We start from the raw sequence: 55277 nt of genomic DNA, 5'->3' as shown, positions 1-55277 counted from the left end.
ACGGCGCCGCGATGGCGGGAAGAACAGCGCGTCCGACCAGGAGGCAGGGGTGAAATTCGCCTCGCGCAGCAATTCGGTGAGCTGGCCGCGCGAAAACGGCCGGCCGTTGCCGAACGGCGTATGCTCGAAGCGCGCCCACACACCCCGCCGGTTGGGCACGACAATGACGACCCGGCCAGCCGGCGACAGCACTCGCCAGATCTCGTTCAGCGTTTCACGCGGGTTTTCGACATGCTCGAGCGAGTGGACAAGCAGCATGCGGTCGATACAGGAATCGACCAGCGGCAGTTCCTCGTCGAAGACAAGCGCGGTCGCCGTCGGCCCCGTCGCCGGCCAGACCACCGCGCCCTGCGTCGCCGGCATGAAGGCAAAGACCCGCTCAGCGTCGGTGCCGAACCGCTCCAGCCATGGCAAGGTATAGCCGAGGCCGACCAGCCGCTCGTTGGGCACGGCTGCCCATATCGATGACAGCGCCATGGTGATCGAGCGTTCGGCGAACCGGCCGAGCGTGGTCGAATAGAAGGAACGGAGATCGACGATGTCGGAATGCATGCGAGGGATGTAGCCGCGATATCGGCCAAGTTCAACAAAACGTCCAAGGCGACGCGACTTTGCGGAGCGTCATCCGACATACCGGGAATGTCATTTCGACATTCCGGGATGACATCCACCCGCAAGCGCCCTATGTCTGCGGCAACGAATGGAGCAATTCGATGCCGGTCGAAATCGAACAATTCATGTGCCGCAGCGACAATTTCGGCGTGCTGGTACATGACCCCAAAAGTGGACAGACCGCGATCATCGACGCACCCGAGGAGGCGCCGATCCTGGCTGCCCTCAAGCGCACCGGCTGGACGCCGACGATGATCCTGACCACGCATCATCACGCCGATCACGTCGAGGCCAACCTGGCCCTGAAGGAGCGCTTCAAGCTGCGCATCGTCGGACCGGAGGCGGAGAAGGACAAGATTCCAGGCATCGACGAAACCGTCGAGCAAGGCTCTGTCCTGCATCTCGGCGAAGAGCGGATCGATGTGATTGCAACGCCCGGCCATACCGCCGGCCACGTCTCCTACCATATGCCTGGTTCGAAAGTGGCATTCACCGCCGACACGCTGTTTGCGCTGGGCTGCGGGCGGCTGTTCGAATGCAAGCCCCCTGTCATGTACGAGTCCTTGAAGAAACTCGCGGCACTTCCCGCCGAGACCGCCATCTATTGCGGCCATGAGTATACGCTCTCCAACGCCCGTTTCGCCTTGAGCGTCGATCCGACCAACTCGGCGCTGAAGGAACGTGCGGCGAAGATCGAGGCCCTGCGAGCCGACAACAAGGCGACGCTGCCGACCACGATCGGCGAAGAGCTCTCGACAAACCCGTTCCTGCGCTGGCACGATCCGGCAATCCGCAAACATCTCGGCATGGAGACAGCCTCCGATGCCGACGTGTTCGCCGAGATCCGCAAGCGCAAGGACAATTTCTAAAGCATCGGTCCAAGTGGATGCCGGTTTTGGGAAAATCCGAGGCTCAAACGCAAGGACCGAACCCATGACCAGCGCGGCTGAAATCATCGCGATGCTCGGGTTGAAGCCTCACCCCGAAGGCGGCTGGTACACGGAAACCTTTCGCGATAGCGCCGGCGGCCCGCGCAGCCATTCGACGGCGATCTATTTCCTGCTGGAAGGCGATCAAAGGCCGGCCTGGCACCGCGTGAAGGATGCTGCCGAGGTCTGGCATTTCTATGCCGGCGCCCCGCTCGTGCTGTCGATGCATCAGGAAGACGGCGCAATGGCTAATCAGGTCATCGAACAGGTGCTTGGCACCGAGTTGTCGGCGGGCGAACGGCCGCAGCTCGTCGTGCCAGCGGGCTGGTGGCAATCGGCGCGCAGCCTGGGCGAGTGGACACTGGCCGGCTGCACCGTGGCGCCAGGGTTTGATTTCGCGGCGTTCGAACTCGCCGCGCCGGGCTGGCAGCCGAAACAATCTTAACTCAGTAAGAACCCAAACGTGATCGCCAGCTGGGCGGCGTAGTACAGCACCCAGACAGCCAGGCGCATCCAGGCCCGATGCGGCGAGATGGCGGCCATCAGAAACTTTTCCGTGGCAAGCAGCCCGTCCGACGCCATGAACAGAAGCGCGCCGCCGATGACCAAGACATTGCTGACCGTCAGCGCCGAAATGCCCATGGCGAGAATGGCGGCGATATAGACCGCGATCGGAACACACAGATCAGGGCCAACGCGGCGCCACAGCGCCACCAGCATGACCACGGCGAAAACGATCATCACCAGCGCGATCGCCCCGCGCCACGATTCGGCGCCAAGCAATGCCACGCCGCCGCCAGAGCGCAGGAACAACGCGACATAAACGACATGCGCGAGAAGAAAGCTTGCCAGTCCGCCGAGAAAGGCCTTTTCGCCGTCGCGTGACAGGAAGGCGTCACCGATGGCGCTGAGCGCCAGTGCGCCAACCAGCAGTAGCGGCCCGCCTTGCATTTGCGCCAACACGCCAAGCATGGCGACGGCAAGCGTCTTGGCGGCGGACCGGGCAAGCGTCGGCTGCATGCCGAGCGTGAAGGCGTAGATCACCGCCGCCACCACCGAAAAGATCAGCGTCGCATTGGCGTTGGCGTCGATGCCACCAGGAAAGGGCATCATGCCTTGGCTCCACTTTCAGTCGTGGCCGGCTTGCGCAGGAACAGTGATTTTGCCGCCAGCGCCGCGCCGCCGGTGATGAGCACGCAGGCCACGAGAATGCGCGGCGATGGTTCCGCGAAGCCAGCCGAAATCAGCACCAGTGTCGAAAGCAGCGGCGCCGCGTAGCTTGCCGCGCCTAGTACCTGGATGTCGCCGCGCTTCACGCCGATGTCCCAGGCGTAGAAGGCCGCACCCACCGGCATCAGGCCAAGGCCAAGCACCGCCAGCCACTGCCCAGCGCCATCCGGCAGCACGGTCTTTTCCAGCGCGAGGTGGCAGGCTAGCGAAAGCACGGCCGTCGCGGCGCAGAACCAGGTCACGATGCTGGTCGGCACCGATGGGAAGCGCCGCGACAGGAGCGAATAGGACGACCACAGAACCGCGCACACGGCGGCCATCGCATAGCCGAAGGCATAGCGGGCGTCGAAGGCGAGGCCACCACCCTTGGTGACGATCAGGAAGGTGCCGGCAAGGCCGAGCAGCGCGCCAACGACATGGTTCCAGGACAGGCGCTCGCCCGGCATCAGCGCCGAGCCGAGCACAATCAGCAGCGGCCACAGATAGGCGATCAGGCTTGCCTCCACCGCCGGCGCATTGCGCAGCGCGGTGAAATAGAAGAAGTGATAGCCGAACAGCCCGGCAATGCCGATTACCCAGACCTGCGGCGGTATCTTCTGGCTCTTGTCGGTGGCCGGCATGAACAGCCGCGCGACAAGCCCGACCCCGGTGCCGATGGTGAAGGTAATCGCCGACAGCAGGAAGGGTGGCACCGCGCCCGAAGCATCGGTGAGCAGCGCCAGCAGCGCCCACATGGCTACCGCCGAGAAGCCGATCAGTGTTGCGCGCCCCATGCCCGTCTCCGGCGGCGCGCCACGGCGCCTAATTTATTGCTTCGAAACGCCCCGCGCTGATGGTCAAGGTGCCGATCTGCGTTCCGACCGTCGCGTGGATCGGCGCATATACCCCGGTTTGGCCGAGCGGTGCAAACGTCACCATCATGCGGCTGCGGTCCTTGAGATAATTGAGCGCCTTGCGGCCCTTGCGATAACCCGACACGGGCTCGAAACCCATCCGGCAGGTGACCGTGTCACCCTTGTAGCCTGGCACCGAGATCGACCCTTTCGAGGCGTAGGTCAGCGTGAGATCGGCCCGCATCTCGCCGTCGTAGAACTTCACCTTGCGTCCGCAGACCTTGTCCAGACTGTCGGCATGGATGACGGTCGCCGCCATCGGGTCCAGCACTGCCGCCAGATCGCTGGCGCCCAGCGGCACCCAGTTGTTGGGGTCGCGCTCACCCGGCGCGGGAATGACCTGCGTCGAGGTTACAGTGCCATTGGCAAAGCGGATATCGACCACCGATGCCTTCTTGCCGGAGGTGTAATCGGCACGAAACGCCTGCGGCACCATTTTTTTCCCGGCAATCGTGCCCTTAGACGAGATGGTGCCACGCGTGTCGTCGAATAGCTTGGCCAGGCCGGCGCTGCTGACGCTGCCTTCGATCAAATAGGCGCCGTTCTCATAGCGGCTGGAAAACGTCGATCTCGCGATCGAAAGGCCAAAGAACGACACGGTGTATTCGCCCTTGAAGGATTCCGGTGAGGCAGCTGTCGCGGCAGACGGCAGGGCGATGGCAAGCAGGGCCGCAAGGGCGCAAGACGAACGAAGCATGGCGGGATCGGTCCTTGATTTTTGGCCGGAGGTGGGCAACTCCGGTCTGGCATGTCCCTGTGTGACCGCTTATAGGGTGAAATCCGGCGTTAATATGGAATGCCGGGCGCTTCCGTGGCGAAGCCGGAGCTTGACGCCTCGGCGAAATGCAACTATGGAACGCCAACTTTTTCCATAAGGCCGCCTGACCAGAACCGCGCGCCACCCGGCGTGGGCACAAAGGTTTGGCAAGCCCGAGAACTGAAGGTTAGAACAATGTCCCGCACCTGCGAACTCACTGCCAAGGCAGTCATGTCCGGCAACAACGTGAGCCACGCCAACAACAAGACCAGGCGTCGCTTCCTGCCGAATCTCGTCAATGTGACGCTGATCTCGGAAGCCCTGAACCAGAATGTGCGCCTGCGCATTTCCGCCAACGCCCTGCGTTCGGTCGAACATCGCGGTGGCCTCGATGCATTCCTGGCCAAGGCCGATGCCAAGGAGCTGTCGCAGCGCGCGCGCCTCCTGAAGAAGCAGATCGCCAAGAAGATCGCCGAACAGGCCGCAGCTTAACACGCCTTATAGGCGGGGGACGACCGCCCAGGTGTCGGATCGAAGCCATTCAAACCGGCTTCATCAGGTCCGATGCTCAGACAAGCGAGCGTGATCCGGTTTCGGCATGACGCTCCGCTGGTTCCATTACCCAGGATAAAAAAATGACTTCCTTCTCGAGATATCTGCCTTTCGTGGCCGCCATGGCGCTTGTCGTCGTGGCATCGAACATTCTTGTCCAGTTCCCGATGCAGGGCACGGTCGGCGGCCTGTCGCTGGCCGATATCCTGACCTGGGGCGCCTTCACCTATCCCTTCTCGTTCCTGGTCACCGACCTTGCCAATCGCCGCTATGGCCCCGCCGTGGCGCGCCGGATCGTCTTTGTCGGCTTCATGACGGCGGTGGTCTGCTCGATCCTCATCCCACCCTTCCTGTTCCGCCATGGCCTGATCGAGTTCGAGACGGCGGCAGACCGGCTGGTGCGCATCGCCGCGGCTTCCGGCGCCGCCTTCCTGTCCGCGCAATTGCTCGACGTGACCGTGTTCAACCGCCTGCGCCGGCAGAGCTGGTGGCGCGCGCCAATCATCGGCACCCTGGTCGGCTCGGTGTTCGACACCGCCGTATTCTTCACCATCGCTTTCTCGGCCGCTTTCGCCTTTGCTGGTCCAAGCGACAGTTTCGCACTCGAAACCGCGCCACTGATGGGTGTGTTCCACGTCGACGCCATGCGCTGGGTCTCGTGGGCGCTGGGCGATCTCTCGGTCAAGCTGATCATCGCCGTGGTCGCATTGATCCCTTACCGGTTGCTCGCTGCCCGCTGGAGCCAGCCGGCTGTTGTGGCTTAGGCCGTGATCCCGAACCGAAGGACCGCTCCAGCGAAAAGTGAAATCCGGTTTTCGGAACTGATTGCGGCCAAACAGGGGGTTAGCCTGTGATCCCCTGGGTCCAGCTTGATTCAGCCAAGACGCCCGATGGCGCACAAGAACTTCGGCTGAAGCAGCGCGGCTCCGAATTCTCCATCATGCTCGGCACCAACGAGCTGATGAACAGCCGCCTGAGCGGTTCCGAGGAGGCGCTGGCGAAACTGTCCTGCGAGCGTATCGCCACCCGCCGCCAACCCCGAATGCTGATCGGCGGGCTGGGCATGGGCTTGACGCTGCGCGCCGCCTTGGCCGAACTTCCCGGCGATGCCGCCGTTACAGTCGCCGAACTGGTGCCCGCTGTCGTCAGCTGGGCCCGAGGCCCGATGGCCGAGGTCTTTGCCGGCTGCCTTGACGATCCGCGCGTTGCCGTTCGCGAAGCGGATGTCGGGAACCTGATACGGGCGCAGCCAGCCGCCTGGGACGCCATTCTGCTCGATGTCGACAACGGCCCCGAGGGCATCGTCCACAAGGGCAATGATGCGCTCTACGGCGCGGTCGGGCTCAGCGCCGCGCGCGCCGCGCTCAAGCCGGGCGGCGTGCTTGCAGTCTGGTCACAAGGCCCGGATGCGGGTTTTGCGAGACGGCTTGGCCAGGCCGGCTTCGCCGTCGAGGAGGTCAAGACGCGCGCCAACGGCAAGCGCGGCGCGCGCCATGTCATCTGGATTGCCGCCAACAGGCCGCGCCCCTGACGGAGGCCGTCCCGCGCGCGGGATGGCCCATCGGTTTGGTCGGCAGACTAGTTCGACCTCGAGAGTTCCGCCGCAAGTGCCTCCAGCAACCCACGGCTCCCCTCTTCCCGTCCCTTGGCGGAATCGACGCCGTCAAAGAACACGCCCTGTTCGGTATAGGTCAGCCGCGTGCCTTCGCCGGCGGGGGTGAGTTCGACAGTGGTAAGGGAAGCCGACATCGGCTGCGGTCCGATTGCCATCCGGTAGGAAAACACGATGCGCTGGTCGGGAACGATATCCTGGAACTGCGCGTCGAGCCGGACTTCCGGACCGCCGCCGTAGCTGAAGCGCGACACCTCGCCACCGCCGACGCGAAAATCGAAGGTGAATTCGGCGATGGCGAACCCGTCGCCGTCGATCCGCCAGCGCCGCACCGTCGCCTTGTCGGCGAAGGCGTGGAAGACGCGTTCGGGTGATTGCGGATAGGTCCGCTCGATGGTGAAGGTGGAGTGGATGACGGAATGCTCGTTTTTCGTGGGGGCGATCTGGTTCATTTCTGCTCTTCCTTGTGTTTGTCCTGAAGTGTTGAAGTCGTCTGATCCGCTTCCGCCAGGATTTCGCCGAGGCGGTCGAGGTTGCGTTCCGCCGGGATGCGGCGCTCTGCGATCCAGTCGGCGAGTGGAGCAAGCCCGCCGGGTTCGATACGGCAGGTGCGCACGCGTCCGATCTTCTCGCTGCGGATAAGCCCGCAGGCTTCCAGGGCCTGAAGGTGCTGCAGCACGGCGGCGAAGGTCATGCCGAACGGTTCCGCCAACTGACTGACGGTGGCCGGTCCGCGGCTCAGCCTTTCCAGGATCTGCCGGCGGGTGGGCTCAACGAGAGCCCTGAGGATGCTGTCGATCTCGGAATAGTTAAGCATGGACTTGAGTATTGCGCCGATCGCTTCAATAGTCAAGTCCACACTAAAGTGTTTTGATGAGCGTCGAGCGATGGCCAATCGACCCCCACTCCGTCGAGCTGCGCTCGCCACCTCTCCCCCGATCGACGGGGGAGAGGAAAAGCGCGAGCGTGCACCGGCTGGCTCCCTTCCTCTCCCTCCGGAGGGGGGAGAGGTGGCGCCGCGAAGCGGCGACGGAGTGGGGGAAACCCTGCGTCAAACGCGCCGTCGCCGCAGATACAGGGACAACAAGCGAGCGCGTAACCTCCGGCAAGCTGGCAATTTGGCGGATCTGATGAACCGTCGCCCCCCCACTGCGAAGCAGCGACGGAGTGGCGGAGACGTTCGGCCAGATCGAACCTGCCGTTGAAGACACTCAACTTTAGGTTCGCGGTAGGACCGCCGCTCAATCCTGGTGGAGAATGAATTCCAGGTAGAGATTGCGCTGCAGGATCGAGTGGTTGTCGTCGGAGATCAGCGACACCATCAGCGCGCCGTCGTCACGGGTCCAGACATCGAGCCCTTCCATGTTGTCGATCTGGTAGCTCATATCGGCTTCCAGCAGCACGGGCCCATCGGCGACCGCGCCCTTCTCGACGCTTTCGCCATAGATGCGCCGCAGCCGCATCCTGAGGCCGCCCGCCATCGAAAAACTGCGCTCCAGAAGCAACAGATCGCCGTCCGGCAGGAAGGCGCCGTCGGTGATATCGAAATCGCCGTTGCGCTTGACGGTGAAGACGCCCTTGTGCGGCCCTTCGATGATGGCGGCGTAGATGTTGCCTGATTTGTCGAGGCTCTTTTCCGAGACGACCACCAGCCCGCCCTGATGCTGGCCGTTGACGTTGGCATGGGTGACGGTCTCGAAGCCGCGATTCTGGCGAAGCTCCAGGGCCGGCACCAGGAAATCCAGCTGCTTGAGCGGCGCCTTCATGTCGTCCGGGTTGATCTTGAACTGGGCGACACGGTGGTTGCGCTCGAAGCCGACCGTGGCGATGCCGTCCTGGACCGCAAGGCCCTCGGCATCGACCTCCCACTTCTTGTCGATCGGCTGGCCGGCCTTGTCGACCATTTGCTGCATGCGGAAATTCTGGATGCCGGACGGGCGCTTGTCGGCGTCGCGGGCGACCGTGCCGAAGAACCAGAAGCCGGTATCGGCGACACCGATGAAATCGCCGCCCGGGTTCAGGAAGCGAAAGGCGGACAGCGCGCCGAAATCGCGCATGCGCGAAGTCATCTCCAGCCCGCCGACGAATTCGAGCGGGCCGAAATTCTTCTCATCATGACCGATGTGGAAATTGCTGATCGGGCGAGCCGAGATTTCGACGGGTTCGACCGAGGCCGAACCGGTGGCAAGGGCTGAAGCCGCGCCGGCAAGCAGGGCCATGGCGGCGAAAACTGTCCGAAAGCCGCCGCGCGACAGGATCATCCGGCGCGCCGAATGCCGCCGCGTCGCGTATCCTTCGCACTCTCCTCGCCAAACAGCGAAGCCAGCTGCTCGGTCATGGCGCCGGCCAGTTCCTCGGCGTCAACGATGGTGACAGCGCGGCGGTAATAGCGGGTGACGTCATGGCCGATGCCGATGGCCAGCAACTCGACCGGCGAACGCGTCTCGATCAGTTCGATGACCGCGCGCAGATGCCGCTCGAGATAGTTACCCGGATTGACCGACAGCGTCGAATCGTCGACCGGCGCGCCGTCCGAAATCATCATCAGGATCTTGCGCTGCTCGGGTCGCGCGATCAGGCGGTTATGCGCCCAAAGCAGCGCCTCGCCATCGATATTTTCCTTGAGCAGGCCTTCGCGCATCATCAGGCCGAGATTGCGTCGCGCCCGCCGCCACGGATGGTCGGCGGACTTGTAGATGATGTGGCGCAGGTCGTTCAGCCGGCCGGGATTCGGCGGCTTGCCATCCTTCAGCCACTTCTCGCGCGCCTGCCCGCCCTTCCAGGCACGGGTGGTGAAGCCGAGAATCTCGACCGAGACACCGCAGCGCTCCAGCGTACGCGCCAGGATGTCGGCGCAGGTCGCGGCGACCGTGATCGGCCTGCCACGCATCGAGCCCGAATTGTCGAGCACCAGCGTCACCACCGTGTCGCGGAACTTGGTGTCGCGTTCCTGCTTGAACGACAGCGGCTGCATCGGATCGATGACCACCCGCACCAGCCGGGCCGGATCGAGATAGCCTTCCTCCAGGTCAAAGTCCCAGGAGCGGTTCTGCTGCGCCATCAGGCGGCGCTGCAACCGGTTGGCCAACCGCCCGACGACGCCGGACAGACTGGCAAGCTGCTTGTCGAGGAAGGCACGCAGCCGGTCGAGCTCTTCCTCCTCGCACAGTTCCTCGGCGCCGACCGTCTCGTCGAAGGCGGTGGTGAAGATCTTGTAGTCGATTTCCTTGGGCAGATTGGTAAAGGGATTGTCGTTGCGCCGCGCCTCGCCCGGTGTCTCGGCATCGGCGTCGTCATCATCGGACAGGTCGTCGGCGGTGGCGTCTGAGGCTTCGGTCTCGGATGATTGCTCGTCATCGGCGGAAGCCTCGGCATCCTCGGACTGCGACTGTTCCGAGCCGGAATCGTCCTCGCCGCCCTCCTCGCTCTGCTCCTCGCCTTGCGGCTGGTTGTCGTCGTTGTCGTCGCTGTCTTCCGTCTCCTGGTCATCGCCGAGTTCCTCGGCCATTTCCATGGAGGCGAGCATCTCGCGCACGACGCGGGCGAAAGCCTGCTGGTCTTCGAGCTTGGCCGACAGGCCGTCGAGATCGGCACCTGCCTTCTCTTCGACCCAGGGGCGCCAGAGATCGACAAGCCGCTCGCCGCTCTTCGGGATCGGCCGGCCGGTCAGCTTCTCGCGCACCATCAGCGCCAGCGCTTCCTCGATCGGCGCGTCGGCCTTGTCCTTGACATCGACGAGATTGGCCTTGGCGTATTTGTCCTCGAGCATCGAACCGATGTTGTCGGCAACGCCCTGCATGGCGCGGCTGCCGATCGCCTCGACACGGGCCTGCTCGACCGCGTCGTAGATGGCGCGGGCCGCCTTGCCCTCCGGCGCCAGCTTGGTGTGGATGCGCGCATCATGGCAGGCACGCTTCAGCGCCATGGAATCGCCAAGGCCGCGGGTGATCGCGATGTCGGTCTTCGTCGCCTTCTTCGGCAATTCGGGCAACCTGGCACGGCTGCCAGCGAGCGCCGGCCGGTCCTTGGCGAAACCGACTTCGAGCTCCTTGTCGCCGGCAATGGCGCGCATGCAGACGGTGACGGCGCGCTTGAAGCTGTCGGCTTCAGAACCCGTCTTCGACTTGTTGCGCGTGTTGTCGCCCGGACCCGCCATCGATTATTCCCTGGAGCGTGATTTTGTCCGAAAGGGTCTATGACCTTTCGGCATCACGCCCTTAGCCTAGAACCACGTTGGCAGCGCTCTCCGGCAGGTCCTCGCCGAAAGCGCGCTGGTAGAACTCGGCAACCACCGAGCGCTCGAGCTCATCGCATTTGTTGAGGAAGGTCAGCCGGAAGGCCATGCCGATATTGCCGAATATCTCGGCATTCTCGGCCCAGGTGATCACGGTACGCGGGCTCATCACGGTCGACAGGTCGCCATTGATGAAGGCCGAACGCGTCATGTCGGCGACGCGCACCATCTTGTTGACGATGTCCTTGCCCTTGCCGTCGCGGTAGTGCTTGGCCTTGGCCAAGACGATGGCGACTTCATTGTCGTGCGGCAGGTAGTTCAGCGTGGTGACGATCGACCAGCGATCCATCTGCGCCTGATTGATCTGCTGTGTGCCGTGATAGAGGCCGGTCGTATCGCCCAAGCCGACCGTGTTGGCGGTCGAGAACAGCCGGAAGGCCGGATGCGGACGAATGACCCGGCTCTGGTCGAGCAGCGTAAGCCGGCCCGACGATTCCAGCACGCGCTGGATGACGAACATCACGTCCGGACGGCCGGCATCATATTCGTCGAAGCACAGCGCGACATTGTGCTGGTAGGCCCAAGGCAGGATGCCGTCGCGGAATTCCGTGATCTGCAAGCCGTCCTTGACGACGATCGCGTCCTTGCCGACGAGATCGATACGGCTGACATGGCTGTCGAGGTTGACGCGCACGCAGGGCCAGTTGAGGCGGGCGGCGACCTGCTCGATATGGGTCGACTTGCCGGTGCCGTGATAGCCCGACACCATGACGCGGCGGTTGTAGGCAAAGCCGGCGAGGATCGCCATCGTCGTGTTCTTGTCGAACAGATAGTCCGGATCGATGTCGGGCACATGCTCGCTGGTTACCGAATAGGCCGGCACCACCATCTTGGACTCGAAACCGAATTTTTCCTTCACCGACACGGTTGTGTCAGGCAGGTTGGCGATGTCGCGATCGACCTTGTTCATCTCTATCAACGTCTCCACGGGCGAAACGATTGATTTCGCCGGCAACCAATTTGTTCGGGCGCGGTCTTAAAGCCTTTTCCAACCTTATGAAAGTTGGAAAACGACACGAACCGTATGGTCGCTCAGCACAGGCCTGCCTGTTTGAGCACGCGATAGGCCTGAAGCACATCGCGGAACCGGTCTTCCGAACCTCTATCGCCACCATTCGCATCCGGATGGTGACGCTTCACAAGTTCCTTATAGCGCGCCTTGATGTCCTTGCCAGTCGCCTTTGTATCAAGGCCAAGCGTTTCCAGCGCCTTGGCCTCAAGCGGCTTGGCCGTGCGCACCCGCGCCTCGCGCGGATCCTTGGGGCCTTTGAACAGGTCGAAGGGGTCACGCATGCGGTTGTAGTAGCCAGCGCGGCCCGATCGCAACTGCGCCATATCGGGTGACGAACGCGTCGAAGGGGCCGTGGCGCCCATCTTCCAGGTCGGCCGGTGGCCGGTCATCGCTTCCTTCTGGAAGCGCGCAACCTCGGTGTCCGGCACGCCGGAGAAATAGTTGAAGCCCTTGTTGTACTCACGCACATGGTCGATGCAGAATCGGAAATACTCGCCCTCCTTCATCCGTCCGACCGGCGCGCGATGGGTGCCCGCCTCCTTGCAGCCATCCCACTGGCAGATCGGCGAATGCGACTTCACCTCCGCATCCTTGTCAGGGCGGACGCGAATCTTTTCGAAATATTTGGGGTACGGCTTCATTTCACCCATTTATGGGGCGTTCGCGGATGCGAAACAAGAATTGACATTTTCACGTTGATCGCCCTAACCGCTGAATCGCGGCATAAAGCAGGCGATAGGCGGATTTTGTCGCGGGCGTGGGCCATTTCTGAAACCGATTCCGGTTTTCGAAGGCCGCGCCAATCATATCTGGTGAAGGGAGATGGCGATGTCCATACAGGCGACCATGGAAGACAAGCTGAACAAGGCGTTTTCGCCGGAGCGGCTGATCATCATCAATGAAAGCCACCTCCATGCCGGCCATCACCATCAGGACTCCGATCACCACGGCACCTATGACGGCACCGGAGAGACGCATTTCCGCGTCCGCGTCGTTTCGCCTGTCTTTGCAGGCATGAGCCGCATCGACCGCCACCGCGCCGTCAACGACCTTCTGTCCGACGAATTGAAGGCCGGTGTCCATGCGCTGGCGATCGAGCCGGCGGCCCCCGGCGAAAAGACTCGCTGGTAGGCCAGCCCTTACCTTCCCGTAGGCGCGTTCAGATTATCGCTTCGATGAGGAACGGCCCTGGACGCGACAGCGCGCTGTCCAGAAGCGCGTCGAACCGTTCGCAGGTATCGGCGCGGGCCGCCTCCACACCCATGCCCTTCGCAAGCGACACCCAGTCCAGCGACGGATGGTCGAGGTCGAGCATGCGCCTGGCATTCTCACCGATCGCGTTGACCCCGACATTGCGCATCTCGCCATGCAGGATCGCGTAGGTGCGGTTGGAAAAGACGATCGTCACGACGTCGAGCTTTTCCCGCGCCTGCGTCCACAGGCCCTGCACCGTGTACATGCCGCTGCCGTCGGCTTCCAGGTTGATCACCTTGCGGTCGGGACAGGCGATCGCGGCTCCCGTCGCCATCGGAATGCCGCCGCCGATCGAGCCGCCCGTGCCCATCATGTAGTCATGCGGCGCGGCAAAGGCCGACAGGGCGAAGAAGCGCCGCGCCGAGGTGACAGCTTCGTCACAGATGATCGCATTGGCCGGCAGCTTGCGCGCCACCGACAAGGCGATCGCGTCGTCCGTCAGCTTTCCGCCCGGCGTCGGTTCGTCGGGGAAAGCCGTTGCGAATGAGGCCTGTTGCGACGGATTCACACCGAGCTCGTCACGAAGCGCTTCGAGTGCCGCCTTCAAATCCTGGCCATGGGCGGCCAGCGTCAGCACCTGGCAATCGTCACGGACAAGCCGCCCCGGCTTTCCCGGATAGGCGAAGAAAGCGACTGGCTCCCTGCCGCCGACCAGGATCAGCACATCGATATCCCGCAGCATCGCCGTCGCGGCATCGACCGGATAAGGAATGCGCGTCGGCGCGACACGCCCGCGCCCACGTTGCATCCGTGCGATCAGCACGTCGCTGAACAGACGGACATCACCGGCAGCCGAAATCTGACCGGCAATCTCCAGAGCATCGGCTCGCGCCGCAAGTCCTCGAACGATCATGCCAACGCGGCCCGAAGCGGAGCGGATCGCCGAGGCGACCTTGCGCACGGCCTCGATGTCGATGGCCGGCGGCGGCGGCAACGCCACCTTGGCGGGCGAAACCGCGTCGGCATCGCCCCAGGCGGCATCCGCCGGCAGGATCAGCGTGGTGACCGACGGCGGTGTCAGCGAGGCTCGAATGGCAGCCTCCGTGGCCGGCTGGACATCAGCCGGGCCATAGATGCGGCGGACCCAGCGCGACATCGGCGCTGCCAGGCCTTCGATATCACTGGTAAGGGGCGCGTCGAGCGGAAGATGATAGGAAGCATGGTCGCCGACAATGTTGATCATCGAACTGAGCGCACGCCGGGCGTTGTGCATGTTGGCCAACCCGTTGGCCAGCCCCGGCCCTGTATGCAGCAGCGTGGCGGCCGGCCGATCGGTCATGCGGGCATAGCCATCGGCGGCACCCGTCACCACGCCTTCGAAAAGGCCGAGCACGCAGCGCATCTCCGGCTTGCGGTCCAAGGCGGCGACAAAATGCATTTCCGACGTGCCGGGGTTGGCGAAGCAGACCGTCACGTCATTGGCCAGAAGCACGTCACACAGGACATCGGCGCCGTTCATGCAGTTCTCTCCGGTTTGACGGTCAGGAGCAATTCCAGGAAAAGTGTAAAGCGGATTTTCCATCCGGAACTGCGCCAAAACAAACAGTTGGAGCAATTGCACCCGCGAGCACGCCCACAGCAATATCCCGACGTCACTTTTGGTCTGATCCAGGCGACGGGATCAGCCGACCGTCGACTTCAGGAACGCCAGCGCGGCAGCGGTCAGCGCGTCGCCGTCCTCGCCGAAATCGTGATGGATCGACATATGCGAATAGGCGCTGCCGTCGAACAGCGTCACCTGAGTGCCTGTTGCGCGCAGGCGATCGGCAAAGACCTTGGAGTCCTCGCCACGGCCGGAGGCGTGCGAATAGGCGATGAAGGTCGGCGGATGCTTGTGGCCGTCGACATAGCTGGCCGGCGACAGCGCGGCCCATTGCGACGGATCGGAAAATACCCGCGCATAAGCCCGCACCATGCCGCCATTTTTGGCGAGTGCTGCGAGATCATAGGCCCTGGTGTCGTCGAGAAGCAGCGCCGCGACACCAGGCAGGCCGCCGCGCATGCCAGTCAGCGCAACGAGATGGCAACCGGCCGAGTGGCCCATGGCCACGATCCGCTTGGGATCGCCGCCATGTTTCGCGATGTTGGCCCTGATATACTCATAAGCCTGCTCGACATCGCCCGCCTGGGTGGCGACATCCGCCCCAGGCAGCATGCGATAGTCGATGGAAACGAAGCAGAAGCCGTTGCGGAGCAGGAAGGCAGGCTTGGCCTGCACTTGCGTACGCTTGCCGAACCGCCAGGCGCCGCCATGGACGAAGAAGAGGACAGCCATGCCGCTCGCGCCATCAGGCGCATAGACGTCCAGCTTGGCCGGGCCGTAGTCCAATGTTCTGGGCGATGGCGGCGACTGGTCCGCCAATGCGGCGACCGGCAACAACGCCGCCATCGAGGATAAAAGCAAGGTTCGCCGATCGATCATGCGGACAGAATTCATCGCGCATGACGCGAGTTCCAATGAATGATTGGTAATGACGCAAGGTCCTTGGACCGAGGTGCGTTGAGGTTCAGGTCAAGCCGAGCTGGAGTCGAAGACGGGCGCGAAGCGACCAAACTGGGTGGGTTCCGAGAACCGGAACGCAGCGGACATTGGGTCCGTGAGGACCGGAAGCGCAGGAAACCAACATTTGCAGGCCGGCTTCACCTTAATATCGACACGCCTCAGGCGTCGCCGGCCGGCCTGATCCTGAGCCTGGCAATGCGGTTCTTGTCGCGCTTCATCACGACAAAGCGCTTGCCGTGGAAGGTGAAGGCCTGCTTCTCGTCCGGGATCGACTGCGTCTCGTGGATGACGAGCCCGGCAATGGTCGTGGCCTCCTCGTCCGGCAGGTTCCAGTCCAGCGCCCGGTTCAGGTCGCGGATCGGCACGGTGCCATCGACGACGACCGAGCCGTCGGCCTCCTGCTTGACGCCCTGGATGTCGACATCGTGTTCGTCGGCAATCTCGCCGACGATCTCTTCGATAATGTCTTCCAGCGTCACCAGCCCTTCCACCTCGCCATATTCGTCGACGACGACAGCGAAATGCGCCTTACGGCGCAGGAAGGCGTTGAGCTGTTCCTGCAAGGTCGTGGTGTCAGGCACGAACCACGGCTTTGATGCGATCTTCATCACATCGATCTTGGAAAAATCGTTGCCGACATCGTTGAGCGCGCGCAGCAGGTCCTTGGCATGCAGCACGCCGACGATGTTGTCGAGCGAGCCTTTCCACAGCGGCATGCGCGTGTGCGGGCTTTGCAGGATCTCACGTACCACGGCTTCCGGCGGGTTGTCGGCATTGACCGAACGCATGTTCGTGCGGTGGACCATGATGTCCGAGACTTCGAGCTCCGCGAGGTCGAACAGCCCTCCAACCCGGTCGCGGTCCTCGCGCACCATCTGGCCGTCCCGGCGGAAGTCGTCGACGGCGCCACGCAATTCATCCTGGGTGGAGCGCTGCGGCTCGATGCGCGACAGCTCATAGCCGAAGGCCGCCAAAAGGCGTCTGCGCAAGATGATCGCCAACAGCACCAAGCCGGCAAGGACAGCAATCACGATCCAGCCAGCATCGGTCATCACAGGCGGCTCTCTTGCCGACCCGGATGGTTTTCCCTGAGAAACGACAGCACTTCCGATGCCGGCACATCCTTGGCGATGAAGGACTGGCCGACGCCGCGCGTCAGGATGAAGGTCAGTGCGCCGCGCGAGACTTTCTTGTCCTGGGTGATGAAGGAGAGCAGCGCCTCGGCATCGGGCAATTCGCCGGGAATATCGGCCATGCGCCACGGCAAGCCAACGGCGCGCAGATGTGCCTCAACCCGCGCCGCGTCGTCGGGGCTGGCCAGATTGAGCCGCGAGGAAAAGCGATGCGCCAGCGCCATGCCGATGGCCACGCCCTCGCCATGCACGAGGCGGGCACCGTCATATTGGGTGGCCGCCTCCAATGCATGGCCGAATGTGTGGCCGAGATTGAGCAGCGCGCGGTCGCCGGTCTCGAACTCGTCGCGAGCGACAACATCGGCCTTGGCACGGCAGGCTTCGGCGATGGCTTGCGTCCGCTCAGGGCCTCCGGCGAACACCTGTTGCCAGTTCGCCTCAAGCCAGGCGAAGAAGTCCGGGCGGTCGATGAGCCCGTATTTGGCGAGTTCGGCATAGCCGGCGCGGAATTCGCGCAGCGGCAGCGTGTCGAGCACGCCGGTGTCGGCCAGCACCAGCTTGGGCTGCAGAAAAACGCCGACCAGGTTCTTGCCGCGCGGGCTATTGATGCCGGTCTTGCCACCGACCGAGGAATCCACCTGCGCCAGCAGCGAGGTCGGTAACTGCACGAAATTCATGCCGCGCCGCACGATGCCGGCGGCAAAGCCGGTGAGATCGCCGATGACACCGCCACCCAGCGCGATGACGACATCGCCGCGCTCCAGCTTTGCCGCCAGCACACCGTCGACCACCTCTTCGAGATGCGCGAAGCTCTTGGTTTTTTCACCGGGAGGCATGGTGATGACGGCGGGCTGGATGCCACCCTTTTCAAGGCCAGCTTTCAGCGTTTCGAGATGCGCGGCGGCGACATTGTCGTCGGTGACGACAGCCGCGCGCGTACCCGGCAGCCGCCGCGAAATCTCGGCGCCGGCGCGCGACAGCAGGCCGGAGCCTATCAGAATGTCATAGGCCCGGTCGCCGAGCCCGACTTCGACAATAACCGGCTTGTCTTCGCTCATGAATTGGCCTCGCCAACTGGCGTGATTTCGGCAACGCCAAGATGGCCGCAAAGGGCATCCAGCACCTCGGCCGCGATGATCTCCTTGCGGTCGTCGCGGGTTGGAACGGTGACGTCCGCCGTCGCGTAGACCGGATAGCGTTCATCCATCAATCGTTCCAGCACGGCGCGCGGATCAGCGCTTTTCAGCAATGGCCTGTTCTGCTTTTTGGATACCCGCTCCATCAAGAGATCAAGTTCCGCCTTCAGCCACACCGACACACCATGTCCGGCGATGGCTTCGCGTGTCTGCGCATTCATGAAGGCGCCGCCGCCGGTCGACAGGACTTGCGGGCCGTTTTCCAGCACGCGCAGGATGACACGCTGTTCAAGGGCCCGGAATTCGGTCTCGCCATAGCGTTCGAACAGTTCCGGGACGGTCATGCGCGAGACGCTTTCGATCTCCTGGTCGCTGTCGATGAAGGGCAGCGACAGCATGGCCGCCACCTTGCGGCCGATCGCCGTCTTGCCAGCGCCCATCAGGCCGACAAAGACGATGGAACGATTGCCCAATTGGCCGAGCAAGGCGGCATGGCTTTCATCAGGAGGATTTGCAGGCAGCGCGTTCATCAGACCTTGATGTTTGGAGGACCCTCTTTGCCGGCGTATCGACATCAAAAGCCTGTTTGCGTCAAGCGTTGCACGTCCTTTGCGCCTTGTAGAGCTGGGAAAAGCGCCAGCAACGGAAGTTGCTGGTCAAGATCAGCTTCATCCTTGAATTGGCCGGATTGGCGTCCCATAAGGACACAGGGTTTGGAAACGCAGAACGAAAAGACGGGCGAAACTTGATGCCGACACTGTTCCGCTTTGTCGTGACGCTGACGATTCTGGCCGGCATTGCCTATGGCACGATGTTCGCGCTGGCAATGTTCGTCGAGCCGAAAAAGACGGAGATGAGCGTGCGCATTCCGCCCGAGAAGCTGAACCCCAAGAAAAACTGACCCCCAAGAGAAAAACTGACCTCAAAGCCATGAACAGCGCCGCCCGCATCGAGGCTTTTCTTGAAATGATGAGCGCCGAGAGGGGCGCCGCCGAAAACACGCTGTCTTCCTATCGCCGCGACCTCGAAGATGCTTCGCAAGGGATCGGCTGCGGCCTCGCCGGCGCTGGCGCGGCTGATATCCGCGCCTATCTCGATGATGTCGCGGCGCGCGGCTTTGCCGCGACATCGCAGGCGCGCAAGCTGTCGGCGATCCGGCAATTCTTCAAGTTCCTCTACGCCGAGGGCCTGCGCGGCGACGACCCGACCGGCACTCTGGACAGCCCAAAAAAGGGCCGGCCGTTGCCCAAGACGATGAGCGAGGCCGATACCGGCCGGCTGATCGATCGCGCCGCACTGGAAGCCGGCGATGCCTCGCTGAGCAACGGCGACAATCTGGCGGCGCTACGCCTGCACGCGCTGGTCGAGGTGCTTTACGCCACCGGCCTGCGGGTTTCCGAACTGGTCGGCCTGCCGGTGACCGTGGCACTGCGTGACGATCGCTTCTTCATGGTGCGCGGCAAAGGCAACAAGGAACGCATGGTGCCGCTGTCGGCCAAGGCCCGCATCGCGATGCGCGCATGGCTCACGGCGCGGGCCACCGTGCCTGCCTTTGCCGACAGCACGTTCCTGTTTCCCGCGGCGTCCGACAGCGGCTATCTCTCACGCCAGGTCTTCGCCCGCGACCTGAAAGGGCTCGCCGCCCGGGCCGGCATCGCTTCGGCGAAAATATCGCCGCACGTGCTTCGCCATGCTTTCGCCAGCCATCTCCTGCAGAACGGCGCCGATCTCAGGGCCGTGCAGCAATTGCTTGGCCATGCCGACATTTCGACGACACAGATTTACACACATGTCCTGGAGGAGCGGCTGGTACGACTGGTCAACGATCATCATCCGCTTGCCGACTAGGCCTCATATCGCTATGTGAGGACGACGTTCCACCGCCCGGGGCCCTTGATTTCAGGGTTCCGCCAGCCATTGCCTTCCGACGTATCGGTCCGCCCAAGAATGTACAATTACCTCGATTTCGAAAAACCGGTCCAGGATCTTGAAGGCAAGATTCTCGAGCTGAAGAAGCTTGCCGAGAATGGCGAGGCGGTCGATGTCGGCGATGAGATCAGCCGTCTAGAGAAGCGTTCTCGCGATGCGCTGCGGGACGCCTACAAGGCGCTGACCCCGTGGCAGAAGGTGCAAGTGGCGCGCCATCCCGACCGGCCGCACTGCGTCGACTATATCAAGGGCCTATTCAGCGACTTCACGCCGCTCGCCGGCGACCGCAATTTCGGCGAGGACCAGGCTATCCTTGGCGGTTTTGCCCGTTTCCGCGGCGAACCGGTGGCGATCATCGGCCAGGAAAAGGGCTCGGACACGACCAGCCGGCTCAAGCACAATTTCGGCTCCGTGCGGCCGGAAGGCTACCGCAAGGCGGTACGCCTGATGGAACTCGCCGACCGGTTCAAGATCCCGTTGGTGACGCTGGTCGATACGGCGGGCGCCTACCCCGGCGTCGGCGCCGAGGAACGCGGCCAGGCGGAAGCCATCGCCCGCTCGACCTCGGCCTGCCTTGGCCTCAAAGTGCCGTCGATTTCGATCGTCATCGGTGAAGGCGGATCGGGCGGCGCCATCGCGATCGCCACCGCCAACCGTGTCTACATGCTCGAACACGCCATCTACTCGGTGATTTCGCCGGAAGGCGCGGCCTCGATCCTGTGGCGCGACACGACGCGCTCGAAGGACGCCGCGACCAACATGAAGATCACCGCGCAGGATCTTCTGGAACTCAAGATCATCGACGCCATCATTCCCGAGCCGCTCGGCGGCGCCCATCGCGGCGCCGAAACGGTGATCACCGCGACCGGCGACCTCATCGCCAGGACGATGAAGGACTTTGCCGGCGCCAACACCGATTTCCGCGAGCAGCGCCGCGAGAAATACCTGGCGATGGGCCGCAGTCTCTGATCACGGTCGGGTGCTGGCGCCGCAATGTGGCGGCGTGCACCAATTTCGCCACAAAAATGCCGCTGCATTGGGCTCAATGAGAGTACCGCAGGGGGACGCGCCGGCACTTGCGGTAAGGAATTTTCAAGGTTAACGGGCTTAGGGTCTGTTATGTTCAGTGTAGCAGCCGGGACATGAAAAGCCCTGGCGCCAGAGAAAAGACGATAGCCGTACCCATGTTCGCCAAGCTTGCCCACACCGGAATCCTGATCGCTGCTCTCGGCGTCGCCGGCTGCAACGATTCCTCGATGAAGGACTTTGCCCCGGAAGCCAACAAGCCGTTGCCGGACAAGATCCTGGCCGACATGAAGGCCAAGGGCATGATTCGCACCTCCTCGGTGATGGCGCGCATCTTCAAGGAAGAAGGCAAGCTCGAGATCTGGAAGGCCAAGACCAACGGCCGCTACGACATGGTCGCCAGCTACGAAATCTGCAAATGGTCGGGCAAGCTTGGGCCAAAATACACCGAAGGCGACCGCCAGGCGCCGGAAGGCTTCTACACGGTCCGCCCGGCGCAGATGAACCCGCGCTCGAACTATCACCTGTCGTTCAACATCGGCTTTCCCAACGCCTATGACCGCGCCAATGGCCGCACCGGCGCCAATCTGATGGTGCACGGCGCCTGTTCATCGTCGGGCTGCTATTCGATGACCGATGCGCAGATCGAGCAGATCTATGCTTTTGGCCGCGATGCGTTCCAGGGCGGCCAGACCGAGTTCCAGATCCAGGCCTTTCCGTTCCGCATGACCGCCGCCAACATGGCGCGCTACCGCAACGACCCGAATTACGATTTCTGGAAAATGCTGAAGGTCGGCTACGACAATTTCGAAGTCACCAAGGTGCCGCCGAAGGTCGATGTCTGCGAGAAGCGCTATGTCTTCAACCAGGTGGCCGCGGACGGCCAGACCTTCAATCCGACCGGCGCCTGCCCGGCGACGACCCAGCCGGATTCCCTGAAGAGCGCCTACAACGCCTACCAGACCACCTATGACACCGCCTTCAACGGCGCTCTCAAGGCCAGTGTGCCGGCGCCCAAGCCGACCATCGCCGGCATCAAGGAAGCCAGCATCGTATCCGACTGGTCCAAGAAACGCGCTCGCGGCGAGCGCGTGCCGATCGATCCGCCGTCGCTCAATTCCGATGGCTCGGTCACCGAAACCGCGCGCATGGGCCGTATCGATTCGCCGACAGGCCGCAAGATGGCAGCATTGGACGCCGAGAAGGCCGCCAAGCAGAAGGCCGAGGAGCAAAGGCTTGCTGCGATAGAAACAGCCAAGGCGCAGAAGGAAGCAGCCAAGGCGCAGGCTCTTGCCGAAAAGGAAGCGGCCAAGCGCGCTGCCGAAGCCCCTGTCGCCACCGCAACCATCGCCGCGCCATCGGAAGCCGCTCCCGCAGCCGAAACGCAAGCCGCGAATGCCGATGAAAGCCGGGTGTCGAAGCTGAAGAACAAGCTGCTCGGCATGTTCGGCGGCTGACGTTTTCACCTTGGCCAAACGCGCTTCTGTCTACGACCTCAAGGGACTGAACTGCCCGCTTCCCGTGCTCAAGGCGAAAAAGCGCCTGGCCGCCATGGAGCCGGGCAGCCGGCTCTGGCTGGAGACCACTGACCCTCTCGCCGTTATCGATATTCCGGCCTTCTGTGCCGACAGCGGCCACCAGTTGGTGGAGACGGCAGCCGTGACCGGCGGCCATCGTTTTCTGGTCGAACGCGGCGAACAGCGCCCATAGATCAATGACCGTAGGGCTTTACCGCCCGGCGATCGCCAGCGGGTTGTTTTCCAGCGCGGCGCGGTCGGGTGTGTCGATCGACGGCCGGTTGGTGAAGGCGGCGAACAGCCGACGGATATAGTCTTCCGGCATGTCGAGCGTGATCAGCACCAGCCGTGTGCCGCGCTGGCTATCCGGCCAGGACGCGAGCTGCACCGGCGGATGCAGGATTTTCTGCACTCCATGGATAACCAGTGGCCGCGACGGATCTTCCCGCAACTCGATGACGCCCTTCATGCGCAGCAGGCGCTCGCCATGAGCCGAGCGCAGGAGGTCAAGGAACATCTCGATCGCGGAAAACGGTACTGGCCCGTCATGGACCAGCGAATAGGAACGCACGCGTGAATCGTGCCTATGGCCGTGGTCATGATCGTGGTGATGCTCGTGATCATGATCGTGGTGGTGATGCTCGTGATCATGCGCGGCTTCTTCGCCCAGCCAGCGCCGCACATCGGCGGATTTGGTTGCCGGGTTGTAGAGGCCGCAGTCAAACAACGCCGCGACGCCGGTCGTCGCATCATCGGCATCGAGCACTTCCACGCCCGGATTGATCTGCCGCAACCGCGCCCTCAAAGCCTCGGCGTCGCGCGCGTCGGTGACCAGATCGGCTTTCGTCAAAACAATGCGGTCGGCGACCGCCACCTGCTTCACCGCCTCGACATGGGCATCGAGCGTGGCGTTGCAATTGATGGCATCGACCAGCGTTATGACGCCGTCGAGGCGGAACGCCTGGACCAGTGCTGGATGCGCCATGATCGACTGCAGCACCGGCGCCGGATCGGCAAGGCCCGTGGTCTCGACGATGACGCGGGCGAGCTTGGCGATGCGGCCCGTCTGCAGCCGGTCGACAAGGTCGGCCAGCGTGTCGACCAGCTCACCCCGCACCGTGCAGCACAGGCAGCCGTCGGAAAGCTGGATAATGCCGTCGGAAGCCTGCTCGACCAGCAGGTGATCGATCGCCACCTCGCCGAATTCGTTGATGATCACAGCCGTGTCGGCCAGTGCCGGGTCTTTCAGCAGCCGGTTGAGCAGCGTCGTCTTGCCGGCGCCGAGAAAACCGGTCAGCACGGAGACAGGGATAGGAAAGCCAGCCATCGGCCTAGTTCGCCGCCTTGACCGGCTGGTCGCCTTGCGCCGCGGCGGCACCCGAAACGACGGGATTGCCGCCGGCCGGCGCTGGCCTGTCGGGCCGCCAGGCCGGGATCGGCACATCGGCATATTCCTGGCCGCCCTGGCCGAGCATTGCCTTGGGCGCGGGGCCGGTGGCGCCGCCGAGGCCAACGGCAACCAGCGTCGGCACATGGTCGAGCTTTTCCTGGTAAGGCGATTTGGGCGCGTCCTTGGCGGCAGCGGCAGGCGGCGCCTCGGACTGCTCTTCCGGAGCCTTCTTCTTGCAGATCTCGTCATGCATGTCGTTGACCGACACGGTGTCGCCATAGGCCGCCAGTGTGGCGACGCTCGCCGCACCGGTGGCGGGCGTGTCAAACCCCTCATCGAGGAGTTTCGCCGCCGTTTCAGCGCGGGTGACCGCCGACTTCTCGCCGAGCACCACCGCAACCAGCGTGCGCCCGTTGCGGGTCGCCGAGCCGATCATGTTGAAGCCTGAGGAGCAGACAAAGCCGGTTTTCATCCCGTCAGCGCCGGGATAACGGCCGATCAGCAGATTGTAGTTCGGAATCGCCTTCTTGCCGACGGCAAGACCTTCTATCGAGAACCACGGTGCATATTGCGGAAACTCCCGCCGGATCGCCATCACCAGCACCGCCAGATCGCGCGCCGTCGTATATTGGTCCGGTGAATAGAGCCCGTTCGGGTTGACGAAATGCGTGCCATTCATGCCAAGCCGTGTCGCTTCGGCATTCATCCGCTCGGCAAAGGCTTCCTGCGAGCCGCCGACATTTTCGCCGATAGCCATGGCGATGTCGTTAGCCGATTTGACCAGCATCATCTTCAGCCCATTGTCGAGCCGCATCACCGATCCAGGCTTGAAGCCCATCTTGCTTGGCGGCTCGGCGGCCGAATGTTTTGTCACCTTGATCGGCGAATCAAGCTGGACCTCGCCGGCCGCGATCGCCCGAAACGTCACATAGGCGGTCATCAGCTTGCTCAGTGATGCCGGATACCAGCGCTTGAACGCATCCTGGTGCTGCAGGATCTTGCCGCTGTTCAGGTCGAACAGGATCACCGGATTGGCCAGTGCCGGACCGGCCGCAGCCGAGAGCGCGACCGCGCCAGCCAACAATAGTTTGAGGAAATGCCTGTGCCGCATGATCAAATCCGAAATCGCCTCTTGCCGTAGTCGCCCCTGGCTCCGTAAGATTTCGTTACGTGATCGCCAGCAAAATGAGTCCGCCCCTCAAAACCCGGACCACATTGTTGCGGTGCTATTTACTCTATGTGACGCCAACATGGCAAAGTGCTGGATGATCACAATTGCAAGGCAGCGGACAAAAGCCGCCTGCCCCAACAGCGAGATGGAACCATTATGCCAATCCTGAACCGTGCCGCCGAGATGCAGGACGAGGTCGCCGGCTGGCGCCGCCACCTGCACCAGACGCCAGAGCTGAATTTCGATGTCTTCAAGACTGCCGACTTCGTCACCGAGAAGCTGAAAGCCTTCGGCTGCGATGACGTGGTAACGGGCCTCGGCAAGACCGGTGTGGTCGGCATCATTCGCGGCCGCAAGGGCGAAGGCACGACCGTCGGCCTGCGCGCCGATATGGACGCGCTGCCGCTCAACGAAATCACCGGCAAGCCATATGCTTCGACAATTCCCGGCAAGATGCATGCCTGCGGCCATGACGGGCACACCGCCATGCTGCTGGGCGCCGCGAAATACCTGGCCGAGACGCGCAACTTCGCCGGTTCCGTGGCAGTGATCTTCCAGCCAGCCGAAGAAGGCGGTGGTGGCGGCAACGAGATGGTCAAGGACGGCATGATGGACCGCTTCGGCATCTCCAAGGTGTTCGGCATGCACAACATGCCCGGCCTGCCGGTCGGCCAGTTTGCCATCCGGCCGGGCCCGATCATGGCGGCAACCGCCGAATTCACCATCACCGTCAAGGGCAAGGGCGGTCACGCCGCCATGCCGCACGGCACAATCGACCCGATCGTCATCGCCAGCCAGTTGGTCGGCGCGCTGCAGACGATTGCCTCGCGCAGCACCGATCCGGTCGAGGCCGTGGTCGTGTCGGTGACGAAATTCCATGCCGGCGACGCCTACAACATCATTCCGGAATCCGCCGAGATCGCCGGCACCGTGCGCACCTTGCGCAAGGAGATCGCCAAGAAGTCGGAAGAGCGCATCCGCGCCATCTGCGACGGCATTGCGACCGCGTTCGGAGCCAAGATCGAGGTCGACTACGACACCAACTATCCGGTCACCTTCAACCACCCGGAAGAGACGGTGTTCGCCAGCGATGTCGCGGCAACAGTAGCCGGTGATAGCCATGTCCATCGCGCCATTCAGCCGGTGATGGGCGGCGAGGACTTTTCCTACATGCTGGAAGCCCGGCCCGGCGCCTTCATCTTCATTGGCAATGGCGACACGGCGGGCCTGCATAACCCGGCCTACGACTTCAACGACGAGGCCATCCCGCACGGCATGAGCTACTGGGTGAAACTGGCGGAAACCGCGCTGGCCGCCTGATATCCGCTACCGAAGGAGCCGGCCGATTGCCTTCGGCCGGCCTCTTGGCGAAACGATCCGAAGCGGCTATGTGTCGGGCCGCGTGGTCCCGTAGCTCAGTAGGATAGAGCGGCAGATTCCTAATCTGTAGGTCACAAGTTCGATTCTTGTCGGGATCACCACTCAGTTTCCTAAAATGGTGGCTATGATTGGTGCCAGGAGCAGGCACTGTATTTTCGGATTGGACTAGGTTTAGACCAACCCTGTTGACCTGCCGCCAGCAAAGAAAAACCCGCCGTGGCGAACCAGGGCGGGTTCTTCATTCAAAGAGAGAAAATTGATTCAGGCGACCCTGACGACGAAGTGCTTCGTCACCGGCTCGATGATCTTCCAGGTTCCCTTGAAATCGGCTTCCACCACGAAGGCATCGCCCGCGCTCACTTCAACCGGTGCGCCACCGTCTGGCGTGATGATGATGCGGCCGGCGATCATGTGCACGAACTCATAGTCGGTATAGGTCGCGTGATAGGTGCCCGGCGTCGCCTGCCAGGTGCCCGACATCACCTTGCCGTCCTCGGTCGTGTGCTGGACCGCGGTTTTCATCGTCGGCTTGCCCTCGACCACGACCCAGCCGGCCAGGTCACCGGCTTCCGCGTTTTCGACGGCGCCGAATTTGAGGATCGTCTTGTCGGTCATATCAGGGCTCCGTTTGGTCGTCGCTGAGGCGTCTTTGCCTGCTGGGTCAGATAGCCGATGCCCCCGACCCCGGCAACCAGTTCCGGGCAACCGGTGCGATCACTGCGAAGCGCCATGAGCCGCGAGCATGCGCCGCGCGCTTTCCTCGTCGGTGATCAGGATCGTCGGCGCCACCAGCGTCATGGCACCGAGCAGCGCTTCCGTCTTTTCCTCACCGCCCGAGGTCAGGATGCGGATCGGCGCCTTGCGCAGCCGGTCGACATCGACCGACATCACCAGGCTGTTGATGGGATGGTCGACCAGATCGCCATTGCGGTCGAAGAAATGGAACAGAAGGTCGCCGACCGCTCCGCGCGCAAGCAGGGCCTCCCGGTCCGCTTCCCTAAGAAATCCTCCACGAGAGAAGGTGGTGGCCGAAGCGATGCCGCCGACGCTCAGCAGAACGGCATCGAGCACGTTGGCCATTTCAAAAACCTCCTGCAGGCCGCAGCGCTCGACCAGCGCTATCTTGGTCTCGACGCTATCGACGACGGCCGGAGTCGGGATCAGGTAGCCGTCGCCCTGGAAGATCTGGGCGAAGCGCCAGGCGAACTCGGCCGGGTTGTATCGGCGCACGACGCCGACGCCGCCAAGCAGCGAGATGACCTTGAAGTCGGCAAGCGACTTGGCACTGATGAATGGCAGGCTTGAGAACAGCGTCTGGCCCCAGCCGACGCCGACACGCATGCCGGATTTCATCGTGTCCGACAGGAAAGCCCCTGTCTTTGCGGCGATCGCCGGGATAGGATCGGCATTGGGGGCCGAGAGGGGCGCCACCAGCGCCTGCTGCAGTCCAAAAGTCCTTTCCAGCGCGCGCTCCAGCCGGACAATTTCGGACAGCTCGCTCTCGATGGTGATCTTCACCTCGTTGCGCGACCGGGCGTCCGCCAGCATGCGCACGATGGTAACACGGCCGACGCCGAGCACATCGGCGATCTCGTTTTGCGTCATCTGCTCGACGAAATACATCCACGCGGCACGAATCCTGAGGCGATCCGTCCGGCTTTCGCTGACGACCTGTTCGGTCGTCTCGCTTGCGCCTCGACTGTCTCCGCTATCGCTCTGTCGCCGCCTGCCCACGCCTGTCTCTCCCCTGCGGCGATGGACGAGCGCGCCGTCGCCGATTCTGCCTGCTGGTTTACTATCGCCTATTGATCTACCAATCGATAGGAACAATGTAGGGTTAACAGCCGGCCTGTGCCGGCTGCGACTGATAGACGTTTCGAGGCGACCGATGCTCCGACAAATCTCCAGGGATGTCCGCGTCAACCTGAAAGACCGGCTGCGCGATGTCCGTCATGTCATTCGACAGAGCCGTCATGACGGCGACGCTACCGCCTTGCGCGAGGCCACCAGCCATCTGCCGCCGTTTCCGGGAAAGGGTATCGAAGGCCTGCTCAGCCATGCCGCGAGCGCGGTCGACGAGGCTTTGTCGATCGCCGAACAGCTTGTCCCGCATGAGCGCCCGGCCAAGGTGGACGGCACGACCGTGAAAAGCCTGGCGACGTATTTTCCGAGTGGCGATGACGATCGGCAAGCGGGCGGTGAGCGCCTGTTCCGGCGTGACATGTATTATCTGACCAAAGCCGTGCTTGCCGGCATGAAGATCGACAATGCCCGCATCCACGAAGCCAATTTCGCCGCTGTCCATGCCGCGATGCGCAAGCGGCATGCCGGTCTGCTTGTCGCTGTGGAGCAAGGCTCCGACGCCGCCATCCGGCTGCCCTCGATCGCCGCCGCCTGTTCGGCGCTGCTGGTCGAGTGTCTGAACCACCGGCCCATCCGCTTCGCCGAGACAATGCCGGAAAGCCCTGCCGATCTCAGGGAAAACGACCGGGACCTCGATATCCGCAGCCTAGCGCCGCTGGCGCTCGCCTGCGGGCTGGCCACCATCGGCAAGGACGGCTTGCCCGAGCCCGACATGCTGGAAATCGCGGTGATGGCGGCCGGCATTAGGCACGACCGCATTGTTCAGGCCAGCGCCAAGGCGGATCCGATCAGTGAATTGGCACCTGTGCTGGCGACATTGCTCGCCCATTTGCCCTGACCGGAGATGTCTGCTTAAGCTGAACCTTCCGCCGCCATGCCGGCGACCGTCTTCTTGGCGCGCTGGATCGAGGCCGGGCTCATCGAGAGCTCGGTCAGCCCCATCTTCACGAAGATCGGGATGAGGTCTGGACGGCCCGCGGCTTCACCGCACATGCCCACCATGATGCCGGCGGCGACGCCGGCCCTGGCCGTCAGCTCGATTGCCGACATGACAGCCGGATTGGTGACATCGTTGAGCTTTGCCACCGTCGGGTTGAGCCGATCGGCGGCCATGATGTACTGGGTCAGGTCGTTGGTGCCGATCGAGAAGAACGATACTTCCTTGGCCAGCGCCGGCGCAATCAGCACAGCCGCCGGCGTTTCGATCATCACGCCGAGGTCGAAGGCGGCGTGAGCCACCCCTTCGGCCTGAAGTTCCGCCGCGCATTCCGCGACCAGCACACGCGTCTGCCGGACCTCGCTGATATCGGCGACCATCGGCAGCATCACCTTGATGTTGCCGTGCACCGCGGCGCGCAGCAACGCCCGCAGCTGACGCTTGAAGATGTCTGGCCGGTCGAGGCACATGCGGATACCGCGCCAGCCGAGGAACGGGTTTTCCTCATCGGGAAATTCGATGCCGGCAATCGGCTTGTCGCCGCCAATGTCGAGCGTGCGCACGATGACCGGATGCGGGGCAAAGGCCTTGGCCAATGCGGCATAGGTTTCCGCCTGCATGTCTTCCGAAGGGAGATGCATATGGCGCATGAACAGGAGTTCGGTGCGGAACAGTCCGACGCCCATGGCGCCGGCTTCCAGCGCCGCCTCGATTTCCTCCAGCGAACCAATGTTGGCGGCGATCTCGATGACCGTGCCATTGGCGAGTTTCGGCGTCACCGTCTTGAACGCAGTCAACCCGGCTCGCTCCTTCGCCGCCGCTTCGACACGGCCGGCGAAATCGACGCGGGTCGCCTCATCAGGATCGACGATCACCTGTCCGGAATTGCCATCCAGCGCCACCTGGCTGGCCGTGCGCAAGGCATGGACCTGCTGGCCAAGGCCGAGCACCGCCGGAATGCCGTGCGAGCGGGCGATGATGGCGATGTGCGAGGTGGCGCCGCCATGGCCGCAGATGACGCCGCCGATACGCTTCAGCGGCGCGCGCGCCAGATCCCACGCGCCGATATCGTCGGCGATCAGAATCGCACCTTCGGGGATATGCTCGAGGCTGACGTCGTCTTGCCCAAGCAGCACCAGGCAGATCTGCCGCCCGACCGCATGGACGTCGTCCGCCCGCGCGTTGAGATAGTGATCATCGACCGCGTTGAAATCGGCTGCGATGGTGGACGCGGCGGTGATGACTGCCGAAACCGCATCGGTACCGCCCTTGATCAGGCGCTCGGCCTCGCCGGTCAGGCTGTCGTCCGCCGCGATGTCCCTGAGTGCGGCGATGATACCCCGGTCGCCTGCCGACAGGCTGTCCTGCGCCAACGTACGGTCCATGCGCGCCTGGACGGCGCTGACGGCGGCGCGGAACCTGTCGATCTCGCCGGCAATCTCGTCCGCCTGCAGCATGCGGCCCTGGCCGGCGATCTCCGGCGGGAAATGCGCGAAGGCCGGTCCGATGGCAACGCCCTCGCTGGCCGCCACGCCACGCAGGCTGCCTGCTGCATCAGCCACTCCGGGCGCAGCTTGAACGGCGGACGCCGCCATGGCTTCCTGCGCGGTACCGGTAGCCGGCTGGTCCTCGTCGTCGAGGCCAGCCTTGGGGTTTTCGAGATAGCCAATCAGGGCTTCAAGCGCCTCGATGGCGTCGGCGCCATTCGCCCGGATGGTGACTTCCTGGTTTTCCTTGACCGCCAGCAGCATCAGCTTGACGGAGCTCTTGGCGCTGACCGCCTTGCCGTCCTTCACCACCTCGACATCGGATTCAAAGCCCTTGGCGAGCTTGACGAACCGCGTTGCGGGACGGGCGTGCAAACCTTCGTGCACTCTGACGATGGTCGAGCGTTCCATGGCAAATACTCTGCTTTTCTTGGCGCCATTACCACCTCGGCAAGGCGCGGATAGTGTCAGGCGGCGATGGTGATGACCGCGCCGGTCTTCAGGGCGGCGACAAGCGCCTGCGCGTCGACCTGCGATGCGCAGATCTCGCCTGGCCTCTCGGCCTCGGTGGCGCCGTTGAACGAAATGACCACATGGCCCATTTCAAGGACCTTGCTCCATGCGCTGGAGCCGACCGCCGTAATCGTCGCCGATACGGGTCCAAGGGTGATCGAAGCGCCCTTGGCGGGCGCTCCGTCGCTGGGTCCGTGCTCCGTCTTGTGGAGCACGGAAACCTCGGCAAGCTCCGGCGGCGAGCCATCCGCGAACAGGATGACCACGCCCCCTTCGGCAAGATCCGCCACTTCGGGCCCGATGGCAGTGACCCGTGTTCTCAGCAGAACCGTCATATGGCGAACCTCATTCACGTTTATCCTAGAACACGATCAGGCTGACGACCCATGCGATCAGCACGGATACGGGGCCCATGATCTGGCGGCTGATAAGCACCGCCGGAACGCCGATTTCGATGGTCTTCGGCTTTGCTTCGCCGAGCGCCAGGCCAACCGGGACGAAGTCGCAGCCCACCTGGGTATTGTAGGCAAACAGCGCCGGGAGTGCCATTGCCGGTGAGATCGTGCCGTTGGCGATCTGCGGGCCGATGATGGCAACGCCGATGACCTGCGCGATGACAGCGCCCGGCCCGAGGATGGGTGACAGGAACGGCAGGCCGCAGATCGCCGAGATGACCAGCAGGCCGACGATGTTGTTGGCCAGCGGACCCATCGGCTGTGCCAGCACGTCGCCGATGCCGGTGTAGAGGATAAGGCCGATGAGCATGGTCACGAAGGCCATGAACGGCAGCACGTTGCGGATGACCTGGTCGATGGTGCGGCGGCCGGCGTTGAAGAAGATGCCGACGACGCGCCCCATGACCCGGCCGATCGTGCTGATGAAGCCGATCAGCCCACCCTCGCTGGGAAGGGCTGTCGGCGTCGCATTGCTGTTGCTTGAACTCATCGATGCTGCTCCCCCTGCGGTCGTGACCGCCTCGGATCCGTCGGCCATTGTAACATCGGCCGGCTTGACGCCCGAAACGTAGATATCCTCGGTGATAAACTGGGCCAGCGGTCCAGACTGACCGACCGGCGTCAGATTGACGGTCGGGATGCGCTTGCGCGGATAGACGCCGCATCGTGCGGTGCCACCGCAATCGACGACGACAACCGCCATTTCGCTTTCGATCGGCGGTGCCTTGAAGCCATCGACGGCTTCGGCGCCGGTCATGTCGGCGATGAGCTGCGCCACCGGATGAATGCCGCCGCCGGTGACGGAAACAACCTTGCTGCGCTGTTCGGTCGGCTCGATGACGAGCGGACCGCCCCAACCTGTCTTGCCGCGAGTGATGCGTACGGCTTTGTATGTCTTTGCCATGATGTCCTCCCCGCCCTTACAGCTCGACGCCCTGGCGGCGTGCCATGATGGCGGTGATACGTTCGGTCAGCATGCCCTTGAGCAGGATCACGACGAGGCCGACGATCGCGTACCAGATCGCCACCTTGACGTGATAACCGGCGACGACGAGGCCCTTCTTTTCCAGCTCCAGCAGAGCCACCAGGATGCCGCCCCAGACGAAATATTCGCCCGGATTGATATGCGGAAACAGGCCAAGCGGCGGGTGAACGTAGGACACGGCCGCGTCATAGAAGGCGGGCTTGTGCTTCTCTTCCAGGAACGATCCGAACGTGTAGGCCATCGGATTGGTCAGGAAGAACACCGCCAGCAGCGGCAGCAGGGTGTAGCGCGTCAGCGCGATTCTGCCGGCGCCACGCGCCAGGCCGTGGACGCGCTCCTCGCCGACCAGTTCGGTCACGGCATAGAAAGCCGTCATCAGCACCACCAGCGTCGGAATGATGCCGGTGACGAAGCCGGCGAACACTTCGCCGCCCTTCTGGAAGATGCCGATGAAGTACTTGCCGATGGCGGTCAGCCAGCCGAGCTGTTCCTCCTGCTGGACGTCTTTCAGCTTTTCCTTGAACTGATCGACGGTGATCGGTCCGCTGTCCGCCTGTGCGAGGACAACGAGATGGTCAGAGGCATGCTCGACCGCGAGCTTGCCATGCAAAGCAGCATCCGAGACCATGGTACCCGCGACATGCAGGTTGTGCACGGCTATGTCGGCATGCTGCGCCAACAACGAAAATACAGACATTTCTCCTCCTTATGCCGCCCTGCCGGGTATCCCAGCCGGCGCCGCGGCGTCCTCTAGGCCCTTGCTACGTTCAAACCGGACAGACCCGGCTTCTTCCCCGGCTCCGACTGTGCTTTGTCGATCTGTTCGATCGCCCTTTTCACGGCCTCGGCCACACCGGGTTCCCCCTCTCCCATGATTGCAGGATTGGACCGGACTCGATCGAGGGGGACACCCTCGAATTCCTCATGTCGCTTGAACTTGGTGAACACGGAACGGCCGCTCATCACCATCAGGCGGCGCACGATCAGGTCAGGCGTCACCACGACAAGCGCGATGGTTCCCTTCGCAAATCGGCCGCGAAAATTTCCGGCTCCGACAAAGCCGTCCTTATACTGGTCGGTGACGCCTCTGAAGACATCCGAATAGTGCCGCATCTGCAGCCAGACGCCGAGCGACTGCAGCGCCCAGACAATAACCAGCAGAAGCAGTCCCCACTGCCAAATCGCCATTCGGTTCTCCTCCCGAAGCCTATGTTGAACCGCACCTTGGACCGGCGCGCGACAACATCAAAGTGAGAACATTTGTTTCCGAGAATGTCAATATGTATGATATTGGCCATTGCTGCGGTCATCCACAGGGCGCCGGTTGATTTCAGCGGCGGCGCGGTTGTGATAACCTCCCACGGGAACAGGATACGTCGAACATGGACCTGCCCTTCAGGGATGAACTGGCCTTGATGCCTGACCTTCGCCACCGGTTGCGGCAGTTGCGCTGGTTCCGCGCTACCTTTCGCGGCAGCGCCAGGGTGGTCTCCGATACGTTTGGCGTGCGTTTCGAGATCGATGAAGCAAAGCTGACCAGGGCTTTTCTCGACTGGGTCGAGATCATGGAGGCGCAAAAGCGTTTCGCCGAGGTCGACAGGGCCGACTTCATCGTCTTCGCCGCCGGCCTGGTGCTGCGTGAACTGATCCGGCAGGCGCCGGCCAGGGAAATTTCCGGCCTGACGCATCTTGTTGAAACCGATGCGAATGCCGGCACGCTGGAAATCATCCGCTTCTGGCCTGAAGGATTCCTCTACACAAACTACTGCGTCTCGGTGATCTCGGCGATCTACGAGCAGGAATTCGGCAGTGCGCCCGATATCGACAAATGCGCCGACGACCTGCGCACCTGGTGGTCCTATCGCGAGAACGTCACCGAGATGCCTGCCTATGCGGTGGCTTTCCTCGACCGTTTCCTTGGCGCCGAGCCGAACTGGATCACGCCGGACCGGGCGCAATCGCGGCAGGCCATGCAACGGGCGCTCGGCGCATCCCGACCGGGCGATGCCATTTCCCGGGTCTGATTGCACCGATTTCATTGCTCCAGACCTGGAGTTACAGCCCGTCAGCTATTGAACATCTGACTTTTTGCCGATAGCGATGTGCAAAATTGACTTGGAGTGCGAAGCGGGTGACGCAATCAAGACCGATCATTTTCGATTGCGACGGTGTTCTCGTCGATAGCGAGCCGTTGGCCGCGAAGGCCTATGAGCGGGTCTATGATAAACATGGCATGCCCGGCGTCCACGGCGGCATCATCGCCCAATGCGTCGGCATGAAGCAGTCCGACATCATCGTCAGGATCCGGGAATTGACCGGCCACCAGTTTCCGGCGGCGGCCGACGCGGACATCTGGGCCGAGACCAAGGTGCTTTTCACCGAGGAGTTGAAGCCGACGCCCGGTATAGGTCCGTTTCTGGAAACGCTTGCCGGTGATCGCTGCGTTGCCTCCTCATCGTCCGTCGAGCGCATAAACCACAGCCTCGCGGTGACCGGGCTCGCGCGCTTCTTCGGCGAGGCGATCTACAGCTCCTCGATGGTCAAGAACGGCAAGCCGGCTCCCGATATCTTCCTCTTCGCCGCGGCAAAGATGGGCGCCGACCCGGCCGATTGCATCGTCATCGAGGATTCGCCCTTCGGTGTGCAAGGTGCGGTTGCCGCCGGCATGATCGCGATCGGCTACACCGGTGGCGGACACACCTACGCGGAACATGCTGCCCGGCTGCGGGCCGCGGGCGCCAACTTCGTCTGCGCTGACTGGCAGGAAGTGAGCCGGCAGTTGTCCGGGCTCGGTGTGCCTGCCTAGCGCAATTCCAGGAAAAGTGTGTAACGGTTTTCCCGGGAAAAGCGCATAGCGCTTTCCCTTGGGAATTGCGTAAAAACAAAGAGTTAGAGCGGGCCAGCGATTCTACCAAACGCTGAACCGCTCTAGCGGAAACTAGAGAGGCCGCGGCCATTCGCTGCGTGGAATCTTCTCTCCGACACGGAAGTTGAACGACAGGACCCTCGTCGCATCGGCGTCAACCTCGCACCGGAAGCTCAGCCGGTACCATGTGTTTGCCGTGCTGAAGGCAGTCTCCGAAGGGCTGAGAACATTGCCCGTCTTCAAGGGTATGGTCGGCAGCCACTTGGGAAAATAGTCGGCCACTTGCAATTCCTGGTTCAGCACGTTGGCGCAAAGGTTGGCAACGCGCTGATCGCGAGGCACGCCACTCATGGAGCTTGCGGCCAGAGCATCGCCGGTTGCGCCCTGCGAGTAGAGCTTTCGAACCCCTGGAAGGCCCGAAAAGATCGGCGATCCGGCAGCGGCGGTGTTCGGAGAACTTGACTTTGCGGGACTCCCATTTTGGGACTTCACCGCTTTTGCGGATTTGAATTTCGTCGGCTTTGCAGGTTTGGGCTTTGCCTTTTCGGTCGAGGCAGAAAGCTCTGGCTTTCCGCCGGTCTCGGCCGCCAACGGCGTTGGCGTCACGGCTATCTGCTTTTCGACGGGTTGTGCTGCCGGCTCTTGCTTGTCTGCCTGCTGTTTGTCCGTGTCCGGGTTAGCCTGCTTTTCCTCGCTTGGCGCGGGCTTGGCATCCGTCGTATCGGTCACCGGCTTCTCGTCAGCCTTGTTTGGCTCAGCCTGCTGCTCGGCGGTTGCCGGTGCGGCGGGCTGGCTCTCCGTGGGCTTTGGCACGGCAGAAGGCTTGGAAGCATCATCCTTGGCCGGCGACGGCGCGTTGTCCTGCGCGCCACCCCCGTCCAGGGATTTCTTCGGACCGGTATCTTTCTCGCCATACTGAAAAACGCGTTTCAGAACCTGACTGTCGTCTGGCTTGCGCGCCTGCTCAGGTGGTTTTTCAACCTTCGGCTCTGGCGGCTTCTCGGCTTTGGGCTTTGGCGGTGGCGCGGGTGCAGGTTTCGGTTTCGGCTGCTCGGGTGGAGGCACGAGTTCGACGTTTACCGGTTGCTCCTGCTGCGGCTGCTCGGGAGGCTTGGGCAGACCGTAGATCAGAAGCGCGGCGATCAGCACGTGCAGGATCAGCGATGCGGGCAAAGCCCACAACAACTTCCGACGCCATTCGCGCACTTCATCCATCATCCCGACCGATGTGGAATGAAATAGCGGCGGCTTCAAGCATAGGCACTGAATTGGCTCGATTTAGCCGCTGACAGGTTTGTGATCTGGATGACCGCGCGGAGAGAGCCGCTGACTTTGCCGCTAGCCGAGGATCCTGCTCACAAACGGTTCATCCAGCCGCGTCTCGCCAAACCAGTTCAGCCGGTTGATGCTGACGAAGCCGGCATCGATGGCAGCGTTTTCGTCGCCTGGCTGGCTGGCATGAGCCCGGCCGCGCGGAACGGTGATGACCGTGCGATCGCCGTCGCTCTCCACCACTTCGGCCTTGCGGCCGATCTTGTCGCGGCCGATGCGCGGCTGCCGGATTTCAGCCGGCAGCACGGTCGGCAGGTTGACGCTGAGCCAATGGCCTTCGGTCGCCCAGCCGGCGCGCGATTGCCACAGCGAGCCGATTAGTGCACCCAGCCATTTGTCATCGGCATCGCTGAAATCAGGATTTTTCACACGCGAGAAGCCGATCGCCGGCACGCCCCAGAAAGTCGCCTCCCGGGCTATGCCCAACGTCCCGGAATAGGCGAGATCCTCGGCAACGTTGCGGCCGTCATTGACGCCCGATATCACTAGGTCGGGCTTCCGCTCATTCTCGAATAGCCACGTCATGGCACTCACCACGCAATCGGCCGGCGTGCCCGAGCAGGAATACCAGTTCGGCCTGACGCGCCGCATGGTCAAGGGCCTGGCGATCGTCAGCGACGAACCCGCCGCGGTGCGCTTGCCATCGGGCGCCACCACCCACACATCGTCGCTCAGGCTGCTTGCCGCCGTGACGAGGCGGGCGAGCCCCGGTGCTTCGATACCGTCGTCGTTGCAGACCAGAATTCTCATTGATTGTTTCCCCTAGGCACCACGAAGCTCTGGCCGGTGCGGTATTGCGTGCGCAGCAGCGGAATGTGGCTTTTGAGCTGGTTGAGCTGATCCGGCGCGCAGGAATGGCCAAGCGCCACGGGGCGCCCCGCCTTGTCCCAGATATCGACATTGCCCAGGAGTGTCGGATGCGTGGGCATGCGCACCCAACCCGCCCTGCCCGCCTTGTGCAACAGGTCGGCGGGGGAGCCCGATGGCAGATGCCCGGTAAGCAGCACAGGAAAGCCGGCCAGATCGGCACGCGGCAACAGCCGTGAAGATGGCCCCGCCTCGCCCATGCCATCATCCGCAAGCAGCGGCATCGATGGCAGGGGATCGGCATCGGCCCAGTCGGCGGCGCCGCGCAGCCTTTGCCCCAGAATGTCGGAAACGCCGGGCCGCAAGGCTGCCGTCGCCGATATCTGCGCTTCGAGCGAAGCCCGCATGCCGGCGTGGATGGCGAATGGACCCGGCATGGCCGCGATCAATTCCAGCGAACGGCCCGACAGCGGTGTCGGTAGCAGGCAGCCCCTGGCATGGCCCGCGATCCAATCGGAAATGGCCTGCGCCCGCATCGTGCCCGGCACTGGATCGGCGCCATAGGATGCGTCAAGCACAAGCAGATCGCATTGCGGGATCGTGTCCATGACAAAGACATTGCTGTCGGGCACCACGTCCGCCGAATAGGCGACGCGGTTCTCGCCATCGTCGACCGCAAACCAGACACCACCGACGACGTGTCCCGACTGCCCGGTGCGGACAGTGAGATTGCCCATCTTCAGCGTTTCGCCAGGCTCGAAAAGCTCTATGCGGTCGCCAGGCAGGGGAAATCGCCGGAGGTCTTCAGGGTCCGCATATCCGGCAAGCGTTGCCGGTCCCTCTTTCAGCGTTTCCGCCGTCATCAGGATCCGCCCTGCATAGCCTCGTGACAACAGCCAGCTCAGCGCTCCGATGTGGTCCTCGTGCGCATGCGAAATGAACAACGCGTCGATGTCGGCGAGCGAGCCATTGAGCGCCGGGTAATATTCGGCCCCGGACGCGCCGACCTTGATGCCGGCGTCGAGCAGAATATGGTCGTTGCCGCTTCTGACAGCGACGCTCGTGCGTCCCTTCTCGCCAAAGCCGCCAAGCAAGTCGATGAGCATCAAACTGCCGGCTCCGCCGGAATGAGCCAGCCGGATTTGATCCGCAGCCGCGCCTGGCTTCCGCCGGCCAGCGAGACCGGATCCGGCTGTTCGAAATGCAGCACCAGGTCGGGGCTGGCGGCGGGCGAAAACTCGATCCGCGCGGCGCCGCCTCGATAGATCGCGCGCTTTACGGTGCCGTCCACACCAGGCTGATCACCGCCAACAACTTCCAGATCAGCGGCCCGGCAACAGATCTTGGCACCGGCGCGCGGCGCTTCCCCAGCCCTGCAGCGAACCACCAGTCCCTGGCCGAGCACCCGCACCTTGCAGTGGCCTGATGTCTCGCTGCCCAGCACCTCGGCGGGAAGCAAAATACCTTGCGAAATGAAGGAGGCGACCATCTCGTTTGCCGGCTCATGGTAGAGCTCGCGCGGGGTCGCAAGCTGTGCCAGGCGGCCACGATCCATTACCGCGATGCGGTCGGCCAGCGCCATCGCCTCGGCCTGATCATGGGTGATGTAGACGATGGTCGTGCCGGTGCGTTTGTGAAAGGCGGCGAACTCGTCTTCCATCGCGGCTCTCAGATGCACATCGAGATTGGCGAGAGGTTCGTCGAACAGCACCAGCGAAGGAGCCGCGACCAGGCAACGCGCCAGTGCCACACGCTGGCGCTGGCCGCCGGACAGGTTGGCCGGCCTGCGGTCGCCCAGGCCTTGCAGGTTGACCAGCGCCAGCGCATCGGTGACCTTCTGGCGAGCGACGGCCTTGTCCAGGCCGGCCACCTTCAGCGAATAGCCGATATTCTCGGCCACGCTCATATGCGGCCACAGCGCATAATTCTGGAAGACGATGCCGACCCGGCGCTTTTCCGGCGCAACATTGCCGCCCTTTGCCGAGACGATCTCGTTGCCAATCCGAATTTCGCCTGACGTCACTTTCTCGAAGCCGGCGACAAGCCTGAGCAATGTCGTCTTGCCGCAGCCGGAGGGTCCGAGCACCGCCAGGAACTCACCATCCCTGACATCGATTGAAACATCCTTCACCGCGTCGAACTCGGCGAAGCTCTTGGTCACATTGTCGAGGGTCAATCTCGCCATGGCAGAACTCCGCTGGGAAGATGGGGGCCGATGAGATTGGTCACCAGCATCAGCACGAACGTGACCGCCACGGTGATCACCGACATTGCCGCCGCGTAGTTGGAATCGCCCCCCTGTTCGAAGGAGAACATCACCACGCCGATCGTTTCCGAGCCCGACGACCACAGAAGCGCCGAAACCGTCAGTTCGCTGAGTGCCGTCATGAAGATCAACAGACCGCCGGCGATCGCGGCCGGTGCCACGAGCGGAAAGATGATGGTGCGCATGCGCATGAACAGGCCGGCGCCCGCCACTTGCGCGGCTTCCTCCAGCGCCCGGTCGATCTGGTGATAGCCGCTGATCGTCGGCCGCAAGGCCAGAACCAGGAAGCGGGCAAGGTAGGCGTACAGAATGATCCAGACGGTGTTGTAGAGCTGGATGCCTGTCAGCGGGATCGGCCGCAGGAACAACAGCAACGAGGCGATGGCCAGCACAACGCCGGGCAAGGCATAGGGCAGTTCGACCGACAGATTGAGCAGCCGCACCCAGCGCTGCTTGCCCCAGGCTATGAGATAGCCGATCGGCACGGCGACAATGACCGCGAAGAAAGCCGCCGCGATCGACAGCCAGAAGCTGTTGAAGAAAGCGCGGCTGGCGGCGGCATGTTCGAACAGGACGAAACGATAGTTGTCCAGCGTCGCCGTCGTGGCATTGAGCGCGATGCCATAGCCCGGCACCAGCGAGGTCAGGACGAGCCCAAACAGTGGCAGCACCAGCACCAGGACAATCAGCAGCCACATGCCGATCTGGACAGGGAGCCGCCAGCGCCCAAGTTCGTAAGGCTCGGCCGGCAGCGAGGTGGAACTGATGCGGTAGTCGCGGCGGCGGCTCATGACCTCCTGGGCGAGAATGCCGGCCATGGCGATGATGCCGATCAGCACCGAAAGGAATGCCGTCTCGCCAAGCACGGCCGGGCCGCCGCCCGCAAGCCTCTGGTAGATCAGGGTCGGCAGCACGAGATAATTGGCCGGAATGCCGAGAAAGGCCGGAATGCCGAAATTGCCGACGCAGGAAACGAAAGCCAGCGCCGCCGCCGCCATGATGGAAGGCGTCATCAGCGGCAGCACGATGGTGAACAGCACCGAGAGCCATCCGGCACCACCCGCGCGCGCGGCTTCGACCAACTCGCGCGGCAGCTTGCGCAGGCCGGCGCGCACCAGCAGGAAAACCAGCGGCCCATATTGCACGCCCAGCAGCAGGATGATGCCCGAGGTTGAGTAGAGCGGGTTCTTCGTGCCGAGCGGCGGTGCCGCGCCAAACAGCTTGAGGAATGGGCTTGCCGGACCGAACAGTTGCAGCCAGGCAAGCGCGGTGACCTGCGGCGCGATCATCAGGGGCATGACGTAGCAGAGCACGAGGGCGCCGCGGCCACGGATATCCGTCAAGGTAATAAGGACCGCCACCAGCGTTCCCGACAGCACCGCGAGCAAGGTGCCGCCGATGCCGACCACCAATGTATGCCAGGTCGCTATCCAGGTCGCGGGGCTGGCCAGGCCGGCCTCTATGGCCACGCTGGACACGGTGCCGCCCGGTGCGACGATCTCCTTGAGAAGGCGCAGCATCGGCAGCAGCGACAGCACGACGATGACAGCAGCCACCGCCAGCGTCAGGGCCAGTTCCTGTCCCAGACTTTGCTTCACCCTTGTGGACATGATTGCTTTCCCCGGATCGGCCTGGCGGCGAAGGCGGGACGCCACTGAAATGGCATCCCGCCGGAATTGCCGCGCACCTTGTTAGCCGCCGAACAGTTCCGAGAACTTCGCCTTGTCGGCATCGGTCTTGGCGACGATTGCCTTGGTGTCGAAGGACATCACCTTGACCTTGACGCCTTCCGGCAGCCATTCGGGGCGGCCAACCGAGGCCCGCGCCGGCAGATAGCCCATCGACAGCGCCAGCTTCTGGCCTTCGTCCGAGAGGATGAAGTCGACGAAGGCCTTGGCGCCCTCGACATTCTTGGCGGTCTTCATGATAGCGACCGGCTCGGTCACTGCAGGCACGCCCTCGCTTGGGAACACGAACTCGACCGGTGAGCCCTTCTTCTTGGCATTCATCGCCATGAAGTCGACGAGAATGCCATAGGGCTTCTCACCTGATGCCACCGACTTCAGCACCGCGCCATTGCCGCGCACGCTGACGGTGTTGTTGGTCTTCAGCTTCTGGAAGAAATCCCAGCCGTAATTGGTGTCGCCGGCGAAGCCCGACAGCAGGTAGGCAGCAGCACCCGAATAGAGCGGGCTGGGCATCACAAGGCCATCGGCATAGGCCGGCTTGGCAAGATCGGCCCAATGCTCGGGCTTTTCAGCGGCAGCGGTGTTGTAGACGATACCGGTGGTGATCAGCTTGCTGCCGAAATAGGTCTTGTCGGCGTCATAGGCGTCAGCCTCGATGCCATCGAGCTTGGCTTCGGGGTAGGCCATCAGCCGGTCGTCTTTCTTCAGCAGCTCCATGCTCACCGCGTCCGCGATCAGCAGCACGTCGGGCTGTGGGCTGCCGGCCGCGAACTCTGCAGCCATCTTGGTGAGGATGTCGCTCGTGCCGGAGCGGTAGATCGTGACGTCGATGCCGGGCTTCGCCTTCTTGAAGGCTTCGACGGTCTTGGCCGCATCGGCTTCCGGCTGGGACGTGTAGAGCGTCAGCGTTTCGGCGCCGGCGACGCCGGCAAACAAAGTTGCCGCGAGCGCCAGCTGGCTGGCCAGCAGCTTGATGAATAGCGTCTTCATGAGACCTCCTGTCTTGTCTGCGCATGAACGGTCCGGCCCTTGGCCGGTTCCCCGTCTCTTCCTCCCTGCACGGCGCATATGACTGGTGGATGACACAGCGCGTGAAACCCACAAAATATGTTCATATGTACATTGTCAATTACAAATGATCACAATTGTGCAACAATCGAGGTGCCCGCGAGATGGCGCCGGTTGACATCCGGACGGTGTTTCTCCGATGACGGCTATGCGGCCAGGCGATGGCGCATGAGGGGAAGGAAACGATGCCTGCGGAAGAACCCAAGTCGACTCGTCCCGCATTGCCGATGGTGTCGTCGGATCTCAACGTCAAGACGGCCTGGCTCTATTATGTCGAGGGTTTCACGCAGGAGCAGATCGCTGAGAAGCTTGATGTTTCCAGGGTAAAGGTCATGCGCACGCTGGCCGCCTGCACGGCTGAAGGCATCGTCGTCACCACGATCAATGCGCCAACCGCCGAGCAGGTGGCGCTTGAGCGCGCATTGGAGACGCGTTGGGGTCTCAACGCCGCTGTCGTCATCCCGACCCCTTCGGCCCACGAACACCTGGAGAAGGCCATTGGCCACGCTGTCGCCGCCTATCTTGGCGCGCAGATGCAGGATGGCATGACGCTGGCGATCGGCGGCGGCGCGACGCTGCATGCCAGCTTGGGCTTTCTTGCCCGCCGGCAGCTGAAACAGGCGTCGGTGGTGGCGCTGGTGGGCAGCCTGCCGCATTCGCAATGGATCAACCCGTCGATCGTCGCCGCCAAGGTCGCCGATGTCTTCGAGGTCGACAGCTATCAGATCCCGGCTCCGGTGACGGTCGACACCTCGGCGCTCCGCGATCTCCTGTGGGCACAGCCGGCCCTGCAGGACGTGCGCCAGCGTGCGGCGGCCGCCGACATCGCGCTGCTCACCGTCGGCGACATGTCGCCCGACGCGACGATCTTCCGGCACGGCATCGTGCCCTCGTCGCTGATCGCATCGCTGAAGGCCAAAGGTGCTGTCGCCAACATGCTGTGCTACTTCGTCGACGCCGCCGGCCGGCTGGTCGATCACGAGATCAACGGCCGTGTCATGGCTGTCGACCTCGACGTGGTCGGCCAGGTGCCCAATGTCGTTCTGGCCGCGGGCGGGAAACGCAAGGTTCCGGCGATCCTCGCGGCGCTGAAGGCCGTCAGCACCAACGTGTTGATCACTGACAGCGACACCGCCACGGCGCTGCTGGCCAGAGGCAGCTGAGCCTCAAGGTGTGTCGAGATTCAGGTCAGGCCGAGTCGAAGACGGCTGGTTCCGAGAACCGGAGCGGAGCGTACTTGAAGTACGTGAGCACCGGAAGCGCAGGAAGCTGCCGTTTGCAGACCGGCATCACCTGAATATCAATACACTTTAGATCAGGCCGCGTTCGCGCAAATAATCCTCGACGCCGACATGCGTCATGGATTCGAACTCGGCGATGGCCTCGGCCACCCGCCTGCGCTGTGCCGCCAGCAGCGTGAACACCTGCTTCATCTCACCGGAAACGCCAAAACGGCTCCAGCGCTCGGCAATATGCGTGGGCAGGCCGATATCAGCGCAGAACGCATCCAGGCTCTCATAACCCAGGTTGACCACAAGCTGCTTCGTCTCCTCCGCCGACATGCGCGGCTCGAAGGCATGATCATGCAAGCGCTGCGCCACCAGCTTGATGTCCGATGGCGACGCACCCATGACCTTGCCGAACAGGGTTTTCACATCAGACGGGTCGAATGCGGGCATGCTGGCCTCCCTTGATCGCAATCCACTGGGGAACATGGGTCACGGGTCGACACCTGACAAGGCGTTTCTGTCGTAAGCCGGCGCATTATAGGCGCCGGCTTGAGCCGGTGGCCTAGACCAGCATGCCCATCGGGTTTTCGATCAGCCGCTTGAAGGCGACCAGCAGTTCAGCACCCAGCGCGCCGTCGACGGCACGGTGATCGGTTGACAGCGTCACCGACATCACGGTTGCGATCTTGATCTCGCCGTTCTTCACCACCGCCCGCTCCTCGCCGGCGCCGACCGCCAGGATCGTCGCATGCGGTGGATTGATGACCGCGGCAAAGTCCTTGATGCCGAACATGCCGAGATTGGAAACCGCCGTCGTGCCGCCTTGATACTCTTCCGGCTTCAGCTTGCGGCTGCGCGCGCGGCTGGCCAGGTCCTTCATCTCGTTGGAGATCACCGACAGCGTCTTTTCGTCGGCCTTGCGGATGATCGGCGTGATCAGGCCGCCAGGAATGGACACCGCAACACCGACATCAGCATGCTTGTGCTTGACCATGGCGCCTTCAGTCCATGAGGCATTGGCATCGGGCACCGCCTTCAGTGCCATCGCCATCGCCTTGATGACCATGTCGTTGACCGACAGCTTGTAGGCGGGCGCATCACCCTTTTCGGTCTTCTTCACCGGGGCTGCCGCATTGATCTGCGTGCGCAGCGCCAGCAGTGCGTCGAGTTCGCAGTCGAGCGTCAGGTAGAAATGCGGGATGGTTGTCTTGGCCTCGACCAGGCGCCGCGCGATGGTCTTGCGCATATTGTCATGCGGGACCAACTCATAGGAGCCCGGCTCGAACAGTTTCAGCACCTGCTCGTCCGACATGGCCTTCGGCGCGGCGGCGGGGGCTGTTGGAGCACTCGCTGGTGCGGCCTTGGCGCCGCCGGCAACCGCCGCTTCGACATCGGCCTTGACCACACGGCCGTGCGGGCCAGTGCCGGTGATACCAGACACAGCAAGACCCGCTTCGCGCGCCAGACGGCGTGCCAGCGGAGTCGCGCGGCCGCTTGAAAGGTGGCTGATCTCCCCCCTTGTGAGGGAGATGGCCGGCAGGCCAGAGGGGGGCGCGACAGAATGCAACGCAGGCGGGACAGCGCCCCCCTCTGTCGACTTCGTCGACATCTCCCCCACGAGGGGGGAGATTGGCGCCTTGTCCTGCTTTGCCGAAACAGCCCCATAGGCCTCATCGTCGGCATAGATCCACGCGACGGCAGAGCCGACCGCGATATCCACGCCTTCCTTGCCCGTGATATCGCGCACGATGCCGCTGGCTGGCGCGTCGATTTCCATCGCCGCCTTGTCCGTTTCGATTTCGAACAGGAGGTCGCCCTTCTTGACCCTGGCGCCTTCCTCGGCGAACCAGCGCGAGATCTGTCCGGTGGCCATATCCATGTCGACCTTGGGAAGAATGACTTCGGTCGGCATGGGTCAGCGCACCCCTTTCACGAGGTCGCGGGCGGCGGCGATGATGTCGGGAACCTGCGGCACAACAGCCTTCTCGAGCTCCGGATTGTAGGGGATCGGCGTCTCGGCGCCGCCCAGCCGCACGATCGGCGCGTCCAGGTAATCGAACGCATCGCTCTCGGCGATCATGGCGCTGACCTCGGCGCCGATGCCCAGTGTCTTGACCGCTTCGTAGACGCACAGAAGCCGCGAGGTCTTCTTGACGCTGTCGATGACGGTCTGCTTGTCCATCGGCCGGATGGTCCGGAGATCGACCACTTCGATGTCGATGCCCTCGGCTTCCAGAACGGCTGCCGCCTCCAGCGCCTTGTGCACCATGATCGAGGTGGCAACGATGGTCAGGTCCCGGCCTTCGCGGCGGATGTCGGCCTTGCCGATCGGCACCGTGTAATAGCCCTCGGGCACATGACCCTTCATCTTGTAGAGCAGCTTGTGCTCGAAGATCATCACCGGATCTGGATCGGCGACGGCGGCCAGCAGCATGCCCTTGGCATCGTAGGGCGTCGCCGGCTGGATGACCTTGAGGCCGGGCACATGGCCGAGCCAGGCCTCAAGGCTCTGGCTGTGCTGCGCGGCGGCACCCGTGCCGGAACCGGCGGGGAAACGCATGACCACCGGGACGGAAACCTCGCCGCCCAGCATGAAGCGCATCTTGGCCGCCTGGTTGACGATCTGCTCCATCGCCAGCGTGGCGAAATCGGAGAACTGGAATTCGAAGATCGGCCGCATGCCGGTCATCGCGGCGCCCACCGCGACGCCCGCTCCACCCAGCTCCGAAATCGGCGTGTCGATCACCCGCTCGGCGCCGAAGCGCTCGACCAGATCGCCGGTCACCTGGAAGGCACCGCCATAGACGCCGATATCCTCGCCCATCAGGAAGACCCGTTCGTCCATGTCCATGGCGACTGCCATGGCTTCCTGAATCGCCTGGGCGTAGCTTAGTTCACGCACCATCGCGTCCATCACGCCTGCTCCGTATAAACAAAATTCTGAACGTCTCGGATGTCGGGGGACGGGCTGGTCTTGGCGAAGTCGATGCCTTCGGCGATTTCCTGCGCCACCGCGTCGCGAATCGCCTCGATGCCTTTCTGGTCGACAAAGCCGAATTCCTGCAGCTCGTTTTCGAACAGCGTGATCGGATCGCGGTTCGACATCCAGTCCTCGATCTCTTCCTTGGTGCGATAACGGTTGCGGTCGCTCTTGGAGTGACCGCGATGACGGTAGGTCTTGGACTCGATCAGTGTCGGTCCCTCGCCTGCCCTGGCGCGCGCCACGGCCTGGTGCGAGGCCTCGGCGACCTCGGAGAAGATGTTGCCGTTGACGATGACGCCGGGCATCGAATAGGCGGCGGCCCGGTCGGCGATGTTCTTGACCGCGGTCGAGCGCGCCGTCGAAGTCGACATGCCGTAGCCGTTGTTCTCGCACACGAAAATCACCGGCAGTTTCCAGATCGAAGCCATGTTCAGCGCCTCGTGGAAAGCGCCCTCATTGTTGGCGCCATCGCCAAAGAAGGACACCACGACCTTGCCGGTCTTCATCATCTTGGAGGACAGGCCCGCACCGACGGCGATCGGAATGCCGCCGGCGACGATGCCATTGGCGCCGAGATTGCCCTTTGCGACATCGGCGATGTGCATCGAGCCGCCCCGGCCCTTGCAGTAGCCAGTGGTCTTGCCGAAGAACTCGGCGAACATGCGCTTGACCTCGGCGCCCTTGGCAATGCAGTGGCCATGGCCGCGATGGGTCGAGGTGATCTGGTCATCCTCGGCCAGCGGCATGCAGATGCCCATGGCGCTGGCCTCCTGCCCGATCGACAGATGCATCGTCCCGTGAATGAGGCCACGCGTGTAGCACTCCTCCGCGCCCTCCTCGAAGCGGCGGATAAGGTACATCTTGTAGAGCACGTCTTTCAGCTGCTCGGCGCTGTACTGGCGATAGACAAAGGGCAGGTTGGCGCGGCTGTCCGCGACGGCTTTGCTGGCTCCAGCCATGATCACGCTCCCTCGGTGCCGTAAACGAGCTTGTCCTGGCGGGCGCGCAATTCGGCGATCTTGGAGCCCGGCGCGGGAGCTGCGTTGGCGTAGGTGATGAGCTCACCCTTCTTGATCGGCGCGGTGACCGAGCCGCCTTGCAGCAGGCCGCAAGGAACCGCTTTGGCGGCGCGCGCTTCCGCCGCCGTCATGATCCAGGCGCGGTAGCAATATTCGCCGATCGCATCGAGCTTCTCGCCGGGCTGCATATCCTTCTTGGCCACAGCGCAGACCTCGGCCACCGGCTTTGCCAGCGGCACCATGTCGGCCTTGCCGTAGAGCACGACGCGAGCGCAGGTCAGCGGCACTTCGAGCGAGGTCAGATGATAGGGTCGGTGGAAGGTGAAGTACGGACCCTTGCCCATCTTCAGGTCTTCCATGCGCTCCGAGATGCGCGGATGCGACATGTCGGCGACGACGAAGACGCCGGGCGCGACACCCTTGCCGATCGAATAATCGACGACGCCGACCCGGGACAGCACGCCGCCATCCTTTTCCGGCACCAGCACCTTGGACAGTTCACCAAGCGTCGCCGCCGGGCCGTGCATGCCAGGCTTGTCGGGAACCAGCCCGGTGGCATTGGCGATCGCCGCCATTTCGACCATCGTCTTGGAACCGTCGACGAACTCGACCAGCATGCGCACATTCATGTGCCGGCGCCTGGCTTCCTCTTCATAGGCGGGAGGCGTCGCGTCGATGTTGAGCGGATTGTTCTTGCCCTTGCCGGCGGCGACGATCGGATGGCCCATGGCCGAGACGAATTCGATCAGCTCCATGCAGGAAGAAGGCTCATCGCCCGCACCCAGCGAATAGGTCACGCCGAGCCGGTCGGCCTCGCTCTTCAGATAGGCGCCAATGGTGACGTCGGCCTCGACATTCATCATCACCAGATGCTTGCCGTGCTCCATGGCGCGAAGCCCGATCTCGGCGCCGACGGCGGGAACGCCGGTGGCGTCGATCACCACGTCGATCAGGTCATTGTTGATGACCAGGTTGGCGTCGTTGGTTACCGCGACCTTGCCGGCTTCCATGGCAGCCGTCATGGCCGAGGCGTTCGACACTTCGCGCGCATGGCCGGTTTCCTGGAAGGCGATGTCGACAGCCTTGCTGGCCGCCGGCAAATTCAGTTCGGAAATGGCACCGATCTCGATGCCCGACATATGGGCGACGCGGGTGACGATGTCGGTACCCATTTCGCCGGAGCCAATCAGGCCGATGCGGATAGGCTTGCCCGACTTGGCCCGCACCTCAAGATCGCGGGCAAGGCCCGTCAACGAAACATTGGAAGCCATACCGCTCATTCCTCCCACTTGCATGCTGTTCAAGTGCCTGACGGGTATTGAACATCTGTATTTCTGTCAAGACTAATGTCCAAAGTTGCGCATTTTATGGACCCTTTGCAGAGGCCGGCTGACGGCTGCGCGTCAGACATGGAAAACCGGACGCAGCGGCCTGCTTGACCACTCCGAAGACGGCAGTCCGTCGAATTGCCGACAGGATCTCGCAACGGCAAAACGAGAATCCGGCCTGTAGGCCGGCTACTTGATGCCGGCCCGCATGAAGCTCTGCACGAACTGGCGCTGGAACAGCAGGAAACCGATCAGCAACGGCGCCGATGTCATTAGGGCAGCGGCCGAGATGATGCTCCACTGCACGCCCTGGTCGGGCGAAGCAAAGACCTGCAGGCCGACAGTCAGCGGCCTGGTCGAGACCGAGTTGGTGATCACCAGCGGCCATAGCAGATTGTTCCAGTGATAGCTGACCGACACCAGCCCATAGGCGACGTAGATCGGGCGCGACAGGGGAACGTAGACCTTGAGCAGGATGCCGAGCGGTCCCGCCCCTTCGACGCGCGCGGCATCGTCCAATTCCTTGGGCACAGTCAGGAACGCCTGACGCAGCAGGAAAATGCCGAAGGCCGAAGCCATGTAAGGCAGCCCCATGGCCAGCACGGTGTCGACGAGCCCAAGCTTGACCATGGTCCGGTAATTCTCGACCAGCAGCACCTCTGGCATGATCATCAGTTGAACCAGCACCAGCATGAACACCACCGTCTTGCCGCGGAAATCGTAGCGGGCGAAGGCATAGGCCGCGAGCGTGCAGATGACGAATTGCGAGATCAGGATGACCGTGATCAGCACGAAAGTGTTGAGGAAATAGCGCGCGAAGGGAGCCGCGTTCCAGGCCTGGATGAAATTGGCCAGCGTCAGCGGCGCTGTGAGGTCAAAGCGCACCTCATACTCGGCCGGATGGAACGCCATCCAGACCGCATAGAGCAGCGGCAGGATCCACAGCGCGCCGAGGAGATAGCAGCCGATGACCTCTATGGCGTGCCAGAAGCCATGTTCGCGCGACTGTATCGGCTGGGGAAGAGCGGTGACGGTCATTTGTAATGGACCCTCCGGTCGAGAATGCCGAACTGCACGAAGGCGAGCGCGGCGAGCAGCGCCAGCAGGACCATGGTCAACGCGGCGGCATAGCCGGTATCCCAGAAGCGGAACGCGGTCTGGTAGATGTAATAGAGCAGCAGCGTGCTGGCATTGTCAGGCCCACCACGGGTCATGACGATGACATGGTCGATCAGCCGGAACGAGTTGATGATGGCGTTGATCAGCACGAACAGCGTGGTCGGCATCAGCAGCGGGAAAGTGACGCGGCGAAAGAAGTACCAGCGGCCGGCGCCTTCTAGCGCGGCGGCCTCGCCGAGCGAAGGACTGATCTGCTGCAGCGCGGCCAGGTAGAAGATCATGAAGAAGCCGGCTTCCTTCCAGACAGCCAGCACCATCAGGCTTCCCAGCGCCGTCGAGCCATCGCCCAGCCAGTTGCGCTCGGCAAAGCCGAACAGGCCGAGGAAGCGGTCGATGAGCCCGTAGCCGGGCGTGTAGAAGAACAGCCAGATGTTGGCCACGGCGATCATCGGCAGGATGGTTGGCAGGAAGAAGGACATGCGCAGCAAGCCCCTGCCGCGTATGGACGAATTGACGATCAGCGCCATCAGCATGGCCAGCCCGATCGCCACCGGCACGGTACCGATGGCGTAGATGGCATTGTTCTTCAACGCCGACAGGAACACCGGGTCGCTGAGCATGTCGGTGTAGTGGCCGACGCCGACGAACTTTGCCGGACGCACGCCGCGCGGCGTGTTGTAGAAGCTGTTGACCAGCGTCATCACCGCCGGGACGTGCGTAAACGCCGCCAGCAGCACGACCGCCGGCAGGAGCAGCGGCCATGCGGTGATCTGATTTCGTCCCTGTGTCACGAAACAGCCTTTCCTGTCGGCGACGGGGAAGCCGGGCAGCGGATCCGTTTCGAACCGCCGCCCTTCTGGTCGGTCAGCGGTATTCCTTCAGGATGCGATCGGCTTCCTGCTGTGCGTCGGCCATTGCTTGCGCCGGTGTCTTGGAGCCGGTGAGCGCAGCCTCAATGCCATCGTCGACGACGCGGGCGACACGCTGGTTCTCATGCGTGGAAAGCTCCGGCACCATGAACGGAATCTGGTCGTGCGGAACCGCGGCACCTGTGAATTCCTTGACATAGGCCTGCATCGCCGGCGTGTTCCAGGCATCATCGCGCGGCGCGATATAGCCGGTCTTGATGCTCCATTCGGCGGCCTGGTCGGCGGAGGTCAGCCACTTGACGAACTGGAAGGCCGCTTGCTGCTTTTCGGGCGCGGTGCCGTTGAAGATGAAGATGTTGCCGCCGCTGGTCGGCGCGCCGCGCTTCTTGTGCTCGGGCAGCATCTGCACGCCGAAGGGGAACGGCGCGTTGGTCTTGACGTTGGTCAGGTTGCCGCTGGTGGTGGTGATCATGGCGGCGCGGCCCTCGAAGAAGTCCTTCGGGTTGGTCGCCCATTCGATGACGCCCGGCTTCATCACCTTGTGCTTGAGCGCCAGATCCGTCCAATATTGCAGGCCTTCGACCACCTCTGGCGCGTCGAAATGGGTCTTGGTTCCGGAGATGTCGGCGATAGTGCCGCCATTTTGCGCGACATAGCCCTGCAGCAGCCAGTAGGAGGTCAGCGACGACGGCACCTGCATGCCCCATTGCGTAACGTTGCCGCCGGCGTCCCGCTTGGTCAGCTTGGTAGCGAAATCGACGACCTGTTCCCAGTTCTGAGGACCGACATCGGGATCAAGACCTGCCTGCTTGAAGGCATCCTTGTTCCAGAAGAAGATGGTGGTGCCACGCTGGAACGGAATGCCCCACGTCTTGTCTTCGCTCTTGCTGTTCAGCATGAACACCGGCGAGAATCCGGCGAGCCAGGCTTTGTCGTCGTCGGTCTTGATGAAATCGTCGATCGGCGCGACAGCGCCTTCGTCGATCAACGTGAAAACGTCGGCTGACAGCATCACCGCCAGCTCCGGCGGCTGGCCAGCCTTGAAAGCTGTCAACGACTTGCTGATCGTCTCGGAATAGGTGCCGGAATAGATCGCCTTGACCTTGATGTCGGGATTGGCCGCCTCGAACCTGGTGATCAGGTCATCGACGATCTTGGTCACCGGACCACCGATGGCGACGGGATAATAGAGGCTGATCTCAACCGGCGCCGCTTGCGCCACGCCGAAACTGAGACCTGCTCCAAGCAACGCGGCGCCGATCCACCTACCACTTACATTCAGCATCGTTTCCTCCGATTTTTTGGATGCTTGTTGATCGCGAATTCAAGGGCCACCGCGTTCATCGTTTACCGCGTTGGCCATTCGGCGGTTCAAGGCACCGCGCGCAGCGCGCGCTCACCCGTCGCCGCCTGACCGACCAGCGCCCTGCGCTCGACCCGGTTGCCGTCCTTGTCGTCGAAGACATGCATGGCGTCTGGCAGCCAGCCCAGCCGCACCTGGTCGCCCACCGACTGGCGGCGGATACCTTCCACCCGCACCTGCAGCAGCTGGTCGCCAACGCTGCATTCCAGAATGCTGTCAGCGCCATGATATTCGATGCCGCGGATGACGGCTGCAACGACGCCATCCTGCTCGATCCTGATTTCTTCGGGCCGCAGCCCGAGCGACAGCCCGTCGCCATTGCCCTCGACCAGCGCCGGCCCCGACGATCCCTTTACAATGGCGCCTGCCGGGCCATTGGTGAGCGAGACGAGGTTCATCGGCGGCGTGCCGATGAACCGGGCCGCGAAGGATGTCGCCGGCCGCAGATACAGCCCTACGGGATCGGCCTTTTGCTCGATGCGTCCGCCGCGCATGAGGATGACCTGATCGGCGAGGCTCATTGCCTCGATCTGATCATGGGTAACATAGACCATGGTCATGCCTAACGCTTGCTGGATGGTCCGGATTTCCTTGCGCATTTCATGGCGAAGCTGCGCATCGAGATTGGACAGCGGCTCATCCATGAGGCATACCGCCGCTTCGGCGACGATCGCCCGACCGAGGGCGACGCGCTGTTGCTGACCGCCCGAAAGCTGGGAGGGCTTGCGGTCAAGAAGCGCCCCCAGCCCCAGAATGTCGACCGCCTTCCGCAGGCGGCGCGTCCGCTCCCCGGCCGGCACCCGCCGCACCTTGAGGCCGAACAGGATGTTCTCGGCAACACTGAGATGCGGGAAAAGGGCGTAGGACTGGAACACCATGGCAAGGCCGCGCTTGGCCGGAGGCAGCGCGGTTACATCCTTGCCGCCGATGAATATCTGGCCGGAGGTGACATCATCGAGCCCGGCGATCAGGCGAAGCGTCGTCGACTTGCCGCAACCCGATGGCCCGAGAAGCACGGTCAGGGAACCAGGCCTTACCTCGAAGCTGACATCCTTGACGGCGTCAAAGGTCGCCCACCTCTTGTTGAGATTCCTGATCTCAATGCCGGACATGGCCGCCTCCCTCTCCCCGAGAACTTCCAGCCTGATCCCTCCGGAACCAGCGCGGCAATGCGCGCGATCAAGCCTGGCGATCCGCTGACCGCCAAAATCGAATATTGAACTATCTTTTATATGTCAATACAATTGTACACTTCTGAGGCAGCGTCGCATCAGACACGAGAGACCCGCAAAAGAGAGATCCATGGCCTCGATTCGAATTATGCAGATATCCGACACGCATTTGTCGCCGCGAACGCAGCGCTTTCACGAGAACAACGAACTCATGGTCGATGTGCTCAAGGCCGCCGATCACGACCTGATCATCCATACCGGCGACATCACGCTGGACGGCATCCGTTTCGAGGAGGACTATCCGTTCTGCCGCGAGTTCCTGCAGCGGGCCGGCAAGGATATCCGCTATATCCCCGGCAATCACGATGTCGGGGACAATCCGCGCCTGTCGCAGCCGAAGACGGTCATGGGCAGCGCGATCAGCCCGACCAGGCTTGAACGCTACGAGCGTTACTACGGCGCTGACAAATGGTCGATCGATCAAGGCAACTGGCGGCTTCTAGGCATCAATTCCCTGCGTGTCGGTTCAGGGCTTGACGGCGAGCAACAGCAATACGACTGGATTCATGAACAGTTGCAGACACTCGGTGACAGGCACCTGGCGCTGTTCTCGCACCAGCCATTGTTCGTCGATACGCCTGAAAGCACCGAACTGACCTACTGGACCGTCGACCCGATCGGCCGCGAGAACCTGCGCGAACTCATGCAGCACCCGCAGCTGAAAATGATTGCTAGCGGGCACCTGCACCAGCAGCGTTCGCGCGGACATGACGGCATCCGGCTTGAATGGTGCTCGTCCATCGCCTTCACGACGCGCGAGGAACTGGTGCCGGAAATGGGCGGCAATCGAGAGGTAGGCTATCTCGAACATGTGCTCCATGACGATGGCGGTATCGAGACGCATGCGGTGACCATCTCGGGCTTCGTCAACAGCTACCTCGATGACTGCCTGCTCGAGGTCTATCCGAAATACTGATCTTGCCACTTCGCACAAGTGGAAGGCGCCGGATGGTCCGGCGCCTCATTTCCTCTCTGGTATACCGGTCTAGGCGACAGCCTGCTCAAGCGTGTCGTCCAGTTCCGACAGCGCGCCCGCGGGCACGGCGGCATGGCCCATCCAGTTCAGGCAGGTGACCGAGGCGATGCCGGAATCAATAAGGCTGTTCTCGTCTCCCGGCGTCGTCGCGTAATTGCGGTCGGCCAGCGGCTCGATGCGGGCGCTGCGGGCATCTTCGGCATGAATGACGACCCGTGTCGCGCATTTGTCACGCCCTATCCGCGCCGCGCGCATGGAAGCCGGCACAAGGCGCGGCAGGTTGACGCTCAGCCAATGGCCCTCCTGAGCCCATTCCTGTCTTGTGTTCCAGAAGCCGGCGATGCGTGCGGCCAGCCACGCGACATCGTCTTCGCCATAGGCCTGGCTGTCGCGCGGCATGGAAAACGCGACACCCGGGATGCCGCACAAGGCAGCCTCGCGCGCCACCGCCATTGTGCCGGAATACGATACGTCCTCGGCAACGTTGCGCCCTTCATTGATGCCCGACAGGACAAGATCCGGTTTCGAGCTGTTCCGGAACACCCAATGCATGGCAGCAATG

57 protein-coding genes and 1 tRNA gene (2 of these 58 only partly in view) are annotated in these 55277 nt (G+C 62.9%); 18 read left to right on the top strand and 40 right to left on the bottom strand.

Annotated features, from left to right (window positions below; all coding sequences use genetic code 11):
- Positions 1-552, bottom strand: the 5' portion of a protein-coding gene (locus GA829_RS08530; RefSeq protein WP_195178085.1) for a class I SAM-dependent methyltransferase. The gene continues 237 nt to the left of window position 1, outside the view; the window shows 552 of its 789 coding nt (coding positions 1-552); it begins with the start codon at positions 550-552; its stop codon lies off the left edge, out of view.
- Between the two features lie 161 nt (positions 553-713).
- Between GA829_RS08530 and gloB the strand changes: the two genes are divergently transcribed.
- Together gloB and GA829_RS08520 are read left to right on the top strand one after the other, a co-directional pair.
- On the top strand, positions 714-1481 hold the full coding sequence (gene gloB / locus GA829_RS08525; RefSeq protein WP_195179572.1) for a hydroxyacylglutathione hydrolase: 768 nt from the start codon (positions 714-716) through the stop codon (positions 1479-1481).
- 64 nt (positions 1482-1545) lie between these two features.
- The gene (locus GA829_RS08520; protein ID WP_195178084.1) at positions 1546-1986 is read left to right on the top strand and encodes a cupin domain-containing protein; all 441 of its coding nucleotides are present in this window, start codon (positions 1546-1548) and stop codon (positions 1984-1986) included.
- Here GA829_RS08520 and GA829_RS08515 read toward each other — a convergent pair.
- Genes GA829_RS08515 through GA829_RS08505 form a run of 3 tightly spaced genes read right to left on the bottom strand, consistent with a single transcriptional unit; the run spans position 1983 to position 4361 of the window.
- Positions 1983-2654, bottom strand: a complete 672-nt coding sequence (locus tag GA829_RS08515; RefSeq protein ID WP_195178083.1) for a lysoplasmalogenase — start codon at positions 2652-2654, stop codon at positions 1983-1985. The two genes, GA829_RS08520 and GA829_RS08515, sit on opposite strands and share 4 nt — an antisense overlap.
- On the bottom strand, positions 2651-3544 hold the full coding sequence (yddG, locus tag GA829_RS08510) for an aromatic amino acid exporter YddG (protein WP_195178082.1): 894 nt from the start codon (positions 3542-3544) through the stop codon (positions 2651-2653). The genes GA829_RS08515 and yddG overlap by 4 nt, the downstream gene beginning before the upstream one ends.
- Positions 3545-3572: 28 nt before the next feature.
- Positions 3573-4361, bottom strand: coding sequence for a DUF3108 domain-containing protein (locus GA829_RS08505; RefSeq protein ID WP_195178081.1), 789 nt, complete (start codon positions 4359-4361; stop codon positions 3573-3575).
- A 255-nt stretch (positions 4362-4616) separates the two neighbouring features.
- On the opposite strand from GA829_RS08505, the gene rpmB reads away from it, so the two are divergent.
- From rpmB to GA829_RS08490, 3 genes are all read left to right on the top strand, one after another.
- Positions 4617-4913, top strand: a complete 297-nt coding sequence (gene rpmB / locus GA829_RS08500; protein WP_195178080.1) for a 50S ribosomal protein L28 — start codon at positions 4617-4619, stop codon at positions 4911-4913.
- 143 nt (positions 4914-5056) lie between these two features.
- Positions 5057-5737: a queuosine precursor transporter gene (locus GA829_RS08495; RefSeq protein WP_195178079.1), complete on the top strand. Its 681-nt coding sequence runs from the start codon at positions 5057-5059 to the stop codon at positions 5735-5737.
- Positions 5738-5823: 86 nt separating this feature from the next.
- The gene (locus tag GA829_RS08490; RefSeq protein ID WP_195178078.1) at positions 5824-6504 is read left to right on the top strand and encodes a spermidine synthase; all 681 of its coding nucleotides are present in this window, start codon (positions 5824-5826) and stop codon (positions 6502-6504) included.
- Positions 6505-6551: 47 nt separating this feature from the next.
- Here GA829_RS08490 and GA829_RS08485 read toward each other — a convergent pair whose 3' ends face one another.
- From GA829_RS08485 to GA829_RS08460, 6 genes are all read right to left on the bottom strand, one after another.
- Positions 6552-7037: an SRPBCC family protein gene (locus GA829_RS08485; protein WP_195178077.1), complete on the bottom strand. Its 486-nt coding sequence runs from the start codon at positions 7035-7037 to the stop codon at positions 6552-6554.
- On the bottom strand, positions 7034-7402 hold the full coding sequence (locus GA829_RS08480; RefSeq protein ID WP_195179571.1) for an ArsR/SmtB family transcription factor: 369 nt from the start codon (positions 7400-7402) through the stop codon (positions 7034-7036). Before GA829_RS08480 ends, GA829_RS08485 begins: the two co-directional genes overlap by 4 nt.
- 424 nt (positions 7403-7826) lie before the next feature.
- Complete coding sequence (locus GA829_RS08475) at positions 7827-8846, bottom strand: esterase-like activity of phytase family protein (RefSeq protein WP_195178076.1); 1020 nt, start codon at positions 8844-8846, stop codon at positions 7827-7829.
- Complete coding sequence (cobT, locus tag GA829_RS08470) at positions 8843-10741, bottom strand: cobaltochelatase subunit CobT (protein ID WP_195178075.1); 1899 nt, start codon at positions 10739-10741, stop codon at positions 8843-8845. Before cobT ends, GA829_RS08475 begins: the two co-directional genes overlap by 4 nt.
- A gap of 61 nt (positions 10742-10802) precedes the next feature.
- Positions 10803-11789, bottom strand: a complete 987-nt coding sequence (gene cobS, locus GA829_RS08465) for a cobaltochelatase subunit CobS (protein ID WP_013529367.1) — start codon at positions 11787-11789, stop codon at positions 10803-10805.
- Between the two features lie 122 nt (positions 11790-11911).
- Entirely contained in the window at positions 11912-12541 is a 630-nt protein-coding gene (locus GA829_RS08460) for a J domain-containing protein (RefSeq protein ID WP_195178074.1), read from the bottom strand.
- 178 nt (positions 12542-12719) lie between these two features.
- On the opposite strand from GA829_RS08460, the gene GA829_RS08455 reads away from it, so the two are divergent.
- Complete coding sequence (locus GA829_RS08455) at positions 12720-13022, top strand: BolA family protein (RefSeq protein ID WP_195178073.1); 303 nt, start codon at positions 12720-12722, stop codon at positions 13020-13022.
- 28 nt (positions 13023-13050) lie between these two features.
- Here the strand turns inward: GA829_RS08455 and GA829_RS08450 are convergent, their stop codons facing one another.
- From GA829_RS08450 to GA829_RS08430, 5 genes are all read right to left on the bottom strand, one after another.
- Entirely contained in the window at positions 13051-14604 is a 1554-nt protein-coding gene (locus tag GA829_RS08450) for an acetolactate synthase large subunit (RefSeq protein ID WP_195178072.1), read from the bottom strand.
- Between the two features lie 162 nt (positions 14605-14766).
- Positions 14767-15567 (bottom strand): alpha/beta hydrolase, encoded by an 801-nt coding sequence (locus GA829_RS08445; RefSeq protein ID WP_195178071.1) that lies wholly within the window; start codon positions 15565-15567, stop codon positions 14767-14769.
- Between the two features lie 239 nt (positions 15568-15806).
- On the bottom strand, positions 15807-16700 hold the full coding sequence (locus GA829_RS08440; protein WP_195178070.1) for an HlyC/CorC family transporter: 894 nt from the start codon (positions 16698-16700) through the stop codon (positions 15807-15809).
- Complete coding sequence (gene aroB / locus GA829_RS08435; protein ID WP_195178069.1) at positions 16700-17839, bottom strand: 3-dehydroquinate synthase; 1140 nt, start codon at positions 17837-17839, stop codon at positions 16700-16702. Before aroB ends, GA829_RS08440 begins: the two co-directional genes overlap by 1 nt.
- A complete protein-coding gene (locus GA829_RS08430) occupies positions 17836-18447 on the bottom strand; it encodes a shikimate kinase (protein ID WP_195178068.1) in 612 nt (203 codons plus the stop codon). The genes aroB and GA829_RS08430 overlap by 4 nt, the downstream gene beginning before the upstream one ends.
- A gap of 218 nt (positions 18448-18665) precedes the next feature.
- On the opposite strand from GA829_RS08430, the gene GA829_RS08425 reads away from it, so the two are divergent.
- The 5 genes from GA829_RS08425 (at position 18666) to GA829_RS08405 (ending at position 22582) form a co-directional block, all read left to right on the top strand.
- Positions 18666-18818: a histidine kinase gene (locus GA829_RS08425; RefSeq protein ID WP_195178067.1), complete on the top strand. Its 153-nt coding sequence runs from the start codon at positions 18666-18668 to the stop codon at positions 18816-18818.
- Positions 18819-18847: 29 nt separating this feature from the next.
- Positions 18848-19765 (top strand): site-specific tyrosine recombinase XerD, encoded by a 918-nt coding sequence (locus GA829_RS08420; protein WP_195178066.1) that lies wholly within the window; start codon positions 18848-18850, stop codon positions 19763-19765.
- A 99-nt stretch (positions 19766-19864) separates the two neighbouring features.
- The gene (locus GA829_RS08415) at positions 19865-20815 is read left to right on the top strand and encodes an acetyl-CoA carboxylase carboxyltransferase subunit alpha (protein WP_195178065.1); all 951 of its coding nucleotides are present in this window, start codon (positions 19865-19867) and stop codon (positions 20813-20815) included.
- A gap of 215 nt (positions 20816-21030) precedes the next feature.
- Entirely contained in the window at positions 21031-22329 is a 1299-nt protein-coding gene (locus GA829_RS08410) for a L,D-transpeptidase family protein (protein WP_195179570.1), read from the top strand.
- A gap of 10 nt (positions 22330-22339) precedes the next feature.
- Entirely contained in the window at positions 22340-22582 is a 243-nt protein-coding gene (locus tag GA829_RS08405; RefSeq protein ID WP_195178064.1) for a sulfurtransferase TusA family protein, read from the top strand.
- An 18-nt stretch (positions 22583-22600) separates the two neighbouring features.
- On the opposite strand, the gene GA829_RS08400 is transcribed toward GA829_RS08405, so the two are convergent.
- Together GA829_RS08400 and GA829_RS08395 are read right to left on the bottom strand one after the other, a co-directional pair.
- On the bottom strand, positions 22601-23716 hold the full coding sequence (locus GA829_RS08400) for a CobW family GTP-binding protein (RefSeq protein WP_195178063.1): 1116 nt from the start codon (positions 23714-23716) through the stop codon (positions 22601-22603).
- A 4-nt stretch (positions 23717-23720) separates the two neighbouring features.
- The gene (locus GA829_RS08395) at positions 23721-24890 is read right to left on the bottom strand and encodes a D-alanyl-D-alanine carboxypeptidase family protein (RefSeq protein ID WP_195178062.1); all 1170 of its coding nucleotides are present in this window, start codon (positions 24888-24890) and stop codon (positions 23721-23723) included.
- 216 nt (positions 24891-25106) lie between these two features.
- Between GA829_RS08395 and GA829_RS08390 the strand changes: the two genes are divergently transcribed.
- Positions 25107-26270, top strand: a complete 1164-nt coding sequence (locus GA829_RS08390; protein ID WP_195178061.1) for a M20 aminoacylase family protein — start codon at positions 25107-25109, stop codon at positions 26268-26270.
- An 84-nt stretch (positions 26271-26354) separates the two neighbouring features.
- Positions 26355-26431: transfer RNA gene (locus GA829_RS08385), tRNA-Arg, on the top strand.
- A gap of 160 nt (positions 26432-26591) precedes the next feature.
- Here GA829_RS08385 and GA829_RS08380 read toward each other — a convergent pair.
- The gene (locus tag GA829_RS08380; protein WP_195178060.1) at positions 26592-26945 is read right to left on the bottom strand and encodes a cupin domain-containing protein; all 354 of its coding nucleotides are present in this window, start codon (positions 26943-26945) and stop codon (positions 26592-26594) included.
- 99 nt (positions 26946-27044) lie between these two features.
- Positions 27045-28064, bottom strand: a complete 1020-nt coding sequence (locus GA829_RS08375) for a sugar-binding transcriptional regulator (RefSeq protein ID WP_195178059.1) — start codon at positions 28062-28064, stop codon at positions 27045-27047.
- 154 nt (positions 28065-28218) lie between these two features.
- On the opposite strand from GA829_RS08375, the gene GA829_RS08370 reads away from it, so the two are divergent.
- Positions 28219-29031 (top strand): hypothetical protein, encoded by an 813-nt coding sequence (locus GA829_RS08370; protein ID WP_195178058.1) that lies wholly within the window; start codon positions 28219-28221, stop codon positions 29029-29031.
- 14 nt (positions 29032-29045) lie between these two features.
- Here GA829_RS08370 and ptsP read toward each other — a convergent pair whose 3' ends face one another.
- From ptsP to GA829_RS08345, 5 genes are read right to left on the bottom strand one after another with little or no spacing between them, the layout of a single operon-like run.
- Positions 29046-31028, bottom strand: a complete 1983-nt coding sequence (gene ptsP, locus GA829_RS08365; RefSeq protein ID WP_195178057.1) for a phosphoenolpyruvate--protein phosphotransferase — start codon at positions 31026-31028, stop codon at positions 29046-29048.
- Positions 31029-31084: 56 nt separating this feature from the next.
- Positions 31085-31465 carry a PTS glucitol/sorbitol transporter subunit IIA gene (locus GA829_RS08360; RefSeq protein ID WP_195178056.1) on the bottom strand — a complete coding sequence of 127 codons (381 nt, stop codon included), beginning with the start codon at positions 31463-31465 and terminating at the stop codon, positions 31085-31087.
- Positions 31466-31490: 25 nt separating this feature from the next.
- Positions 31491-32489, bottom strand: coding sequence for a PTS glucitol/sorbitol transporter subunit IIB (gene srlE / locus GA829_RS08355; protein ID WP_195178055.1), 999 nt, complete (start codon positions 32487-32489; stop codon positions 31491-31493).
- A 16-nt stretch (positions 32490-32505) separates the two neighbouring features.
- Entirely contained in the window at positions 32506-33267 is a 762-nt protein-coding gene (srlA, locus tag GA829_RS08350) for a PTS glucitol/sorbitol transporter subunit IIC (protein ID WP_195178054.1), read from the bottom strand.
- 53 nt (positions 33268-33320) lie between these two features.
- Positions 33321-33758, bottom strand: coding sequence for a transcriptional regulator GutM (locus GA829_RS08345; RefSeq protein ID WP_195178053.1), 438 nt, complete (start codon positions 33756-33758; stop codon positions 33321-33323).
- Between the two features lie 194 nt (positions 33759-33952).
- On the opposite strand from GA829_RS08345, the gene GA829_RS08340 reads away from it, so the two are divergent.
- On the top strand, positions 33953-34594 hold the full coding sequence (locus GA829_RS08340) for a hypothetical protein (RefSeq protein WP_195178052.1): 642 nt from the start codon (positions 33953-33955) through the stop codon (positions 34592-34594).
- 107 nt (positions 34595-34701) lie between these two features.
- Positions 34702-35376, top strand: coding sequence for an HAD family hydrolase (locus GA829_RS08335; RefSeq protein WP_195178051.1), 675 nt, complete (start codon positions 34702-34704; stop codon positions 35374-35376).
- 132 nt (positions 35377-35508) lie between these two features.
- Here the strand turns inward: GA829_RS08335 and GA829_RS08330 are convergent, their stop codons facing one another.
- From GA829_RS08330 to GA829_RS08305, 6 genes are all read right to left on the bottom strand, one after another.
- Entirely contained in the window at positions 35509-36654 is a 1146-nt protein-coding gene (locus tag GA829_RS08330) for a DUF930 domain-containing protein (protein ID WP_195179569.1), read from the bottom strand.
- Between the two features lie 120 nt (positions 36655-36774).
- Positions 36775-37518, bottom strand: coding sequence for a 5'/3'-nucleotidase SurE (gene surE, locus GA829_RS08325; RefSeq protein WP_195178050.1), 744 nt, complete (start codon positions 37516-37518; stop codon positions 36775-36777).
- Positions 37515-38681 carry an MBL fold metallo-hydrolase gene (locus GA829_RS08320; RefSeq protein WP_195178049.1) on the bottom strand — a complete coding sequence of 389 codons (1167 nt, stop codon included), beginning with the start codon at positions 38679-38681 and terminating at the stop codon, positions 37515-37517. The genes surE (GA829_RS08325) and GA829_RS08320 overlap by 4 nt, the downstream gene beginning before the upstream one ends.
- Positions 38681-39760, bottom strand: coding sequence for an ABC transporter ATP-binding protein (locus GA829_RS08315; protein WP_195178048.1), 1080 nt, complete (start codon positions 39758-39760; stop codon positions 38681-38683). The genes GA829_RS08320 and GA829_RS08315 overlap by 1 nt, the downstream gene beginning before the upstream one ends.
- Entirely contained in the window at positions 39748-41451 is a 1704-nt protein-coding gene (locus GA829_RS08310; protein WP_195178047.1) for an ABC transporter permease, read from the bottom strand. The genes GA829_RS08315 and GA829_RS08310 overlap by 13 nt, the downstream gene beginning before the upstream one ends.
- 81 nt (positions 41452-41532) lie before the next feature.
- Complete coding sequence (locus tag GA829_RS08305) at positions 41533-42519, bottom strand: ABC transporter substrate-binding protein (RefSeq protein ID WP_195178046.1); 987 nt, start codon at positions 42517-42519, stop codon at positions 41533-41535.
- A gap of 263 nt (positions 42520-42782) precedes the next feature.
- Between GA829_RS08305 and GA829_RS08300 the strand changes: the two genes are divergently transcribed.
- Positions 42783-43760 (top strand): sugar-binding transcriptional regulator, encoded by a 978-nt coding sequence (locus GA829_RS08300; RefSeq protein ID WP_195178045.1) that lies wholly within the window; start codon positions 42783-42785, stop codon positions 43758-43760.
- A 147-nt stretch (positions 43761-43907) separates the two neighbouring features.
- On the opposite strand, the gene GA829_RS08295 is transcribed toward GA829_RS08300, so the two are convergent.
- The 9 genes from GA829_RS08295 to GA829_RS08255 all read right to left on the bottom strand — a co-directional run bounded on the left by GA829_RS08295 (position 43908) and on the right by GA829_RS08255 (position 53619).
- On the bottom strand, positions 43908-44276 hold the full coding sequence (locus tag GA829_RS08295) for a hypothetical protein (RefSeq protein ID WP_195178044.1): 369 nt from the start codon (positions 44274-44276) through the stop codon (positions 43908-43910).
- A gap of 112 nt (positions 44277-44388) precedes the next feature.
- The gene (locus GA829_RS08290; protein ID WP_195178043.1) at positions 44389-45738 is read right to left on the bottom strand and encodes a pyruvate dehydrogenase complex dihydrolipoamide acetyltransferase; all 1350 of its coding nucleotides are present in this window, start codon (positions 45736-45738) and stop codon (positions 44389-44391) included.
- A 3-nt stretch (positions 45739-45741) separates the two neighbouring features.
- Positions 45742-46740, bottom strand: a complete 999-nt coding sequence (locus tag GA829_RS08285) for an alpha-ketoacid dehydrogenase subunit beta (RefSeq protein ID WP_195178042.1) — start codon at positions 46738-46740, stop codon at positions 45742-45744.
- Complete coding sequence (locus GA829_RS08280; RefSeq protein ID WP_195178041.1) at positions 46740-47768, bottom strand: thiamine pyrophosphate-dependent dehydrogenase E1 component subunit alpha; 1029 nt, start codon at positions 47766-47768, stop codon at positions 46740-46742. Before GA829_RS08280 ends, GA829_RS08285 begins: the two co-directional genes overlap by 1 nt.
- Before the next feature lie 2 nt (positions 47769-47770).
- Positions 47771-49099: an NAD(P)H-dependent oxidoreductase gene (locus GA829_RS08275; protein ID WP_195178040.1), complete on the bottom strand. Its 1329-nt coding sequence runs from the start codon at positions 49097-49099 to the stop codon at positions 47771-47773.
- Between the two features lie 246 nt (positions 49100-49345).
- Positions 49346-50194 carry a carbohydrate ABC transporter permease gene (locus GA829_RS08270; RefSeq protein WP_195178039.1) on the bottom strand — a complete coding sequence of 283 codons (849 nt, stop codon included), beginning with the start codon at positions 50192-50194 and terminating at the stop codon, positions 49346-49348.
- Complete coding sequence (locus tag GA829_RS08265) at positions 50191-51066, bottom strand: carbohydrate ABC transporter permease (RefSeq protein ID WP_195178038.1); 876 nt, start codon at positions 51064-51066, stop codon at positions 50191-50193. The genes GA829_RS08270 and GA829_RS08265 overlap by 4 nt, the downstream gene beginning before the upstream one ends.
- 73 nt (positions 51067-51139) lie before the next feature.
- Positions 51140-52429, bottom strand: coding sequence for an ABC transporter substrate-binding protein (locus GA829_RS08260; RefSeq protein WP_195178037.1), 1290 nt, complete (start codon positions 52427-52429; stop codon positions 51140-51142).
- 86 nt (positions 52430-52515) lie between these two features.
- The gene (locus GA829_RS08255; protein ID WP_195178036.1) at positions 52516-53619 is read right to left on the bottom strand and encodes an ABC transporter ATP-binding protein; all 1104 of its coding nucleotides are present in this window, start codon (positions 53617-53619) and stop codon (positions 52516-52518) included.
- 190 nt (positions 53620-53809) lie between these two features.
- On the opposite strand from GA829_RS08255, the gene GA829_RS08250 reads away from it, so the two are divergent.
- Positions 53810-54655 carry a metallophosphoesterase family protein gene (locus tag GA829_RS08250; protein ID WP_195178035.1) on the top strand — a complete coding sequence of 282 codons (846 nt, stop codon included), beginning with the start codon at positions 53810-53812 and terminating at the stop codon, positions 54653-54655.
- A 69-nt stretch (positions 54656-54724) separates the two neighbouring features.
- On the opposite strand, the gene surE (GA829_RS08245) is transcribed toward GA829_RS08250, so the two are convergent.
- Positions 54725-55277, bottom strand: the 3' portion of a protein-coding gene (gene surE / locus GA829_RS08245) for a 5'/3'-nucleotidase SurE (RefSeq protein ID WP_195178034.1). The gene runs 215 nt beyond the window's last position; the window shows 553 of its 768 coding nt (coding positions 216-768); the start codon falls outside the window, past its right edge; its stop codon occupies positions 54725-54727.

The sequence above is a fragment of the Mesorhizobium sp. INR15 genome (genome assembly GCF_015500075.1).
In the GTDB taxonomy this organism is placed as follows: domain Bacteria; phylum Pseudomonadota; class Alphaproteobacteria; order Rhizobiales; family Rhizobiaceae; genus Mesorhizobium.
This window is presented reverse-complemented; position numbering and strand designations above follow the sequence as displayed.

Coding starts and splice junctions, on each gene's coding strand:
- gloB (WP_195179572.1), top strand. CDS start 714: ATGCCGGTCGAAATCGAACAATTCATGTGCCGCAGCGACAATTTCGGC.
- GA829_RS08520 (WP_195178084.1), top strand. CDS start 1,546: ATGACCAGCGCGGCTGAAATCATCGCGATGCTCGGGTTGAAGCCTCAC.
- GA829_RS08515 (WP_195178083.1), bottom strand. CDS start 2,654: ATGATGCCCTTTCCTGGTGGCATCGACGCCAACGCCAATGCGACGCTG.
- yddG (WP_195178082.1), bottom strand. CDS start 3,544: ATGGGGCGCGCAACACTGATCGGCTTCTCGGCGGTAGCCATGTGGGCG.
- GA829_RS08505 (WP_195178081.1), bottom strand. CDS start 4,361: ATGCTTCGTTCGTCTTGCGCCCTTGCGGCCCTGCTTGCCATCGCCCTG.
- rpmB (WP_195178080.1), top strand. CDS start 4,617: ATGTCCCGCACCTGCGAACTCACTGCCAAGGCAGTCATGTCCGGCAAC.
- GA829_RS08495 (WP_195178079.1), top strand. CDS start 5,057: ATGACTTCCTTCTCGAGATATCTGCCTTTCGTGGCCGCCATGGCGCTT.
- GA829_RS08485 (WP_195178077.1), bottom strand. CDS start 7,037: ATGAACCAGATCGCCCCCACGAAAAACGAGCATTCCGTCATCCACTCC.
- GA829_RS08480 (WP_195179571.1), bottom strand. CDS start 7,402: ATGCTTAACTATTCCGAGATCGACAGCATCCTCAGGGCTCTCGTTGAG.
- GA829_RS08475 (WP_195178076.1), bottom strand. CDS start 8,846: ATGATCCTGTCGCGCGGCGGCTTTCGGACAGTTTTCGCCGCCATGGCC.
- cobT (WP_195178075.1), bottom strand. CDS start 10,741: ATGGCGGGTCCGGGCGACAACACGCGCAACAAGTCGAAGACGGGTTCT.
- cobS (WP_013529367.1), bottom strand. CDS start 11,789: ATGAACAAGGTCGATCGCGACATCGCCAACCTGCCTGACACAACCGTG.
- GA829_RS08460 (WP_195178074.1), bottom strand. CDS start 12,541: ATGGGTGAAATGAAGCCGTACCCCAAATATTTCGAAAAGATTCGCGTC.
- GA829_RS08455 (WP_195178073.1), top strand. CDS start 12,720: ATGTCCATACAGGCGACCATGGAAGACAAGCTGAACAAGGCGTTTTCG.
- GA829_RS08450 (WP_195178072.1), bottom strand. CDS start 14,604: ATGAACGGCGCCGATGTCCTGTGTGACGTGCTTCTGGCCAATGACGTG.
- GA829_RS08445 (WP_195178071.1), bottom strand. CDS start 15,567: ATGATCGATCGGCGAACCTTGCTTTTATCCTCGATGGCGGCGTTGTTG.
- GA829_RS08440 (WP_195178070.1), bottom strand. CDS start 16,700: ATGACCGATGCTGGCTGGATCGTGATTGCTGTCCTTGCCGGCTTGGTG.
- aroB (WP_195178069.1), bottom strand. CDS start 17,839: ATGAGCGAAGACAAGCCGGTTATTGTCGAAGTCGGGCTCGGCGACCGG.
- GA829_RS08430 (WP_195178068.1), bottom strand. CDS start 18,447: ATGAACGCGCTGCCTGCAAATCCTCCTGATGAAAGCCATGCCGCCTTG.
- GA829_RS08425 (WP_195178067.1), top strand. CDS start 18,666: ATGCCGACACTGTTCCGCTTTGTCGTGACGCTGACGATTCTGGCCGGC.
- GA829_RS08420 (WP_195178066.1), top strand. CDS start 18,848: ATGAACAGCGCCGCCCGCATCGAGGCTTTTCTTGAAATGATGAGCGCC.
- GA829_RS08415 (WP_195178065.1), top strand. CDS start 19,865: ATGTACAATTACCTCGATTTCGAAAAACCGGTCCAGGATCTTGAAGGC.
- GA829_RS08410 (WP_195179570.1), top strand. CDS start 21,031: ATGTTCGCCAAGCTTGCCCACACCGGAATCCTGATCGCTGCTCTCGGC.
- GA829_RS08400 (WP_195178063.1), bottom strand. CDS start 23,716: ATGGCTGGCTTTCCTATCCCTGTCTCCGTGCTGACCGGTTTTCTCGGC.
- GA829_RS08395 (WP_195178062.1), bottom strand. CDS start 24,890: ATGCGGCACAGGCATTTCCTCAAACTATTGTTGGCTGGCGCGGTCGCG.
- GA829_RS08390 (WP_195178061.1), top strand. CDS start 25,107: ATGCCAATCCTGAACCGTGCCGCCGAGATGCAGGACGAGGTCGCCGGC.
- GA829_RS08380 (WP_195178060.1), bottom strand. CDS start 26,945: ATGACCGACAAGACGATCCTCAAATTCGGCGCCGTCGAAAACGCGGAA.
- GA829_RS08370 (WP_195178058.1), top strand. CDS start 28,219: ATGCTCCGACAAATCTCCAGGGATGTCCGCGTCAACCTGAAAGACCGG.
- ptsP (WP_195178057.1), bottom strand. CDS start 31,028: ATGGAACGCTCGACCATCGTCAGAGTGCACGAAGGTTTGCACGCCCGT.
- GA829_RS08360 (WP_195178056.1), bottom strand. CDS start 31,465: ATGACGGTTCTGCTGAGAACACGGGTCACTGCCATCGGGCCCGAAGTG.
- srlE (WP_195178055.1), bottom strand. CDS start 32,489: ATGGCAAAGACATACAAAGCCGTACGCATCACTCGCGGCAAGACAGGT.
- srlA (WP_195178054.1), bottom strand. CDS start 33,267: ATGTCTGTATTTTCGTTGTTGGCGCAGCATGCCGACATAGCCGTGCAC.
- GA829_RS08345 (WP_195178053.1), bottom strand. CDS start 33,758: ATGGCGATTTGGCAGTGGGGACTGCTTCTGCTGGTTATTGTCTGGGCG.
- GA829_RS08340 (WP_195178052.1), top strand. CDS start 33,953: ATGGACCTGCCCTTCAGGGATGAACTGGCCTTGATGCCTGACCTTCGC.
- GA829_RS08330 (WP_195179569.1), bottom strand. CDS start 36,654: ATGATGGATGAAGTGCGCGAATGGCGTCGGAAGTTGTTGTGGGCTTTG.
- surE (WP_195178050.1), bottom strand. CDS start 37,518: ATGAGAATTCTGGTCTGCAACGACGACGGTATCGAAGCACCGGGGCTC.
- GA829_RS08320 (WP_195178049.1), bottom strand. CDS start 38,681: ATGCTCATCGACTTGCTTGGCGGCTTTGGCGAGAAGGGACGCACGAGC.
- GA829_RS08315 (WP_195178048.1), bottom strand. CDS start 39,760: ATGGCGAGATTGACCCTCGACAATGTGACCAAGAGCTTCGCCGAGTTC.
- GA829_RS08310 (WP_195178047.1), bottom strand. CDS start 41,451: ATGTCCACAAGGGTGAAGCAAAGTCTGGGACAGGAACTGGCCCTGACG.
- GA829_RS08305 (WP_195178046.1), bottom strand. CDS start 42,519: ATGAAGACGCTATTCATCAAGCTGCTGGCCAGCCAGCTGGCGCTCGCG.
- GA829_RS08300 (WP_195178045.1), top strand. CDS start 42,783: ATGCCTGCGGAAGAACCCAAGTCGACTCGTCCCGCATTGCCGATGGTG.
- GA829_RS08295 (WP_195178044.1), bottom strand. CDS start 44,276: ATGCCCGCATTCGACCCGTCTGATGTGAAAACCCTGTTCGGCAAGGTC.
- GA829_RS08290 (WP_195178043.1), bottom strand. CDS start 45,738: ATGCCGACCGAAGTCATTCTTCCCAAGGTCGACATGGATATGGCCACC.
- GA829_RS08285 (WP_195178042.1), bottom strand. CDS start 46,740: ATGGACGCGATGGTGCGTGAACTAAGCTACGCCCAGGCGATTCAGGAA.
- GA829_RS08280 (WP_195178041.1), bottom strand. CDS start 47,768: ATGGCTGGAGCCAGCAAAGCCGTCGCGGACAGCCGCGCCAACCTGCCC.
- GA829_RS08275 (WP_195178040.1), bottom strand. CDS start 49,099: ATGGCTTCCAATGTTTCGTTGACGGGCCTTGCCCGCGATCTTGAGGTG.
- GA829_RS08270 (WP_195178039.1), bottom strand. CDS start 50,194: ATGACCGTCACCGCTCTTCCCCAGCCGATACAGTCGCGCGAACATGGC.
- GA829_RS08260 (WP_195178037.1), bottom strand. CDS start 52,429: ATGCTGAATGTAAGTGGTAGGTGGATCGGCGCCGCGTTGCTTGGAGCA.
- GA829_RS08255 (WP_195178036.1), bottom strand. CDS start 53,619: ATGTCCGGCATTGAGATCAGGAATCTCAACAAGAGGTGGGCGACCTTT.
- GA829_RS08250 (WP_195178035.1), top strand. CDS start 53,810: ATGGCCTCGATTCGAATTATGCAGATATCCGACACGCATTTGTCGCCG.